The sequence below is a fragment of the Nocardia niigatensis NBRC 100131 genome (genome assembly GCF_000308655.1).
Lineage (GTDB): Bacteria > Actinomycetota > Actinomycetes > Mycobacteriales > Mycobacteriaceae > Nocardia > Nocardia niigatensis.
Map to the genome: position 1 here is coordinate 168,539 of NZ_BAGC01000040.1, position 56,681 is coordinate 225,219.

Below are 56,681 nucleotides of genomic sequence, written 5' to 3' on the forward strand. Positions count from 1 at the left end.
GGCCGAGCTTGGCCGGTGTGAACACCATGCTCGTTTCGGTGTCGGTCATCTCTTCTCTTTCGACAAAGTGTTCGATTCGGCCGCCGAGAACTCACGTAACGCGGCGAACGCCGCCTGAGACGTCTCCTGCTCACGCGACCGACCCCAGGTTGACAACGCGAGCTTCTCTGTCATGGGATCAGCCAGCCATGGCCTCAATCAACGATTCAATCAGTGATTGAATCAATGTAACAGGGAGCCCGGACCCCTGTCCCCGAGTTGCGCATCGACGCCTGGAGAACGGAACTCGAGCCCCCTAGCGCCGCCTGCGTCGCGTCCGAGAGCCGGATCCGAGCGAGCCTCGGGGCACGATGGTCGCCACGGTCGCCAGCGCTGACGCCTGATTCGTGGCCGGGACAAAGATTCACATCCAGAGCAGCCCACGCATGGGACACCGAACATGCGAAAGCCGGGGACGACCGTCAAGCGGTCGTCCCCGGTCCCTTCTCGACTGCTGACTCCTCATTCCCCGGGCAGTGCGGCGGCGGCATGCCTCGCCGCGATATACCCGAAGACCAATCCCTGACCGATGGTGGCACCGGCACCGGGATAGGCGGTGCCGAAGGCATTCGCCGCAGTGTTACCGATCGCGTAGAGGCCTTCGATGACGCTGCCATCTTCCCGCAGTACCCGTGCGCTCTCGTCGGCGACCACACCGCCGCAGGTGCCCAAGTCGCTGAGAATCATCTTGACCGCGTAATACGGCGCTTTGCTCAGTGGCGCCAGGTTGGGGTTCGGTGTCACGGTGGGGTCGCCGTAATAGCGGTCGTAGGCGCTCTGGCCACGCGAGAACTCCGGATCCGTACCGGTTTCGGCGTAGCGGTTCATGTTCTGCAAGGTCTTCGTGAACACGTCCACCGGCACGCCGATCGCCCGCGCCAGCGCGGCGGGATCGTCGGCACGATGTGCGATACCCGCCTCGAACCACGCGCGGGGCAGGGGCTGACGCGGAAAGCACTGCGCGGCAAGGATGTAGTTGTCGCGGTAGCGCTGATCGAACACCAGCCACATCTGCTCGGCCGGATCGCCCTGGCGCTCCCGTTCGAGCAGCGCCTGCCCGAAGGACATGTAGTCGACGGCCTCGTTGACGAAACGCCGACCGGTCTGGTCGACCACGAACGATCCCGGTAGCGAGCGTTCCGCGAGCATCACCGGAGGGGCCCCATCGGGCAGTGGGGCGAAGGCAGGGAACCACCATGCTTGATCCATCAGAGCGGTCCCGGCTCCCAATTCCTGTGCGGCAGTGATGGCGTCGCCGGTGTTGCCTTCACAACCGAGGCTGGCGTCGTCGTCCAAGCGCGGAGACTGGAATTTGTGGCGGGCCGTCATGTCGTGGTCGAAGCCGCCCGCCGCCAGCACGACGCCGCGGCGTACGGTCACGGTGACCTCGCGCTCGCCTTGGCGCAGCACCGCGCCGGTGACTCGGCCTTCGTCGTGGAGGAGCCGGACCAGACCGGTCTCGGTCCACACCGGAATACCGGCCCGCAGTACACCCGCGAACAGGCCGGCCGCCAGAGCCTGTCCTCCGGCCACGTATTCACGCCCGATCAACATGCCGCCGATTCCCAGCGCCGCGCGCCGCAGGATGCGTGACAACGCCTTCACCGGCTTACGCGCGATCAGATTCATCCACTTGTAGTCGGCGCCGGTGACCGGCATCGGCACCGGGGCTTCCATCACGCCGGCGCGCAGCAGCGGGCGCTGCGCGCCCAGCACCGAGGCATCGAACGGGCGGCACTCGCAGGTGCGCCCTTCGGCGCGCCCGCCGGGCTCCTCCGGGTGATAGTCGGAATAGCCTCGCGCCCAGAAGAACCGCATGGGTGTGGTTCGCTCCAGCATCGAGACCGTGGCCGCGCCTGCCGAGAGGAACGCCCGCCCGCGCTCGGGCGGAGCCGAGTCGCCCACCACCGACCGGATGTAGGTTCCCGCCTCCGCGAGGGCGGCAGGATCGCTGTCCGGGAGGCTGGAATTTCCCGGAATCCAGAACGCGCCGCCGGACCGCGCGGTCGATCCGCCGATAAAGGCGGTCTTCTCTACGATCACGCTCGACAGGCCGAGCTCGTGGGCCGTCAGCGCGGCGGCCATGCCGGTGCCGGAACCGATCACGAGCAGATCGACGCTTACCTCGTGGGCGGTCACGAGCGGAGGCATCCGCTTCTTCGCCATGATTCGAAACTCCGCTCGCAACGTGGGACAGATCGCACGAAGATAGATTCGATCGAATTGCGGTGGAGCGTGGCGTTCCATTCAGCGGGAGGTTCTGTTCGAATTCCACTGAGCGGTAAAGCCTTCCATCACATGCCTACATACCTGGTTAGTGTCAGCGCATGAGCAGCACATGGAGTAGGGAAGAATTGGAATCGGCGTTCCAGACGTGGCGTACGACCGTGGACCGGGCCGCCTCGGGAGAAGGCAGCTGGCGTGAATTCGTCAACCTGTTCACACCCGACGCCGAATACCACGAGCAGATGGTCGGCGTATTGAAGGGCACCGACGCCATCTGGGCATGGGTGGAACCCACCCTGGCGCACTTTCCCGGCGCTGCGATGACGTCGTTCCCCGATTACTGGCACCTGATCGACGATCTCAACGGCGTCATCGTGGTCAAATTGAACAATCTGATGCGCGATCCGGGTGACGGCTCGCAGCTGGGTGCCGACAACATCAGCATCCTCACCTACGCGGGAGACGGGAAATTCTCCAAGGAAGAGGACATCTACGATCCGGCCGAGTTCGCTCAGCTGATTCCGACATGGTGTCGACGGGCCATGGAACTCGGCACCCTGAGCGAGGCCGAACTCGAATGGTGCACGCAAATGCTACTGCCCGAAATCGGTTCGGCCCCATAACATCAGCGACAATAGGCTGGGTCCCGTCCCTCGTACGGGACCCGACCGGTCAGCGCTTGCCGAAACCCCGGAAACGCCACAGATATCCGGGAAGCCCCCGCAGCGGAACCGAGCGAGGCCAGTCGTCTGCCCGGAAGTACGCGTCACTACCCCCATCGACGAATACCACACTGCCGCACAGGAACCGCGCGGCCGGTGACACCATGAACACCGCCCACTCCGCGAGATCACCGGCGTCGCCGAAACCACCGATCGGTACCGGGAAACTGCGGATCACGGCCGCCTCGGCCGGGGTGGCGAGTTGTTTTTCCAGTAATGGGGTCAGCACCGCGCCGGGAGCCAGGACATTGAGCCGGATCCCCTGTCCGGCCCAGTGCTCGGTCACCGCCTGGCGGCGCACCCAGTGGCTCACGGCGATCTTCGAGGCCGCGTAGGCGATCGACGGGGCGTGCCGGCCGAAGATCCGGACCGCCCGCAGCGCCTTGGACGTATCGCCGTTCAGCAGGGCGCGAATCGCTCGACCGGGAACCGCTGGCGTAGTTGTTGTCGAATTGCTGCCGAACACAACGACTTTCGGCTCCGATGCGGCAGTCAGAGCCGATCGCCAGCCCTCGAGCAGTTCGACGACCCCGCCGAAGTTCACTTCATAGATCAGTCGAGCGCGTTCGGCCCCGGGAGCCGGCCCCACACCCGCGGCGAGGACGGCGCCATCGAGATGGCCGTCCGCCGCGGCGAGCACGCCGTCCACGGCGGCGCGGCGACCGGCCGGGGTCGACAAGTCGGCCACGATCTCCGCATCCCGCAGGTCAACGCCGAGCACGGTGTGCCCGCGCTCTCGCAGTTTCTCCGCAACGGCCCGCCCCATCCCGGAGGCCGACCCCGTCACCGCGTACACGCCCACTGAATCACCTGTCTTCCATTGTTGTCGGCATCGAAGCGCATCCGCTCCGAATTGTCATCGCAAGGTCACTGTCGAGTCGGGTTCATGAGCACGAGCGGACAGTGCGTGTCGTAGAAGATCGTCGGCATACATTTGTTGCAATGGATGCACAAGGACTTCTTCTCGTGATCCTCACGAATCCGGTTGATCAGGTCCGGCTCCCGTAGCAGAGCGCGAGCCATCGCCACGAACTCGAAACCCTCGGCCATCGCGGTGTCCATGGCGGCCTTGTCGGTGATGCCGCCCAGAAGAACCAGGGGCATAGAGACATTCGCGCGGATCTGCCGTGCGGCGTCGAGCATGAACAGATCCCGGTACGGGTAGTTGTGCAGGAAGAACTTGCCCGCCAGCTTCATTCCGAACCGCATCAGCGGGGACATGACTGCGGCGAACTCGTCGAGTGGCGCTTCGCCTTTGAACAGATACATCGGGTTGAGCAAGGAGCTGCCGATGGTGAGCTCGATGGCGTCGAGACTGCCGTCGGCCTCGAGCCACTGCGCCACCTGGATCGCCTCGTCGAGCCAGAAGCCACCGGGCACGCCATCGTCCATATTCAGTTTCGCCACTACCCCGATGCGGTCACCGGCTGCTTCACGCACCTCGGCGGCGACCTCACGCACCAGGCGGGCGCGATTGCGCAACGAACCACCGTAGTCGTCCTTGCGCCGGTTCAGGATCGGGCTCAGGAAGGAACTCGCGAAATAGTTGTGGCCGAAATGGATCTCGACTGCGTCGAAACCGGATTCGATGGCCAACCGCGTCGCTGCGCCGTGCGCAGTGCGGATTCGCTCGATATCGGCCACGGTCGCCGCGCGCGTAACCTGCGGACCCATCGGACTGATGCGCCGCGAGGCGCTCAGCGCGGGAAGCCCGTTGGACTTCGCACCCGCAACCGGGCCCGCGTGGCCGATCTGGGCCGATGCGGCGGCGCCCTCGGCATGGACAGCGTCGGTGAGCCGCCGCAGACCCGGAACGGCTTCCTCGCGCATCCAGATCTGGTCCGCCTCGGTGCGGCCTTCCGGCGCCACCGCGCAGTAGGCCACGGTCGTCATGCCGACGCCGCCGGCGGCGACCCGGCGGTGGAAGTCGATCAGTTCATCGCTGACCAGTGCCCCGGGGGCCATGTGCTCGAAGGTGGCGGACTTGATGATCCGGTTGCGCAGGGTCACCGGTCCCAGTCGAGCTGGGGCGAGTACATCGGGGATCGAATTTTGGTTCACGACAGAGCCTCTCGATGCGGCAGGAAGATCAGATCTTCGGGGTGGGGGGCGCGTAGCATGGTCCAGTAATCGACCAGGCGCCACGGACATGGCACGACGGCCCGCCCCGACGTATTGCGGTAGTACCCGTTGATCTGCGCGCCGGGATGCACCCAGACGGTCTCGTCGAGCGCTTCGTCGACGCGCCGGTTGTAGTCGTCCAGCGCCTGCTGTTCGACGTCCATCGCCGCGTGGTCGTGTTCGAGCAGGTATTGCAGGCACTCGATGATGTAGTGAACCTGTTCCTCACCGGTGATATTGTGTCCCGCACCGTGATTCGGCGCGGAGTTCGGTCCGGCGGTGATGAACAGGTTCGGGAATCCAGGCACCTGCACACCGAGATACGCACGTGGATCCTCACCGCCCTTCCACAGCTGCGCCAAGGTCGTGTTGTCACGGCCGGTGATGTCGATCGTGGTGGTGAACTGGAGTTTGAATCCGGTCGCGAGGATGATCACGTCAGCAGGGATGAAGGCGCCGTCGGTGGTGACGACACCCTCCGGTGTGATTCGCTCGAACGATGCGCGATGCAAGGTCACATGTGCGCGGTTCAACGCCTTGAAGAAGCCGGGATCCTTGACGATCCGCTTGGCGTAGGGCCGGAAGTCCGGGGTCAGCTTCTCGATCAGATCGGGCCGGTCGGGGAAGCTGTCACGCAGATACTCCTGCGCGGTACGCAACGCCATGTCGTTGGCCGGCGAGGCGGACAGGTGGGTGGCAGCCCACTCCTTGTCGATCCGCGGCATCGGGTACAGGTTGTCCGATGCGAACCAGTACGTACGCAGTCGGAACCATTTGTCGTAGAAGGGCAAATTGGCCATCGCCCACTTCTCGCCCGCCGGCACCCCACCGCCGACGGTTTTCTCCGGCACGAGCCAGTGGGGGCTGCGAACGACCACGTCCAGAGCCTCTACTTCGTCGACGATGCTCGCCACGACCTGCACCGACGTACAGCCGGTTCCCAGGACAACGACGCGTTTGCCCCGCAGGTCGATGCCGGTGTCCCAGTCGGCGGTGTGCACCAGCGTCCCGGCGAAGGTGCCCATTCCGGGCACGTCGGGAATGTTGGGAGCATTGAGCATCCCCAGTGCGGTGATCACCGCGCGGGCCCGATGGGCCGTCATCACGCCGTGCCGATCCTCGGTCACGACCTCCCAGCGGTTCTCCTGCGCCAGCCAGGTAGCCGAGCGCACTCGCGTGCCGAAGCGGATGCTCTCGCGCAGCTCGTACTTGTCCACCACACCGAGCAGATAGTCCTGGTACTCGGGACCGGTCGGGTAGTAGCGCGACCAATTCGGGTTGAGCTCGAACGAGTACGAGTAGTAGTGGCTCGGGGTGTCCACTGCCGCGCCGGGATAGGTGTTGCGCTGCCAGGTTCCGCCGATGTCGTCGCGTTCCTCGAAGATGACGAAAGGAAATCCCGCCTCCCCCAGTTTGATTCCGGCATTGATGCCGACGATGCCGGCACCGATGACAACGACCTCGAAATCGGCGGGCGGGGCGACCGTCACCGGAACATGGCGCTGGTCCTTGATGAATCCGGCCTGTTCCAACAGGATCGGGACGAATTCGGCGTCCACCCGTTGCGCGGTGCAGACGATCGCCATCCGCTGAAACAAGTCTTCGTCCGGGACCTCCAGCGCGGCAACCGAATCCGGCGTCAGTACCTCGCGGGCGCGCGCGCGGACATCAGCCACGACATCATCGGGGTAGGTTCCCGGCGGAACTGCCGGCCGAGTCCCGGTGCGGTAGTGATTGCCGGGTTCCTCGATGGTCAGACGTGGCCCGAATTCGTCGAGGAGCCCGACATCGCCGGTCACGTGCACCATCGACATCAGCAGCGGCGCCGCCTCGCATTCCTCGATCGCCCGGTGCAATGCGGCTTCTCGATCGGCGGGGGCGGAGACGTCGTCGACGACGGTGTCGGTCATGAGTTACCTTCCGGGAGTGGCATGCCCGTACGGGCGAATGTCTCGTGGATTCGAGGGTGTGCCGAAGTCCAGCGGCTATCGGCCGCGCCGGCTCTCGTAGCCGTCGGCCGGCAGATGCGTCACGCCGGTGACAAGGGCCTTCTCGGCTCGAGTCGTGTGTGTGCCATGATCGCTTTCCGCTCTTGCTGTGTCGGGGTTCATACCCGGCCTTCATCGTGGCCGCGTTATAGCCGCGCTCGGGCCGCCCTTCCGCTCAATGGGACAGCGAATCGGAACGGCCCTGCCCGAAGGGCACATCGCGCATCAGCCACCGAGGCGTCGGCGGGCCGGAGCGGTCGGCGGCAGATTCGGATGGCGCGTTTTCTCGCTCATCGGGAAGTGCGTCAGATGACGGTCCCGCGCTCGTGCCATGGTGGTATCCGCGCTCGTCACGGTGGTTTGAAGCGCCATACGCGTGGGTAGTACCGTGGCTCGTATCACAGCGACGTGGTGGCTGGTGGGAGGTCTGGTGAGAACAACAAGCGCTGCCGGGGTCCCGGTCTCGGTAATCGAGCGGATATCTCTCGTGTTGGAGACATTCAATGGTGTAGGTCCGCTCACCCTTGCCCAGGTAACCGCCCAGACCGGTCTGCCTCGATCGTCGGCGCACCGGCTCCTGGAACAACTCGCGCAAGCCGGCTGGCTGGCCCGCTCGCCCGAGCAAACCTATGAGCTCGGCGTCAAAGCCTATGAAATGGGTCAGGCCGCACTGAATCAGAATCGCCTCCTGCAAAGCGCCCGCCCGGTGATGCACGCCTTCGCCCAGAAAACCGGGCTGACCATCCAGCTCGCGGTGGTGGATCACGGCGACACCGTCTACCTCGCCAAAGTCAACGGTCGGTCCTCCGGCCCCACCCCCACCGCGGTGGGCCAGCGCGTGCCCGCACATCTCACCGCCGTCGGAAAAGCACAGTTGGCTTTCGCTGAAGTGACCAAGGACCCGCAGGTGGTGCTCGGACTGAAGCACACCAGCAGCGGTGAACTCGTCCGGGCCACCACACAGAGCATCACTTCCGATGCCCAGCTCCGAGAGGACCTCGCCGCCGTACGCGACCGCGGCGCTGGCTACGACCGTGGTGAGGCCTTCGCCGGACTCGGCTGTATAGGCGTCTCCATCGGCCCGCCGGATCACATTTACGGCAATCTCGCCGGCATTTCGATTTGCGCGCCGGTGACTGCGCTCGACTATCGCAAGCTGGTCGGTCCGGTACGGATAGCGGCGCGCGAAATCTGGGATCGATGCGTGGCCGCCGATCTGGCATCGCATTGATCGCACGCTGACCGTGCCCGCCACAACGACATGCGGCCCGGAGCGAATCGCGCCGGGCCGCATGTCGTTCTGCCTAGCTCACTTCCAGCCCGGCGCCCGCGCCGAGATAGGCCCGCTCGATCCGGCGCGGGTCGTCACGAAGAGCCGCTGCGGTATCGGAGTCGGCCACCTTCCCGTGCACCAGGATCGTGGCTTTGTCGGCGACGCCCAGCGCCATATGCACATGCTGTTCCACCAGTAGCACGCTCATCCCCCCGTCGGCGAGTGTGCGCAGCACATCGAGGATCTCGCGAACGATGACGGGAGCCAGGCCCATACTCAACTCATCGATCAGCAATACCCTGGGCCGCTGCAGAATCGCGCGACCTATGGCGAGCATCTGCTGTTCACCACCCGAGAGCCGGCCGGCATCGACCGACAGCCGCTTCTCGAGGGCTGGAAAATACTCGAGCACCTCGTCGGTCGCTTGACGCCGTCGGGCCCGGTCGGCCACGGCAAGCCGCAGATTCTGCCGGGTGCTCAGCTGCCGGAACAGCGCGCGATCGTCGGGTACCAACACCACCCCGGCGCGCACCGCGGCTTGGGGACGTCCCCCGGCAAGATCATGCCCGTCGACCCGGATCTCCCCGCCCGCCCGGGGCAGCAGTCCGGCCAGGGTCGACAACAACGTGGTCTTCCCGGCTCCGTTCGGCCCCAGCAGACAGGTGATCTCACCGGCTCGCAAGCCGAGATCCACCCCGTGCAGACACGGTCGCTGCCTGATGTGGCCGGCGCTGAGATCGCGACATTCCAGAATATGTGTCATGGCTATGCCTCCTGGACGGTGAGAGCGCCGGACTGCAGTTCGGGCAGGGCTTCGCGCTCGGTGTCGATCGCTTCTTCCGAGACGCCGAGATAGGCGCGCAGCACCTCCGGATTCGCCCGGATGGATTCCGGTGTCCCACTGGCGATGATCTTTCCGAGATCGAGCACGATCACCCGATCGCACAAGGTGAGAACCAGCTCCATATCGTGATCCACCAGCAGAATGGCGGTGCCGTCGTCGCGGACAGAACGCAATTTGTCTCCGAGCCAACGGCTTTCGTTGTTGTCCAGACCGGCGGCGGGTTCGTCCAGCAGCGCGAGGGCAGGGGCGGCGGCCAGCACCCGAGCCACCGAGACCAGCTGACGCTGGCCCTGCGACAGCGAGGACGCCGCGGCGTCGGCCATCCCGCTCAGCCCGAGCACCTCCAGAATGTGCGAAACGCGCTGTGCCACAGGATGCTCAGAGCGCGATCGGGCAGCTCCGACGCGAACGTTCTCCGCCACGGTGAGATCGTCGTAGAGCTCCACGTCCTGGAAGCTGCGGCTTAGACCGGCTCGGCTGCGGGCATGCGGTGGTGCATCGCCGACAGCAGTACCGTCCAGCGTGACGGCCCCGGTCGCCGGTGCGAAGCCGGTGATCGCGTCGATCAGGGTCGTCTTGCCCGCACCGTTGGGCCCGATGAGCCCGACGATCTCGCCGGGGAACACCTCGAACGTCGCATTCGATACGGCAGCGACCGCACCATAGGACACGCTGACCTCATTGACCGACAGCAGCGCGGTGGCGGGATCGCGCGGCGGCCGCCGGTCGAGCACCGTGTCGCCGGGTGGTGTATGAGTAGCGCGGCGCACCGTGGGCCAAGGAACCCGTGGCAGCCGGCTGGCGATGCCGTCGGGATTGGTCATCACCGTGATGATGAGCAGGACTCCGCTGAGCACCGCATAGTAGTCACCGATGTGCAGGAAGCGGTCGACCAATAGATAGACCACACCTCCCGGAGCCATGAGACCCGCCAGGATCGCGCCTGTGATCGAGGTGACGCCCGCCACGTACATGATGGCGAACAGCCCGATTCCGGCGAACACCGTGAACGGTTCGGGCGTGGCCAGGGTTTGCTGATATCCGAGCAGGGCTCCCGACAGGCCGGCGATGAAAGCGCCGATCGCGAAGGTGATCAGCTTGGTGCGGGCGACATCGATTCCCGCGGCCGCGGCCGATCGTTCGTTGGCGCGGACTGCGAGCATGTCGGTGCCGAGACTGCTCCGACGCAGCCACGCGACGGCGAGCCCGACCACGGTGAGTACCACCAGGCACAGCACGCCGAAGGCGATCCTCGGATATGCGTGTCCCGCACCGATTCCGAGGTCGATCCCGAACAAGCGCGGGGTATCGATCGGGGCGCCCGCCACACCGCCATTGAGGCCTGGGTTGCGGAACCAGAAAGCCTCGACGAATACCGCCAGAGCAAGGGTCACCACGGTGAGCGGCAGACCGCGCACGCGCAGCGCGGGCATGCCGACTACCACCCCGACAGCGGTCGCGAACAGTGCGGACAGGATCGGCGCGAACGGAAACGGCGCTCCCAGATGCTGATTCAGCACGCTCAACATGTAGGCCGATACACCCGCGAGAGTGAGCTGTGCGAGAGAGATCTGACCGGCGTATCCGGTCACGACCACCTGGGAGAGCGCGAGTACGCCGAAGATGATGCTGCTGATGACAGCCGCGCGGTAGCTTCCCGAGGTCGCCGTCAGCGCCGCGACGGCCACCATCAGAGCCAGTGCCACCGGAACCGCGATGTGATCCGGTCGCGGTGCGCGCCCGAGCGCTTTGCGTACCACGCTGCCGCGGTCGGGCAGAGCCCGGCCCCTCACAACGAGGAAGCCCAGGATCAGAAGCAGCGAAATCGCCTCGGCGGTGCCGGAATCCGGTATCCAGTCATAGATTCCCTGCAGGTTGGTCGCCTCGGCCTGTAGTGCGCCGATCACGATGCCCGCGGCAACGGTCAGCCAGATCGAACCGAAATTGCCGACCAGTGTCGCCGCGAGCGCCGGCACGATGAACATCGAATAGGCGACCGGATTCAGCGCGACGAGCGGCGCGATCAAGATGCCGCCGAGGCCCGCGACCACCGACGACAATGCCCAGTTGCCGAACGCGATCCGATCCGGAGACAGACCTGTCAGATACGCACCCTTCTCGGACTCCGCGGCAGCTTCGGTAGCGACGCCGAAGCGGGTGAAGCGGAACAGGACGGTCGCCACGATGGCGAGTCCGACGATCGACATCGCGAGCCAGATCCGGTCGGCGGGTACGGTTCGGCCTCCGATGCGGAAGGTCTCCAGTGAGAAGATCGGCTTGACCGCGACCAAGCCGGTGCCGACGCGTTGTGCGATCAGCGCCTGAATCACGATCATCAGGCCGATCGACGCGACGGCCTTCGCCACCGCCGATGCGGTCCGCATCGGCCGGAACACCAGGGCGTAACAGAGCACGCCGAGGACGGCGGCGAGGACCAGAGAGATCGCCATGGCCGGAGCGACATCCAAGGGCCCACCGAGATGGACCGACTTGGGCAGCCCCGGTATCGGAACCAGCAACTCCCCTTTGCGGAGCAGGGCATAGGTGTACGCGGTGTACAACGCGATGGTGCCGGTCGCGAAGTTCACCACTCCGGAACTTTTGAACGTCATCACGAGCGCGAGCCCGATCGCCGCGTACACCGCCCCGTTTCCGAGGCCGAGCACAAGGTAGGAAAGATGGTCTGTCATCGCGATCTCTCTGGCCGAATCCTGTTGTTACCCTTGACTTATCCGGTCACTTCGAGATTCACCGGAACACCCTTGTCGTTGATCTGGCCGATCAGCATCTGGCGCGAGCAGATCGAGGGCATCTGAGGCACGGCGGTGCCGTTGCAGGTGAAGGTCACACCGCCGCCGGCCGGCATCTCGACGTTCTGGGCGGTCTTCAGGGCCTGCTTGATACCGGCTGCATCGACCTGACCCTGCAGGTTCTTGGTGGCCCCCACCAACGCCATCACGATCTGGTAGCCCGACGATGCCGCCCCGGTGATGTTCACATCGGATGCGTACTTCTGGAGCACCGACCGGTAGAGAACTGTGTCCGGCCGGTCGGAGAGGTAGTCCGTCGCAGTGATGCCGATACTGCCCTTTACCGCGTCCATCCCGATGATGTTGGTGACCGCGGGGTCCAGGCAGACCGGGATGTAGACCTTCTTCGTGCTCGGATCCGTGGTCTGGATCGCCTTGTACACCGAGGTGCAGGTCGCGGCGTCGGCGATGACGCTGACCCCGTCCGGCTTGGCCGACAGACCCGATGTGACCAGCGGGGTGGGATCCGGCACGCCGAGGGCGATGGGCACCACCTTCAGCTCGACACCGGCGGCCTGGAAGATCGGCGCGCCCATCGCGTTGATCATCGCGCCCATCCCGCCGCCGTCACTGGCGAAGAGGGCGAACGACTTCATGTTCTCCTTCTTGGCCGCCTGCGCCATGGCGACGATGGTTCCCGACAATCCGGCCGACAACGACGAAGATTCCGGCGAAGTCAACTCGACCTGCGAGACGCCGTTGAGCGTGACATACGGGATTCCCGCCCCGGCGACGATCGGCACGATGACCGCACCCTGGGAGGTGCCGGGCGACAGTACGGCCGCGACCTTCTGCTCGACCAGCTCGTTGGCGCACTTGGTGGCCGAGGTCGGTTCCTCCTGCTGCTTGCACACCACGAGATCGATCGGGCGGCCCGCCAATCCGCCGCCATTTTTGTTCACGTACTGGACAGCCGCCTGCGCTCCTTCGCGCATCTCCGGGATCGAGACGACCGCGCCGCCCTCGGTGGAGATGAAGCCGATCTTCACCGGATCGCCGGTCGCGGCATGGTCGGGCAACGACGTCGTCGAAGCACCGGCGACCGCGCTGTTGTCCGACTTGTTGTCACTGCTGCACGCCGCCGCGCCCAACGCGCCCAACAGGGCCAAGGTGCTGATTCCGGCAACTGTTCGCCGGTGCCGGGTGAGTCCGCCAAGTTTCATGATCAAAGATCTCCTTCTGGCGAAGAGCAGGCAGGCCCGGGCGTTCGCCGGCACCGCTCACCCTTCGCATGATGTGCATCACAGTCGGATGTCAGCGGCGATTATGTGCGGATCGCACACAAGGCCACGGACACCGTTTCCCGGCCACCGGGATAACGCTCGCGGGAATCTCGCGCTCGGCCCGCTTGACGGCGACCGGGTGACCCACTTCACAGATCGATGACGGTGTGCCACTATTTTCTAATTGAAATAGCGACGTCAGATCGTCGATGTGTGTCAACGAGGAGCACAAAATGACCGTTAGGCAGGAGATTCGGCCGACGGAGGCGAACGCCCCCAGCAACATTCTCGACCGGATGACCCTCGTCCTCGAGGCCTTCGACGGACACGAAAGCCTCGGCCTCACCGACATCGTCTACCGGACCGGCCTGCCCCGCTCATCGGCACATCGGATGCTCGATCGGCTGGTGTACCTGCGCTGGCTGCACCGGCAGGGCCGCAACTACAGTCTCGGCATCCGGCTGGTCGAACTGGGCTCGCTGGCGGTCCACCAGGACCGCGTGCACGCCGCGGCGGGTGAACACCTGCACCACCTCTACCGAGCCACCGGCATGGTGGTGCACCTGGCGGTTCTCGACGGTGACGACGTGGTGTACCTGGACAAGATCGGCGGACGGCTGGCCGCCCAGGTGCCGACCCGCGTCGGCGGACGCCTGCCCGCAGCCAGAACGGCGCTGGGCAAGGCGCTGCTGGCGTTCGACAATCCCGAGGCGCCCGACGGGGAATCGATCCGCCAGCTGGGGTACGCGGCGGAACGAAACGGTGCGCTCAGCGGCTTCGGATGTATCGCCGCACCAATCGGAGAGATCGGTGAGGCGAAGACCGCGGTGTCGATCTGCGGCCCTCTGAACCGAATGTCGTTCGACAGCCGCATGACCACACCGGTCCAGCTCACGGCCGTCGCCATCGCGCGCAGCCTCAACACCGGCTTCGTCACCCCGACCTTGCAGCGCCGAAACATCCTGCGATCGCTACCGACCGCGCCCTCCGTCCTGGCGGAAGGCTGACCTATTCCGATCGATCCCCGGAATCCGGATCGTCGTCGCCGACGGTGCGCCAACTGCCCGGGTGACGTGGCACCGGCAGTCCATACTCGTCGGTGATCACCGAGGAACGATAATGCTCTGCCGCGGTGTCGATGTCGGCGAGCAACTTCTCGGCCAGTTCGATCTCGGCCTCGAAATAGCGCTGCGACCACCGCAGGCTCATCTGACTGAAGGCCCACCCCGGTTCGGGATCCGACCGATCGGCGTGACGCCCCGCCCGCCGCGCGCGATCGCGCAGATTGTCGATGTGGGTTCGCACGATGCGCTTCAGCTGTTCGGGATCGTGCAAGTGCCCCATCCAAAGACGAAGCATCACACCATGTTTGAGCACCGGCATATCCACGTCGGAGTCTCTGGACCAATTCCGCAGAGCAAGCAGACCGGCCGCGGTGATCCGGTAGCGCCGCCGATTGCGTATCCCCTCGTCCGCGACCATCCGAGACTGCACCAGCGAGAGATCTTCGAGCTTCTTGAGCTCACCGTAGATCTGGCTGACCGAGGGGCTCCAGTAGAAGAACCCGATGCTCCAGTCCGCCCACTTCTTCAGCTCGTTGCCGGTCAACTCCTCGCCGAAGGACAGCATGCCCAGCACAGCCCAGCTCGTAGCCGCCAGGCTCGGGAAAGGATCGACGTCCGCACACATGATTGCCCAGCCTACAAGGCGTTCTGCGCCACCCGGTTCGCGTTGCTCCCGGCTGACGGGAAGGTGCGGATCGGCTCGGTTGTGTCCCGCCTACGTTGATCACCATGAGCGACAGCACCATCTACATCATCGACCGGATTGTGCTCGAACCCGGCAAGGCGCGCGCTTTCATCGACGCCTATCTGAACGAGTACGCGCCCGGCGCGCTAGCGCGCGGACTCACGTTGGATCGAGTTCTGGTCAGCCCGCCCGCCTGGATCGACCAGGAGAGCACTGTCGTCACCGCCACCTGGACCGTCGAGGGTCCGCAGCAGTGGTGGGCCGCGGCCTTGAAAGGCCGTCACGATCCGGCGTACGCGCAATGGTGGAACTCGGTCTCCCCCATGATCATCGAACGCGATCGGTCCATGGCCGCCGCGGCCGACGCCGTGGAAGGACTGTGCAATGTATAAGGTCACGCGCCTGCTCCACCTGACCCATCCGGCGGCGACCGACGCCGTACTCCGCGAAGTCACCGTTGCCGCCGAGTCGACCCCGGCGCACCACAAGCTCATCGCGGCGACCATGCCCGGGGCCCGTAACGGCGGAGACATCCTGGCCCACTTCCAGTTCGAGTCGGAGGCGGAATGGTCGCACTCGCGTGCGCCGATCGACGCCGTGACCTCCGGGCCCTCGATCCGCAGCACCGAATCCGTTCAATACATCGGCGGGTCGGCCGCACAGGATTGGACGGGACGCCGCCGATCCACGAGCGTTCCCACCGTCTACCGGACATTGCTGCTGCGCGTGGACGATTCGGCGTCACCGTCCGAAGTGAGCCGGTTCGAACACGCGATGGTGCAGATGCCCGAACACGTCTCGGGAATTCAGGCTTGGCAGCTGAGCCGGGTCGCCCACGCGACCGGCACGACGCGCTGGACACACGTGTGGGAGCAGGAGTTCATCGATGCGGACGCGCTGCTCGGGTCCTACATGAATCATCCGGTGCACTGGGGTCATGTCGACCGCTGGTTCGATCCGGAGTGCCCGGAGCGGATCGTGAAAGACCGTGTGTGCCACAGCTTTTGCGCTATATCCAAGCCGATCATCATCGATACCGCGCCGACGGCACTGTCGGCGGCGCAGCACCGTTAGCAGCGCCTCCGCCGTCGGAGCCTCCAACCACTCGGAACGGGAGAAATCCACATGTCGAAACTGCAGCGCTACGCCGGCCGGCGCGTCCTGGTCACCGGTGGTGGGTCCGGAATCGGTCAGGCCACCGTACTGAGAATTCTCGACGAAGGCGGCCGGGTCGCAGCGGCCGACATCAGCGAGACGGGGCTGAAGGACACCCTCGCCAAGGCCGGCGACGCGGGTGAGCGCCTGCACACCGTCGTCACCGATATCGGAGACGAGGAATCCGTGCGCACCGCAGTCGCGGACGCTGTGGGGTGGCTCGGCGGTCTCGACACGCTCGTCAACGCGGCCGGCGTGCTGCGCTCGGGGCACTTCGAACAGACCACCCTCGCCGAGTTCGAGCAGGTGCTGCGGGTCAACCTTGTCGGAACCTTCCTGGTGACCAGGGAGTCGATCGCTGCGCTGCGTCAGGGCACTGCTCCGGCGGTGGTCAATTTCAGCTCCACCTCCTCGATGTTCGCGCACCCGTACATGTCCGCCTACGCCGCGTCCAAGGGCGGCATCCAATCGATGACCCACGCGTTGGCCATGGAATTCAGCAAGCAGGGCATCCGATTCAACAGTGTGCAACCCGGGTCGATCTCCTCGGGCATGACCGACGGCACCGGCGAGGCCAAGCAGAGCGTCGGCCCGGGTCTGCCCGCCGACGCAGACTTCACGCTGTTCACCAAGGTCGCGCCCGCGCTCCCCCTGCCCGACGGCGCCATCTTCGCCGGGCCGGATTCGGCGGCATCGGTCGTGGCGATGCTCGGCTCACCTGACGCGTATTTCATCACCGGCACCGAGGTCCGCGTCGACGGCGGCTCGCATATGTGACCCCCACCGGATCGCGGCCGGACACGAGCGAATGGCCCCTGGACCGGAGAACTCACAGTTTCCGGTCCAGGGGCCGTTTCCGTGCATGCGGGGTCGGCCACCGACAGCAGCCGCGGCCCCGCCAGTGGAGCCGTACCGGGGCAGCCCACAGACAGCTGCGGCTAGGTCGGCTCGCGGGGCCGGATGAGCACGCCTTCGGCGGCCACCGTCATCCCCTCGGCGTCCGCGAGATGGGCAGAGGCGAAGGTCTTGACGCCCTCGTGCCGGTCCACCCGGGCTTCGGCGCGCAGCCGGCCCAGACTCATCGGTCGCAAGTACCGCACCGTGAGTGTGGCGGTCCAGGCCGGCTGTCCGGGCCGGTACGCGGCGGATCCGAGCAGCTGGTCGAGAATGAGGGCGGAGATCCCGCCGTGCACGCAGCCGGGCGGGCCTTCGTACGCGGCCCCGAGTTCGGCTTCACACCACACCGACCCGTCCGGCTCACGCTCGATCACCAGCGGCGGCGCGACTGGATTGCGCAGGCCGACCGCGACGTTCCCCCACGTCATGATGCGACCGGCGGCGGTTCGCCGGATGCCGAACGATCCCGGGACCAGCCGCCGCGACAGCAACCGGGTGGCTTCGTCGATCAATGCCTGCGCCTGCACCACCGTGCCCGAGTCGGTCTCGGTGCGAACGGCGGCATCGATCAACCGCCGCACCGACTGTGTCAACGGCTCGTACATCGCACGGTCGCACTCGAATTCGTCCACCGAGCTACGGGGGTCAGCGGGCCAGGAAGGCCAGCACCACGGCTTCCCAGGCTTCCTTCTGCTCGACCATCACCCAGTGCCCGCAGTTGGGGAAGATATGAATCTCGCCGTTGCGCACTGTGCGCATGGGCAGCAGCGCCATGTCCACCGGACTGACCCGGTCGTCCCGGCCCCAGGTGATCAGCACCGGCGCGGTGATCCGGCCGAGCTTGGCCCAGCCCGGTGTCTCGGCGGCCCGGGCCGCCTCGGCCATCCGCGCCAGCGCCGCCCGGCCGTACATGCGGCGTGAGTTCTCCAGTGTCGCCGGATCGGTGGCCTGTTCCCAGCGCTGCTCGACCAACTCCTCGGTCACCAACGCCGGGTCGTAGACCATCGAATGCAGCCAGGCGATCAGCGCTTCCCGCGTCGGGTTCTCGACGAACTCGCTCAGCCGGATGATCCCCTCGCCCGGGGAGGCGCTGAACAGCGGCGTGCCGATCCCGCCTATGGTGACCAGCCGGTCCACCCGCTCGGGATTCGCCAGCGCGAAATCGGTGGCGACAAAGCCGCCCATGGAATTGCCGATGATCCGCACCCGGTCCAGGCCGAGCCCGTCCAGGAAGGCGGCGACCGCCTGCTGGGCGGACATCATCGGGTGCGGAGCGCCGAAGTCGTCGCTGACCCCGAAGCCGGGGAATTCCAGCACGAGCGTGCGGTAGTGGGGCGCGAACACCGGCACGTTGTCGCCGAAGTTGCGCCATCCCGAGACACCCGGGCCGGAGCCGTGCAGCAGGAGCAGGGGCGGGCCGTCGCCGCTCTCGCGGTAGCGCAATACGCCTTGCTCGGTGGGCAGTTCCCGCAGTTCGGGGACGACTCTGGTTTCGACCGGTGTGCTCATGCCCCGAGCCTGCCACCGCGGGAAGCAGTTTCCGGGCCTGTTCCCGTTGAGCGGCACGCCTTTTCGGGCCGGCGCATCGGCAACTCAGTGCAGTCGCGGAATGGTGTCGCCGCTGGGCAGCTCGATGCGGGACTCGGCCAGCGCGTGCTCGCGTACCGCACGGTCGATACTGCGGTGCAGCACGTCGCAACCGCGGTCCCGGTGCCCGACATCGAGGTTCTGGGCCGCGATCACCGGGCAGCTGCCGACATCCCCGGTCCACTGCACCGAGGTGTGGGCGGGGCTGAACTTCTCGATGAGCACCCGCTGGCCGCAGCGCTCACAGTCGAGCGGCCGCAGGGTCATCGCGACAATTCCTCGCCGACACCGCCGTAGCGGCCGCGGAAGAAGATCAGCGGCGCCAGGTCCGCGGCGTACAGGTGACGCACCCGGGAGACCACGATGGTGTGATCGCCCGCGGGGTGCTCGGCTTCCAGCTCGGCCTCGATCCAGGCCAGGCAGTCGGTCAGGATCGGCGCTCCGGCCGGGGACGGCTGCCAACGGATGCCACGGAACTTCTCGGCGCCACGCGCCGCGAGCTGCCTGGACACCGGCTCCTGGGCCGCGGAGAGGATGTTCACCGTGTAGGGCCCCGCGGCGCGTACCCGCGGCCAGGAGGTGCTGGTCGCGGCCACGCAGAACGCGATCAGCGGAGGGTCCAGCGACACCGAGGTGAACGAGTTCGCGGCCAGGCCCGTCGGCGCCGAGGTCTCCGGATCGATGCCGGTGATCGCGACGACGCCGGTGGCGAAGTGCCCGAGCACGGTGCGCATCAGCGTCGGATCGAGTTCGGGGAGGTCGGCGGCCGTCGGTGCGGTCACGCTGCTGATGGTGGTCATGAGCTGCCTTCGGGAAGTGGAACGCCCATGCGGGCGAGCATGTCTCGGGGATTCGCGGGCGGAGCCAGGCTGCGCAGCTGGTCACCGCGCCTCGTCATCGCCGCCGTGCACATCGCGTCGTCGGAGAAGACCCAGAAATCGCCGCTGGCGATCTGCTCGATCATGTGCTCGGCGGCGGTGAGCGGGTCGAGCCCCTTCTCCACGTTGTCGCGCTGCATGGCGGCGAACACAGCGTTGGCGGTGGGGTCCGCGGTGGGTGCCGCGCGCTGGGCCGCGAGGAAGATCTCGCTGCGGATCGAGTGCGGAACCACAGCGCTGACCTGGATCGGGGCTCCGATGATGGACAGGTCCTGGTGTAGGCACTCCGTCATCGCCTGCACCGCGAACTTGCTGACGATGTAGGGCGACTGCACGGCTACGGTGTTGATTCCGCCGACCGAGGACAGGTTGGCCACGCAGGACGGCGTGCCCGCCGCGATCATGCGCGGTACGAACGACTTCAAGCTGTAGAAGACACCGTCGACATTGATCTGCATCAGGCGACGCCACCGATCGGCGGCGACCTCCCACAGCAACCCGGCCGATTCGACACCCGCGTTGTTGATCAGCAATTCGACGCTGCCGTGCTGGGCGAAGATCGTCGCCGCCATGGCCTCGACCGCGGCCTCGTCGGCGACGTCGACCTGGTGTGCTTCCGCCGCCCCGCCCCGAGCGACGATCTCGGCGGCGGCCTCGGCGGCCCGTGGCCCGTCGATGTCGGCGACGACCACGGTCATGCCCAGCGTCCCGAGGTGGTGGGCCAAACCCCGGCCGATACCCGCGGCCGCACCGGTGACGACCGCGGTGCCGCGGGAAAAGCGTTGCCGCGCAACCGCGCCCATCACGCCCCCTCCGGCAGAATGTTCGGATTCGCCCAGGTCGGCGGCTCCCGCCGTGGCAGCTCGGCGCGGCCGTCGAGCGAGCGCACCGTGGTGTTCGTCGCGTACGGGTAGTGCAGGCTGAAGGCCACCAGCCCGGTGCGGTCGGCGGCCGGAGCGGTGCACATCTCCAGCACCGTCTGCGCCAGGTACTCGACCGGCTCGGTGTCATAGCCCTCCGGGAGCAGCGTCGCCGCGCCCGGAGTCATGATCGCCGTCGATGGGCCGACGGCGTTGACCGCGATCCCGTCGTCGAGCAGCTCGGCGGCGAGTCCCTGGGTGAAGCGGTGCAGCGCGGCCTTCACCGATGCGTAGACGATGTCGCCGGAGGTCTTGTTGTATTCACGGAACGGCCGAATGGGACTGAGCCCGGTGGACGACCCGATATTGACGATCCAGCCGCCGCCCTTGCGCAGGTGCGGGATCGCGGCGCGGGTGAGCACGAACGGCACTTCGAGATAGTGCTGGACGGTCCGGTGGAACGTCGCGTCACTCATCTTCTCGATCGCGCTGTAGTCGGCGAATCCGGCGTTGTTGACGAGGATGTCGAGCCCGCCGAGTTCTTCGGCAACGCGGTCGACCAGGCCGGCGCGCTGCTCGTCGTCCTCCAGGTCGGCGGGTATCGCGATCGCCCGGCCACCGGCCGCCTCGATCAGCGCCACGGTCTCGGCCAGCGTGCCGGCGAGCACGTGGGTATCCCCGTCTCGAATCGATGGGCTGGGGTTCCCCGCACGGGCGGTCACAGCCACGGTCGCGCCTTCGGCGGCCAGCCGCTGGGCGATTGCCCGGCCGATGCCACGACTGCTGCCGGTGACCAGCGCCTTGCGGCCCGTGAGTCGCGACATCATGAAATCTCCAGTACGTCGCGGGTCATCTTCCAGACCAGTTCACGGGCCGGGCCGGTCAGCGAAAGGCTCGGGAAGGTCAAGAAACCGTGGAAGAGCCCGTCGAAACGGTGCGTGATCACCGGCACGCCGGCCTCGGCGAGCCGGCGGGCGTAGTCCTCCCCCGCCGCACACGGCGGGTCGAGTTCGGCGGTGGCGACCACCGCGGGCGGCAGCCCGGCCAGCGATTCGGCCTTGCTGGGCACCAGGTACGGGTTGTCGGTGCCGTTCGGCGCGTACTGCTGCCAATACCAGCGCATGGACGAGGTGGTGTTGTAGTAGCCCTCGCCGTAACGCTGGTACGACTCGGTGGTCAAATCGTCGTCGATGACCGGGTAGAGCATGATCTGTGCGGCGATGCGTGGACCGCCGCGGTCCCGTGCGGCCAGGCTCACCGTTGCCGCCAGGTTGCCGCCGGCGCTGTCGCCGGCCACCGCGATCCGGTCGGGGTCGCCGCCGTACTCAGCGGCGCGCCCGGCCGCCCACACCACGGCCGCGTACACATCTTCCATCGCCGCGGGGCCGGGGTGCTCGGGCGCACGCCGGTAGTCGACCGAGACGACCACGACGCCGACGGCGAGGGCCATCGACCGGCAGAACTCGTCGTGGCTGTCCAGATCACAGAAGACGAAGCCGCCGCCGTGCGCGAAGACCACCACCGGCAGCGCGGCATCCCGCGCCCGCTCGGGCACATACACCCGGACCGGCAGGTCACCGCCGGGGCCGGCGATGACCAGGTCCTCGGCGCGCCGCATGGCGGGCTCCCTGGTCAACGGCGCGCGCCTGGACACGATGATCTCGCGCAGCTCGGCCGCCTCATGCAGAGTCACATCGGGAAACGACTCCAGCGCCGAGAGCATCGCCTCGACATCCGGGTGCAGATCGGACCGTCGCTGTCCGCCCATCTCGACCACATCCTTCTTCGTTCTCAGGGGATCAGACACCGAGCTCGAAGCCCTTGTATCCGCCAGCGGCGACCTCAGCGCTGATGGCGCTGTAAGTGCCGAATCCGCCGATGTAGGGCATGAACACCCGGGGCTTGCCGGGGATGTTCGCGCCCATGTACCAGGAATTCGCGGAAGGGAATAATGTGCCCGCCGCCTTCTCGTTACACTCGGCGACCCAGTCGTCGACCGCCTGCGCACTGGCCTCGACGGTGCCGAACCCGTGCTCGTCGAGATGGTCCAGGCAGTCGGCGATCCAATCCACGTGTTGCTCGGCCATCAGCACCATGTTCGCGAGCACGCTGGGGCTGCCCGCGCCCGCGAGGATGAACATGTTCGGGAAGCCGGCCACCGCGAGCCCGAGATAGGTACGGGGGCCGGCAGCCCATTCCTCGCGCAGCTCCCGGCCGTCCCGGCCGCGGATGTCGATTCGCGACAGCGACCCGGTCATGGCGTCGAAACCGGTGGCGAAGATCAGCGCATCGAGGTCGTAGGAAGCCTCGGTGGTTCGCACACCGGTCTCGGTGATCGCCTCGATCGGTGTGCGCCGCAGGTTCACCAGGGTGACGTTGTCGCGGTTGTAGGTCTGGAAGTAGCCGCTGTCGGTGACGATGCGTTTGGTGCCGATCGGGTGGTCATTGGGGATCAGCTGGTCGGCGAGTTCCTGGTCATGCACCATCTCGCGGATCTTGGCCTCGACGTATTCGCGGGCAGTGTCGTTGGCGGCCAGGTTCGTCATCTGGTCCGGAAAAGCCTTGGCGAACAGGTAGCCGCCGCGCTGCCACCATTCGTCGTAGATCCGGGTCCTCTCGGCGGCGTCGATTTCCAGCGCGCCCTTGGGGTACGGGCTGTTCGGGGTGCCACCGCCACTGCGGCGCGACTGCTCACGGCGTTCGGCGTAGTTCGCCTTCACTTCGGCTACGAACTGCGGGTCCAGTGGACGGTTGCCCGCCGGAATCGAATAGTTCGGCGTGCGCTGGAAGACGTAGAGGTGCTCGGCCTGCTCGGCGATCACCGGGATCGCCTGGATGGCCGACGATCCGGTTCCGATGACGCCGACCCGCTTGCCGGCGAAATCCACGGGCTCGTGCGGCCATTCACCCGTGTGGTAGATCTCGCCGCCGAAGGTGTCGCCGCCCGCGATGTCGGGCTTGTTGGTCGCCGACAGCACGCCGGTGGCCAGGATGCAGAAGCGCGCGGTCACGGTGCGGCCGGTGTCGGTGGTGATGGTCCAACGCCGGGCCCGCTCGTCGTAGACGGCGGCGCTCACCCTGGTCAGGAAGTCGTAGGCCGAGCGCAGGTCGTGCCGGTCGGCGACGTGATCCAGGTAGCGCAGGATCTCCTCCTGCGTCGCGAACCGCTCCGACCAGGTCCATTCCTGCTGCAGCTGCTCGTCGAAGGAGTAGGAGTAGTCGATGCTCTCGACGTCGCAGCGGGCGCCCGGGTACCGGTTGTGGTACCAGGTGCCGCCCACGCCTTCGGCGGATTCGAAGCCGTGCACGCGCATTCCGCGGGCGCGCAGCCTGTACACCGTGTACAGGCCGGAAATCCCCGCCCCGACGACGACGGCGTCGAAATCGTTGTCCTGAGTTGTCACAAGAATCACTTTCCTCGATGAGGTGAGATCGGTGGAGCCAGACCTTAAGTGGCACAACGGCTTCCGAAGTGGCGGGTACCACCCAGCGGCCCTCGGGTTCCGGCCGCGCCTCAGGCGCGGACCGTCTCGGCGGCCGCGTCGGCCGCAGCCTTATGGGCGTCCTTCATCTCCCGCATCCACATCCACTCGTGGCCCCAGTAGCTGTCCGCGGTGATCTCTTCAGCGGTGTAGTAGCTCTCGTCGACGAGCTTGCCGCCGAAGCCGTACTCGATGTCCCAGCCGCCGGGCACTCGGACGTAGAAGGAGATCATCTTGTCGTTGGTGTGCCTGCCCAGAGTGGACGACACGGGGAAGTCGCGCGCGAGCACCTGATCGTAGGCACTGCCGACCGCGTCGAGTTCGTCCACTTCGACCATCACGTGGATCAGACCCGGGTCGCGGCCCGCCTGGCTCGGCATGATCGCCAGGCTGTGGTGGCGTTGGTTGACCCCCATGAAACGGATCCGCATCGGCGGGGCTTCCGGCGGAGTGGGCATCCGGAAAGCGCCGCGGGACAGGAACCCCAGGGTCTCGTTGTAGAAGGTGAAGGACTCGTCGAAGTTGGTCGTCGGCATCACCACGTGGCCCATACCCTGCTGTCCCGTGACGAAACGCTGACCGTACTTGGTCAGCACGGGGCTGTGCTCGAGCACCGGGCCATGGAAGAACTCGAGCGGCGTCCCGCCGGGATCCTTCATGCTGAACCCCGCCTCGACCCGGCGCCGGTCGGCCAGTTGCTGAGACATCGGGGTGACGGTGAATCCGCAGGATTCCAGATGCCCGGCCAGCCGACGCAGGGCGAGCCCGTCGCGAACCTCCCACCCGACGGCGGTCACGCGGTCGGCGTCACCGCGTTCAACGGTGATGCGAGCGGGCCGCTCGTCCATCCGGAAGTGCAGGGCGTCGTCCTCCGGGCCGAAACCGGTTGCGAATCCAAGTACTTCGAAACCCAGTTCACGCCAACGATCCATGTCGGTGGCGACAACCCGGACGTAGCCGAGCCCCTTGATTTCGGTCATCGCTGTCGTGTTCCTTTCCGAACCGGTCAGATCATCACCCGCAGCGGTCCGGGCGGGACCTCCACGCCCAGCGACGCCAGCGCGGCGGCGTGATAGGTAGTGCTCGTCACGTGTATGGCGTGGTGCAGGCCCGCGTGAGCGTCGCGCCAGAAGCGCTGGAGCGGGTTGTCCATCCGCAGTGCGTTGCCGCCGGCGCGGTCGAAGACTTCGTCGGCGGCACGCACCGCACGCCATGCCGCCCGCGCCTGGTCCCGGCGTACTTTCGCGCGGGTTTCGAAGTCGATCTCCTCGCCTCGGTCGACCTTGTCGTAGACACGCTCGACGTTCACGAGCAGTTGCTGACGCGCGGCGTCGATCTCCGAAGCCGACTCCCCGAGGGCATGCAGCACGTACGGGTCGTCCTTGATGACAGTGCCGGCGGCACCGACGCGGTCACGCTGGTAGGCGATCCCGGCAGCCAGGACACCTTCACAGATGCCGATGGTCGCCGAGGTGATTCCCAGCGGGAACATGGTCGACCAGGGCATCTTGTACAACGTCTCGGTCGCCCCGTACTCCTTGGCCGCGGTTCCGTCGATCACCTTCGCCGAGTTCATAACTCGGTAGCCGGGGATGAAGGCGTCTTTGACGACAATGTCCTTGCTGCCGGTGCCGCGCAGCCCGACCACGTCCCAGGAGTCGGGCACAATCTCGTAGTCCGACCTGGGCAGGATCACATGCAAGCCCTGTGGCGGCGTCAACGGTTTGCCATCCGGGCCGCCGATCAGGGCGCCGAGGAAGATCCAGTCACAGTGGTCGGTACCGGAGGAGAACTGCCAGCGCCCGTTCAGTACGTAGCCGTCATCGGTGGGTACCGCGATGCCACCCGGCATGTACGGCGATGCCTGCCAGGTGTCGCCGTCCGCGCCGAGCACCTCGTCCTGAACCTTCGGGTCGGCGAAGGCCAGCTGCCAGGGATGCACGCCAACGATGCCGCCGACCCAGCCGGCGGAGCCGTAGATGCTGGCGGTCTTCATCACGGTCTCGGCGAACTCGCGCGGATGCGCCTCGAAGCCGTTGTACTTCTTACGCTGCAGCAGCCGAATAAGTCCTGCCTGCTTCAGCTGCTTGGCCATGCCATCGGTCAGGCGACCGAGCGAATCGGATTCGTCCGCGCCTGCGCGGATCTCGTCGGCGATGGCGACGATGTTGTCAAGGACGGTGTGGGACATCGGAACTCCTGGTCCGGGGAAACGAGAGAGGAAGGGGTTGTCGTCGGGAGCCGACGGGCCGGCTATCGGTTCGCGGCGAGATTGGGGGCGAGAGCGCTGCGCCCGGCCGCCAGGTTGGCATCGACCTCGGCCTGCCAGTTCTGCAAGGCGCGTTCGGTGTCGATCTCGAACTCGAAGCGGTTGACCATCTCTGGCTTGATGTCTTCGACATCGACATAGAACTGCTCGTACCAGCGGCGCAGTTGGTAGACCGGGCCGTCTTCCTCACACAGCAGCGGATTGTCGATGCGCGCCTTGTTCTTCCAGATCTCGACGTCCTGCTCGAAACCGATCGCGATGCCGCGGCCGACCGCCGCGGCCATCTCGTTGGCGGCCTCGTCGCTCATACCCGCGGGCTTCTCCACGATCACGCCGTATTGCAGGCGGAAGGAGGTGGGTGTGATCGGGTAGTGGCAGTTGATCAGGTAGATGTTCGGTTCGTCCCGAGCGGTGTACTGAGCACCCCACAACTTGTCGATCATGTAGGAGGGACCGTAATAGGTAGCGTCGGAACGGCTTTCGAGGCTGAGATCAGTGTTCTGACTGACGCCCACCGCATCGGCCCGGGGGCGCGAACGCATGAGCTGGGTGGCGGTGTGCCCTTCGAAGACATTGCGGAAGAAGGTCGGCATGCCGTAGTGAACGTAGAAGAAATGGGCCATGTCGACGATGTTGTCGACGATCTCACGACAGTGCGATCGCTCCACGACGATCGAGTTCCACACCCAGTCGGTCCACCCGGGATCGCCGTAAGTGGGAATCGCCGGAATTGCCAGCTCGGCCGGCGGCTTCCGCCCCTGAGGGTCGTGCCAGACGAACAGCTGCCCGCTGATCTCCAGCGTGGGCCAAGCCTTCGTGCGGGCGAGTGGGGGCACGCGGCGCGCATACGGGATCGCCGCGCACTTGCCGTCTCCGCGCCAGCGCCAGTCGTGGAACGGGCAGGCGATCGTGTTGCCCACCACCGTTCCGTGCGCCAGATTGCCGCCCATGTGAGGGCAGAAAGCGTTGAGCACGTTGATCTTTCCGTCCTCCCCCGCGAACACGACAAGCTCGGTGCCGAATGCGGAGACCTGATGCGGGGTGCCGTCGGCGAAGTCGCGAACCAGACCCAGGCAGTGCCACCCGCGGGCATACCGCTCAGGCGGCAGGCCGGCGTCGATGACACGGACCCGATCTCCGGTTTCAGGGGTGGAACTCACTATTCCTCCTGGTCAGATGGCTTGCGACCGTGAATCTCGGTGCAGTGCGATCAGCTTGGCAGTCCGAATACCGGTGTGACGTGCGTCTCCTGCTGAATGGGACGCCGATTCGGACTGCTCCTGAACGCCGCGACGGTTCAGTACTCGATCGCGATTTCGTCGCTGCCCGGTTCTGCCCGGCACGCCAGGATGTAGCCCGCTGCAAGGTCGTCCTCGGTCAGAATCTCGTTGCGCGCCAGGTTTATCCGCCCCTCGGTCAGCGAGCAGACACAGGCGCTGCACACGCCCTCCCGGCACGAATACGGCGCCTCGATTCCTGCGGCGAGCAGGGCGTCGAGAAGTGTGCGCCCCGCGGTCCAGGGCACCTGGTGTTCGGCGCCGTCGATGCTCACCCGGACTCGAGCGACCACCTCGCGGCTCTCGTCGTGGTCACGGCCTCGATCGGCCTCGGCGAACGGGTCGCGTTGCAGTGACAGGAACCGCTCGGAATGCACCCGAGCCGAAGAGAACCCGACTTCGGCGCACACCTGCGCCGCAAGGTCCATCAGTGGTGACGGTCCGCAGATGTAGACAGTGCGGTCGCGGAGTGGACGCACCAGCAGCGATAGCGTTTTCCGTGTCGGGTACCCCTGCACCGACTCCAAGATGTGCAGCACCGAGAGCCGGTCGGCGAAACGGCGTTCCAGCTCTTGAAGCTCCCGGGCGAAGATGACCGATTCCTGGTCGCGGTTGGCATAGATCAGCACCACGTCGCCGGTGCCGGCGAACAAGATCGACTTGGCGATCGCGATGACCGGGGTGATGCCGCTGCCGCCGGCCACCAGCACCACCGACTCGTCCAGCGACGCGGGCGTGAACGTGCCGGCCGGAGACAGGATCTCCAGTTCGTCACCGGCAGAAACGTTGTCGCACAGCCAGTTCGAGCCGTATCCGCCCGCGACCCGCTTGACGGTGAACTTCATCGCCATGTCGGCGTGCGGCGAACTCGACAGCGAGTAGCAGCGCGCCGAGCCGGTGCCGATATCGGGTACCCGCACAGTGAGAAACTGCCCGGCCCGATACCCGGGATCCGCGTCGCCGAGCGGCTCGACGACGAAGGACCGGGTATCGGCCGTCTCCTCGACGATCTCGAGCACCCGAACCCGCCTTCGGTGCGAGTCCTCGGTGGTCGTCGCCGAGTCCGCGAGAACATCCGGACCGGTACTCGTCTCCGTGGACATCCGCCCTCCTGGTCGTGATCGATCTGACGGCCCCGTCCGGTCGGATCAGAGCCCCCGGAAGGCTAGGCGCGCGATCACAACCTCAGCGGCGGACATCTCGTTGATCGGGAGGCTTATTCGCTCGAATTCACCGACACCGATGACCGGTGTGCGCACTGCCGCTCATGACGCAGGGATGTCGGCTCCGCCGACCCGGCCGGCCATATCGGCCACCGCCCGGTAGGCCATCACCATCCCCGAGCCCAGCGGCACGCCGGGTCCCGGATACACAGGCCCGGCCACCGAAGCCGCGGCGTTGCCCGCGGCGTACAGCCCGGGGATCACCGAGCCGTCAAGACGCTCTACCGCGCCGTCTCGGTTGATCACCGCGCCGCCCTTGGTGCCGAGATCGCCGAGGACGAGCCGCACCGCGTGGAAGTGGGATCCATCCAGCGCGCGCAAACACTGCTCCGGCGAGGTCGCTCCAACGAAGAATCGGCCGAAGGGATCCTCGCCGCGAGCGAAGTCCTCGTCGCGGCCACGCTCGGCGAAACCATTGAATCGGCGCACTGTTGCGTCCAACTGCCCGGGATCGAGCCCGATCGCCACGGCAAGTGCAGCCGGATCGTCCGCTGTGTGCCACAGTCCGGCCGCTGACAGTTCCTCCCTGCCGGGTGCCGGGAGACAGATGGCGGGCAGGTCGTCGCCGAACCGGTCGTCGAAGACGAACCAGAACGCGTCGCCGTGTCCCAGATGCATCCGTTCCCGCATCGCCCTGCCCATCCGGTCGTAGGGCAGCATCTCGTTGGCGAAACGCACACCGGTGCCGTCGACGATGATCCCAGCCCGCACGCCGAGCGTGAACGCGGCGTGCCCGTTCGGGAACAGCGTGGCCGGGCACCACCAGGACTGGTCCAGCAGATCCACTGCGGCACCAGCTGATTCGGCGAGCGTGAGCGCGTCGCCCGAACCGGTGTCGGGGTGTGAAGAGGTCCAGTCGGCTGTCGGCAGACCCTGCCACTTCGCCCGCAGTTCCGGCGACCGCTCGAAACCACCCGCGGCCAGCAGCACTCCGGCACGCGCGCGGATACGGCTCTCCGTACCGTCCGCGCCGATGACGATGGCACCGGTGACCCGCCCCTCCTCGTCCTGCACAAGGCCGGTGGCGCGGGTGGACAGCTTCATCTCGGCGCGGCCGGAGGCGTCGAGCGCGAGAAGCATTCGGGCGATCCATGCCTGGCCGCCATCGAGCACCGACCGGTCCATCTCGATACCGAACTGGTCGGCAGGCACCATCGGACGGATATCGTCGATCCGGTCGCCGACGTCGTCCGCCGAGATCGGGTGGGCGAAGATGCTGCGGCCGTTGGCGCTTCGTCCCTCTGCGTCGAAGTAGTCCGGGAAGGACCGGTGCTCGAGCGGGATGCCGATCGTGTTCTCCAGGAAGTCGGCGACGACCGGGCCGGTCTCCAGGTAAGCGCGCTGCGCATCGGACCGGGTCCGGTCACCGACAAGCGCGGTAAAGTAGGTGAGCCCCTGTTCGACCGAATCGTCCACGCCCTGCCGGGCAAGCACATGATTGCCCGGCAGCCACACACTGCCGCCGGAATACGCGGATGTGCCGCCGAAGCGGTCGGTCTTCTCGATCACGCAGGCCGACAAGCCACGGTGGGTCGCGGCCAATGCTCCTGCCAGCGCGGCACCGCCGGAGCCCACCACTACAACATCACAAGTACTACCCCAGGTCATCGTCGACTGCGCTCCATCTCTGCGTCGGGTGTGAACGGCGTCACGCTAGACTCGGCGCGGCGCTGCGAGACCCGGCCTTCCCGCTCAGTGGGCGTGCAAGCGCGCGGGCGAGCTGACGACCTCGATGAGGTAGCCGTCGGGATCGAAAACCTTGCCGATAGTGCGCCCGCCGAACCGTTCCGATGTGGTCGCCGGCATCTCCTCAGTGCCGCCGTGTTCGCACGCGGCGGCCATCAGCCCGGCGACGTTCTCGGTGTTCAGTACCAGCTTCACGAACATGCTGCCGTGGTCGGGCGGCAAGGCATCGACGTGCGGCATGATGAGCTCGACCCCGGCCGATCCGGCGCGCAGAATCATCGCGGCGAACGTGTCGGTGGAGAATGAGTTCTCCTCGACGAAACCGCATCCGGTTGTGTAGAACTCGGCGGACTTGGCCAGATCGGTGACTCGGAGCGCAGTCAGCGACAGGATTGTCGGCACCGGCGGAGTGCTGGTCATCGGGTCTGCGACCCACCGTTGAAGTCCAGTGTCTGCCCGGTCATTCCGCCGGCCTCGTTCGAGGCCAGATAGGCGCAAAAGGCTCCGACCTCGATCGGGTCGCCCAGTCGCCCGATCGGAATGCCCGCGATGAGCCGCTCGATCTGCTCTGGCGGCATTTTGTGCACCAGGTTGGCCTGCAGGCCGAGCGCGACGATGTTGGCTGTCACTCCGTACTGTCCGGTCTCAGCAGCGAGGTGGCGGATGAAGCCCTCGATACCGCTCTTGCCGGTCGCGTACATCGAGACGTTGATGTTCTGCCCTGTGCGCGCTGATCCCGAGGAGATCTGCACGACCCGGCCCCAGCCGTTGTCGCACATACCGTCGATGACCGCCTTGATGCAGTTCATCGCGCCGTAGATATTGAGTTCGATCGAGGGCGGCCACTGTTCAGGAGTCAGTTCTCGGAACGGCTTGCTGACACGGTCCTCGGCGACTCCGGCGTTGTTGACCAAGATGTCGACGTGGCCCCCCAGCTCGGCCTCGGCCGAACGAACAGCGTTGATGGTCGCCTGATAGTCCGTCACGTCGAAGGGCCGGGCGATGGCCTTGTTGCCCTCGGCAACGATGGCCTCGGCGACCTTCTCCGCACGCTCGGCGAACAGGTCGTTCACCACGACACTCGCCCCTTGACGCGCCAACACCGTCGCGATCCCCTCCCCCACGCTCTGGCCTGCGCCCGTGACCAGGGCAATCCGTCCGTTCAACTCGAACACGAGTTCACCTTTCCGTCGATGTCGTCACCAGATCGCAGGGGTGACGTCCTCCGCGTTCCTACTCTCCGAACCGTGCGCACAATTGTCAACATTATTGGATTTTATTTTGGATCCAATCTGCTACGGTTGGGGCATGCCGCCTGATAATCCGGTCACCGCGCCGTCCGAATCGCCGGTCCTGACCGACTTCACCGACGGTGTCGCGCAGCTGACCCTGAACAATCCTCGCCGCAAGAACGCGATCAGCCTGGAAATGGCTGCGATCATCGACGATTTCTGTGCCCGGGTCGAGACCGACGCCGATATCGGCGCGGTGGTGGTGCGCGCGGCCGGAACCTACTTCTGCAGCGGCGCCGATACCCGTGACCTGGCCACTTCCTCGAGCGACCCGGCCTCCCCCGAAGCGGTGAGCCGCACATCGGCGGTCTATGGCGCCTTCGTCCGTGTGGGCATGCTGCCGGTTCCAACCGTTTCCAGGGTGGTCGGCGGCGCCGTCGGCGCCGGACTCAACCTCGCGCTGGCCACCGATCTCATGGTGGTCACCCCGGAATCGCGGCTGGAGAGCGGGTTTCTCGCCCGCAGCATCCACCCGGGTGGCGGGCACCTGGCCCTACTCGGTCGCGCAGTCGGCTGGTCGAACACCATCGCGCTTGCCGCCTGCGGACTGTCGCTGACCGGCACGGAGGCCGTGGCCCGCGGGCTGGCGCACCTCGCGGTCGGCGAGTCCGAACTGGACACGCGCATCGCCGAACTGACCGCGCCGGCCGCCGCCGACCCCGAACTCACCCGGCGGATCATGAACAGCGCCCGACTCCAACTCGGCCCGCCCGCCGTGAGCTGGTCCTCGGCACTGGAGATCGAACGCGGCGTGCAGATGTGGTCGATGTCGCGTAAGGGCGAGGGCTCCTGGTCGTCACGGGGGCCGGGCCGATGACCGCTGTCGCCACCACCCCCAGCGGTTCGCACACCGCCGACCGCGCCGAGCTGCGACAGGTCCGCGACGAGGTGCGCGCCTTCTTGCAGGCCGAACTCGACGCAGGCACCTTCTCCCCCGCACCGGACAACTGGATGAGCGGCTTCGACCCGGCGTTCAGCGCCAGGCTCGGCGCGCGCGGCTGGCTCGGCATGACGTTGCCCGCACGCTACGGCGGCCACGAACGCCCCCTGCTCGAACGGTTCGTCGTCACCGAGGAACTCCTCGCCCACGGCGCACCGGTCGCCGCGCACTGGGTGGCCGACCGGCAGATGGCCCCCGGCATCCTGGCCAATGGCACCGAGGAACAGAAGCAGCGCTATCTGCCCGGCATCGCGGCGGGCGAGATCTTCTTCGCCATCGGGATGAGCGAGCCCGACGCGGGCTCCGACCTCGCCGCCGTGCGTACCCGAGCGATCGAGCACGCCGACGGCTCCTACACGATCAGCGGCACCAAGGTGTGGACCACCGGCGCCCACGTGGCCCAGGCCATGGTCCTGCTGGCCCGCACCGACGGCGGCCCGGGTGACCGGCATGCCGGGCTCTCGCAGTTCCTGGTCGACCTCGACAACCCGGACATCGAGGTGCGCCCGTTGCGCAGCATCGACGGCGGCGCGCACTTCAACGAGGTCATCTTCCACGACGCTCACGTCGGCGCCGACGCTCTGCTGGGCAGGCGCGGAGAGGGCTGGACCCAGGTGATGGGCGAACTCGCCTTCGAGCGCTCGGGCCCTGAGCGCTACCTGTCGACCATGCCGCTACTGCGCGCCTGGGCCGCCGAACTGCGCCGGGCCGGCGCGACCGAGCAGCAGAGGGTCGCCCTTGGTGGGCTCACGGCGCGGGCCTGGGCCTTGCGCCGGATGTCGCTGACGGTCACCACCGAGCTCGCCGCTGGTCGCAAGCCCGACGTGCTCGCCGCGATGGTGAAGGATCTCGGCTCCAGCTTCGAGGGTGACGTGGTCGAGGCGATCCGCGCATGCACGCAGACCACGCCGCGGCGCGACGGCGGCGACCCGTTCGCGCGCCTGCTCGCCACCGCGATCCTGCACACTCCGGCATTCACCTTGCGCGGCGGCACCAACGAGATATTGCGCGGAATCGTCGCGCGGGGAATGGGACTGCGATGACCCACTGGAACACCGAACTGGCCGCGACGGTCGCCGCCATGGCCGAGCGTGTCGGGACAACCACCGACACCCCGGCCACAGGAATCGACAGCGCACTCTGGGCCGCGCTCACCGAGGCCGGTTTCACCGAGATCGGGATTCCGGAGGAACAAGGCGGTAGCGGCGGCAGCACGGCCGACGCACTGTCGGTTCTGCACGCCGTTACCGGGCAGGGCGCCCACACGATGCTGCTCGAGCACAGCGCGCTGGCGAGCCGCCTTGTCGCCGAGTGCACCGGCAGCCCGGCGACCGGACCCGCCACCTTCGCCGTTGCCGGCGATGCCTGCGCCACACGCGACACTGCGGATGGCGTCGTGCTCGACGGCACCGTCACCGACGTTGTGCACGGTTCCAACGCCGCCGTACTAGTGATACTGCTGTCCGCGTCCGGAGCGAATGCGCGGCCCACGATCGCGATCGTCGCGACGAACGCCCCTGGAATCACGGTGGAGCGCGGCAGCGATCTGCTCGGCGCCGCGCTCGACGACTACCGCTTCGACCAGACCCCGGTCCAGCTGCACGAATCGCCGGTCGACGCAGACGAACTCGAGGAGCGCGGCGCCCTCGCCTACGCGGTGGCACTGACTGCCGCTGCCGATGCCGTGCGGGACGGGACGCTGCGCTACGCCGCCGAGCGCGTCCAGTTCGGCCGCCCACTCGCCAAGTTCCAGGCCATCCAGCAGCGCCTCGCCGGGCTCGCCGCGCTCACAGCGCTGATGGAGACCGCGACCGAGGCGGCCATCGACACCGATGACGGCTCCTCCGCACGGCGTACCGCGATCGCGGCTGCCAAGGTCATCGCTTCCGCCTCAGCCCGGGAAGTGGCCGCCGCCGGACACCAGATCCACGGCGCCATCGGCTTCACCTCCGAGCACCGGCTCGGGCGCTCCACCACCGCGTTGTGGAGCTGGCGGGACCGCTTCGGCTCGGAGCGGTACTGGTCCGAGATTCTGGCCGGCCAGATCCTGGACGAGGGCACCGATGTCTGGGATCTCGTCACCGGCACCGAGCCGACCGGAGCCGCGATAGCAGAAGGGACTTCTCGATGAACGTCACCGTGCCCCCAGCGACAGGCATCGATGGCCGTGCCGCCTGGCGGACCGCAGACTCCACAACCGCCGGCACCGTGCTGAGCGGGTTGCGCGTGCTGGATCTGAGTCGGGTGCTGGCAGGCCCCTATACCGCGCAGATGCTGGCAGACCAGGGCGCCGAGGTCATCAAGGTGGAAGGCCCCGACGGGGACGAAACCCGCGGTTGGGGCCCGCCGTTCGTGGACGAGGGAACCAGCAGCGCCTACTACGCAGGCCTCAATCACAGCAAAGACAACATCGGACTCGACCTGCGCAGCGACGAGGGCCGCGAGATCCTCGCGCACCTGCTGGCCGGGGCTGATGTCGTCATCGAGAACTTCAAGGCGGGCACCATGGCGCGCTGGGGATTCGATTTCGAGACCGTGCTGGCGGAGCGCTTTCCTCAGCTGATCTACTGCCGTATCACTGGATTCGGGGTGGACGGGCCGATGGGCGGGCTGCCCGGTTACGACGCGGTGCTGCAGTCCTTCGGCGGTCTGATGAGCATCAATGGCTACCGGGACGGCAATCCGCTGCGAGTAGGTGTGCCGATCGTCGACATCGTCACCGCCAACCTCGCAGTCAATGGGATCCTGCTGGCGTTGCTCGAACGGGAGTACAGCGGCAGGGGCCAGCTCGTCGACATAGCGCTGCTGGATTCGGTCATCTCATTGCTGCATCCGCACGCCGCCAACTGGATCGCCAGCGGCAAGGTGCCGCAGCGGACCGGGGACTTCCACCCGACGGTCGTGCCGTATCAGGTCTTCGAGGCTGCGGACGGCGACCTTTTCGTCAGCGCGGCCAATGACCGCCAGTTCCGTTCGCTCACAACCGCTCTCGGGGCGCCGGCGCTCGCGGAAGACCCGCGTTTCACCACCAACGGTCAGCGCTACGACCATCGCGAGGAACTCGTCGCGATCCTGGCCGAGCGGATCGCATCCTGCTCGCGGGACGAACTTGCACAGCAGCTCGAGCAGGCCGGGGTGGCTGCCTCTCCGGTGAACACCGTGGACGAAGCGCTGCAGGCTGCCCAGACGCGGCACCGCGGTCTGTTCCTCGAGACAGAGGATTACCGAGGTGTCGGCGTGCCGGTCAAGTTGAGCCGGTCCTCGCACCGAACCCCGCGCCCGGCGGTACCGCGCGGCGCCGACACCACCGGCGTTCTGACCGCCATGGGATATAGCTCCGAGCGGATCGAAGCCCTGCGGGCGGCTGGTATCTTCGGGAATCCGTGAGCAGCCGAAGCAGTAGTACAGCAGCAGCGGAGGGTGGCCGCGATGTCGGCCAGTCCACCGGACGGGTCGTGCAGGAGATCGAGCGGCTGATTGTCAGCGGTGAGCTGCTGCCCGGCCAGCCGATCCGTCAGGTGTTGATGGCCGAGCGCCTCGGCGTCAGCCGCCTTCCGATTCGAGAGGCGTTGCGCCACCTCACTGCCGAGGGTCTGGTCGAGCATGAGCACAACGTCGGCTACACCGTAGCCCGCCTGCAACAGAGCGACTTCGACCAGATCTATCTCATGCGGGCCGCACTCGAGCCCGATGTGCTGCGATCGTTGCCGCTGTTCGACGAGAAGGCACTTGCCGAGGTCGCTGGCGCCGCCGCCTTGGTGGCCGATGCGGCGACGAGCGGTGATGTGCTCGCCATGCGTTTGCACAACCATGCGTTCCACTTCGCCATCTTCGAGCGGTCACCGCTGAACCTGGTGGTCGCCGAAGTACGCCGGCTCTGGACACTGGCCATGCCGTACCACGCCGCATATCTCTACGACCCGGCCGCGCGCGAGCGCGTGGTGGCCGAACACGACCAGATGATCGAAGCGCTCGCCCGCCACGACAACGAGCGGCTCGTCGCGTTGATGGACGAGCACCGCCGTGGCGGCGAGACGAGCACCGGGATGATGTTGCGTTCCACGCGCACGGCCGTGATTCCCCCGGCCGATCCCGCCATTCCTGAGGAGTAGACCGATGACCGTTCCGACCGGGCACCCGCCCTACCGTTTCGCGTGGGATCCCGACGTAGCCGCACTCGTGGCGCGAATCGAGAGCCAGGGAGCGGGCTCACTGCGCACTGCGGGCGTCGAGGCAGCCCGCCGCTCACTCGAGTCGATTGTGCGCCCGGCCGGTCCGGCTATGGCATCGGTGCGAGACGCGACGATCGACGGCCCGCACGGCACTGTCCCGCTGCGTGTCTACCGCCCCTATGCCGCCCCGGAGACGGCAGCGCCAGCGTTGGTGTGGTTTCACGGCGGGGGAATGATCATGGGATCGTTGCGGTCGTTCGACCGGCTCGCCCGCGACATCGCCGAGGCTACCGGCGCAGTTGTGTTCAACGTCGAGTACCGGCTCGCCCCAGAACACCGCTACCCCGTGGCCAACGAGGAGGCGTACGCGGCGCTGTGCTGGGTTCATGAGAACGCCGACGCGTGGGGTGTCGGCAGCCACCGTATCGGGGTCGGTGGCGACAGTGCAGGCGGAAGCCTCGCGACAGCGACGGCGCTGCGCAGCCGAGATCTGGACGGGCCAGCCATCGCCCAGCAGGTGCTGTTCTATCCCGGCATCGAACGGCGCACCGAACGCCCTTCGATGCGCGAGTTCGGCAACTCCCCCTTCCTCACCGCCGCCGACATCGACTGGATGAAAGACCTGTACCTCGGCGAGGACCCCTCCGCAGACGACGCCTACGGCACTCCGGCACTGGCGGATTCACTCGCGGACCTGCCTCCGGCGATCATCGCCGTAGGGTACGGCGACCCGCTCCGCGACGCCGTCGAAGCCTACGGCGACCGGCTGCGCGACGCCGGCGTGCCAACCGCGCAGCTGCGCTATCCGGGCGTGGGGCACGGCTTCGCCATGCAGACCGCCTCAGTCGCCCGTGCTCGCGCGGCAGTGACCGAAGTCGGCGCTCTGGCGAACACCCGCTTCCTGCTGTCCGCCTGATTCGGGCCCCCGGCGCACCGCCGCCCTTGAGCGTGCGCGCCGTGCTTGGCGCCGCATGAAAAGGACTCAGTTCACCGCCGGGGCCAACAAGAGCTTCTTCAGCGAAACCCGTGACGTCCCACAACTCGTCCGGTGCCGGATGCGGGCTGTAGATGATGCGGCGCGCGCGTGGCCGCGTTGCGCAGTTCCACCCGCACCTCGACCCGAGCTGCACCGCCCCGCTCCACCGTCGCCCGGGTGACACCCGCGGATTCCGCGGTGCCCTCGTGCGCGGCCAGCGCCATGCTCGGATCCCGGCCGACGCGAATGCCGGCCGCACCCTGCCGGCCTCCTACCTCGCCGAAGACGGGTGCGCAACGCCACGAGGTCGGCCAGGCGCATTAGGTGCTCCGCAGCGATCAGCTCAGCGGGCGCGGGGCTGCTGAGCGCGGGCCGGTTCATCTGCGATTCGCATTACTGCGCGAAAGCGTCCAGCGCTGAAGGAATTCGATGCCGATGCGTTCGAAGGCGTGCTTGGCTTCGACGAACACCCAGTGTCCGCAGTTCGACAGAACGTGCAACTCGGCATTCGGGAGCGCAGCGGCACCTGCGCCATGGCCAGCGGGCACTGACGGTCGTCGCAGCCCCACACCATCAGCGTCGGGCATTTCACCTTGTGCAGCATCGACCGATACGACGGTGTCCGGAACTCGGCACGCGCCCGCTCATGCGGGGCGCGTGCCTCCGATCCGTACATCGCGCGCAGTGTTTCCAGGGCGGCTGGCTGGTTGGCTGCCTGCCAGCGTTCCTCGATCAAGTCCTCGGTAAGCAACTGCGGATCGAAGACCATGCAGTTCGACCACGCACCAAGGCGTTACGACAGGGGTTGTCGGCGAATTCTCGCAACAGCCTAATGCCTTCTCTCGGGCCGCGCGACACGGCCTGCGCCTGCCCGATCGGATCGGATCAGCACAGTCAGGTCCGGGAAACGTTGTCAAAGAACGCTTTTCATTCGTTTCGCGATCATGTCCGTTGTCCACCTCGGGGCAAGGCGACGGTCGTATCGTGGGCTGTCGCGAGCGGGGGTCGGCTTTTCGCCATGATTCGGGACTCCGCTCTCGCAAAGTCGGGGTGGGTGGCGGACCACCTCAGCCGCGTACCGGCGCCAAGAGCTTCTTGAGCGGAATGCTGTTGTCGCACAAGTCGAGTGGGCTCGGACGGCGCCCCCTGCCCAACGCTGAGCGCAGCGCCATGAAGTCCGCTGGGGAATTAAGGCATTCGGCGGCCACCAGCGCGTCGTCGGTGAAGTACAGCGCGACTCGACGCTGCGGGCGATCCGGATCCACCCGCACCAGCGTCGAGGTGTACCCACCGATGAGGCCGGTGATTTGCAGCTTCTGGCCGCCCTGATCGGACCAGAACCACGGGGCGGCCCGCTCCGGCACCGGTCGGCCCAGCAGCACCGCGGCGGCGGTGTTGGCCTGATCGATCGCGTTGTCCACCGATTCGAGCCGGTAATGGCTGCCAGTCGCCGACACGTGAGTGGTGCAGTCGCCGATCGCCAGCGTCCACCCGTCGGAGGCCAGACACCGTTCATCGACCACGATGCCGCCATCGCAGTCGAGCCCGAACCGCTCGGCCAGTTCGGTACGCGCCGCGGCACCTATACCGACGAGCACCGTCGTGGCCGGAATCTCGCGGCCGTCGTCGAGCCGCACCGCGCGAATCCCACCCTCGTCATGCAGGATCTCTGTCGGAGTGGCGCCCAGTAGGACCTCGGTGGCCATCGCGCGGTGCGCGGCCAGCAAGATGCCCGCCGTGTCCGGGCCGACAGCGCGGGCGAGCAGCCGCTCCCCTGCCTCGATCACGGTCACCTCGGCCCCGAGCGCACGTGCCGTGGCAGCGACTTCGAGACCGACGAACCCGCCGCCGATCACGACGACGGGCCCGGCCTGCATTCGCGCCGCGAGCGACCGGGCGTGGTCGAGGTCGCGGAGCACGAACACATAGGGATGCTCAGCGCCCGGCAGGAGAAGGCGCCGCGCTCTGGCTCCGGTCGCGAGCACCAGTCGGTCGAATCGCCGGGCATGATGCTCGCCCTCGCGGGAGAAACGCACCTCGACACCGGCCGAGGTGCGCTCGAGTCCCTCGACCAGCGCCCCAGTGATCAATTCGATCTTGTGGTCGGCATAGTAGGCCGGGTCGCGCAACAACAACGATTCGCTGCTGGCCTCGCCCTTCAGCCACGCCTTGGACAGCGGAGGCCGCTGGTACGGCAGGTGGGCTTCGTGGGAAATCAGGGTAATCTCCCCCGTGAAACCCTCGGCGCGGAGGCGATCGGCCAGTTGCACTCCGGCGTGCGATGCTCCCACGACCACCACGCTGTGCGGCACCGGCGGCTCCTTGATCGGCGTGTTTTGCGATCCTGTCATCGATCAGACCTGCTCGCTGGGAATCGTCACGTGCAGGTCGATGCCGTCCGACAGCGTCAGCTGACAGGACAGGCGTGAGTTGTCTTTCCGGTCCGACGCGGTGCAGTCCAGCATGTCGTCCTCGTCCTCGCCGGGTTCCGGGAAGTACCCCAACTCGCCGCGGTCGAGGTAGACGTGGCAGGTTGCACACGAGAGCGTGCCGCCGCATTGGCCGACGATGCCGTTGACGCCGTTCTTCACAGCGGTCGACATGACCGAGTCGCCGGCGGCGCCGTCGATGACCTTCACCACGCCGTCGGGCTGGGTGTAGAACACTTTGGGCATCGGCACGCTCCTACCAGCTGACCGGCAGATCGACGATCGCCTGGGTCAGATTGTCCTTGTCGATCACAGCCTCACCGTCGAGCTTCAGGCCGGGCAGTCGCTTGAACAGTTCGGCCAGACCGACCTGCATCTCCATCCGGGCCAGTGGCGCGCCCAGGCAATGGTGCAGGCCATAGCTCAAGGTCAGGTGCGGGTTATTGCTGCGGTGGATGTCGAAGACCTCGTCGTGCTCGACCGCGACGCCGTCGTGGTTGACCGACGCGGGATCGACCATTACAGCTTCGCCGCGGGCGATGAGCTGCCCGTCCAGTTCGACGTCTTCGGTGGCGACGAAGGGAACGAGCCCGCCGCCGCCGGTCACGGTGGCGCCCAAGGACATCCGGCCGTGTCGCAGGATCTCCTCTACCGCTGTGGGTGCGATCCCGTCCGGGTCTTGCAGGAACTGCTCGAGCTGATCAGGATTGCGCAGCAGCGAGAGCACACCGGCGCAGATGAAGTTCGCGGTGTTGTCGAACCCGCCGATGATGAGCACCAGCGCAATCGGCAGGATTTCGGCGTCGGTGAGGCTGTCGTCCTTGTCGCGGGCGTTGGCCAAGTCGCTGATCAGGTCCTCGCGTGGATTCTTCCGCCGTTCCTCGATGAGGGCCATCATGTACACGACCAGTTCGGTCATGTTCGCGACGACCTCTGCCTCGGGCATGTTGGCCACGGCCAGGGTGGACGAACTCCACTTCTGGAACTTCGGCCGGTCCGCGGGCGGAACGCCGAGCAGGTTGGCGAGCATCTGGATGGGCAAGGCCACCGCGTAGTCGTGTACCAGGTTGGTCGGCGAACCCTTCGCGATCATCTGGTCGATCAGGTGGTTGGCGAACTCAACCGCCGAGTCGCGCATCGCCTTGACCCGCTTCGGTGAAATCGAGCGCTGGACCAGTTTGCGCAGTTTGGTGTGGTGCGGCGGATCCTCGAACTGCAGGGTCGTCCGCAGGAAGTCCGGAAACTCCACGAAGTAGGGGGTGACGCGGTCGCCGGTGCGGAAGGGCTCACGCACGAAGCGGGGGTCGCTCAGCATCTCTCGCGCCGCGGCGTTGCGGTGGATGATCCACGCGTCGCCGCCGAAGGGCATCGTCATCTTCGTCATCGGTCGCTCGGCGGCGATGGCCTGGTACCGCGCAGACGCTTCGGCGGCGGTGACGGCGCCGAACGGATACTCGGTGCTGGTCGTCGTCTCGGTTGTACTCATGTGTTGGCTCTCCAGAAAGATCGTCGGGATTCAGGACACCGGCACCTGCGCCGGGGCGACGACCTGTGGCAGGGCCTGCGGCGTGATCGCCATGATCTGCTCGAACTGCTCGGCAACGGTCTCGACGGTGAGCGAGGGGTCGTGGATGCCGACGGTGTTGACCAACGCCAGCCGGTTCACGATGCCGCCTGCCACGTTGAAAACCTCGCCGGTGACCTGGCAGTCGGGATGGACCAGATACGCCACGACGGGTGCGACATGCTCGGGCAGCAAAGCTGTGCGCATGTACTCCATGACCTCCGGTGACAGCGTGTCGGCCGCGGCCTCCGCCATGCGGGTGCCCGCGCCCGGGGCTATCGCGTTGACCTTGATGCCCGCTTCGAGGCCCTCGACGGCCAGATTGCGGGTGAGACCGAACAATGCTCCTTTGGAGCCGCCGTAGTGCGACATACCCGGGTTGCCCAGCATCGCCTGCGAGATGGTGTTGACCACGCGCGGGGCTTCGGCCTCGAGCAGATGCGGCCATGCCGCCCGGCACAGCCGCAGCGCTCCGAAGTAGTGCACGTCGAGATGGCGCTGGTACTCCTCGTCGGGAACCTCGCGGAACGGTGCGGTGCGCACGATGCCCGCGTTGTTGACAACAGCCGAGATCTTCCCGAACGACGCGACGGCGGCATCGACCAGGGCCTGCGCCCCTTCCTCGGTGGAGACGTCCGCATTGCAGGCGACGGCCTTGCCGCCGGCGGCGGTGATCTCGGAGACCACGGTTCCGGCGGGGTCGTCGCCGTCGACGCCGGAGCCATCGATGCGGGCGCCAAGATCACCCACCACTACGGCGGCTCCGCGGGCTGCGAGCAGCAGTGCGTTCGCCCGCCCGATACCACGGCCCGCGCCGGTCACGATGACGACGCGATCGCTGAAATCCAGTGTTGCCATTGTCTTTTCCTCGAATCTTTCGCTGTGTCGGTCCGGTCAGGGGCGGGTGTCGCCGCCACGATGTGCCACGTCGGCCACCCAGATGCTTCCCAGCGCCTCCCTTGCCGACTTCTCGAAGTCGTAGACCTCGTAGCCGGCTGTCATGTAGAGCCGGTCACGATCCGGTCCACCCAGCAGGCAGGCCGAGGCGATGCCGTTCTCGAGCGGCATCGGCACCGCGTCGGTGAGGCCCTGCTCGGTGAAGCGCGCGACGTAGCCGCCGCCCGGCATCGCCGCCCACACGCCGCCCTCGCTGTCGAGTCCGATGCCGTCGGGCATGAACGGGCAGGTGGCTAAGTCTCGCGGGTTCGACAGCGTGCCGTCGGCGGCACGGTCGAGCACGGTGATCTTGAAGGCCATGACCTCGGCGGTATAGACCTTCGTACCGTCGGCGCTGACCGCGATTCCGTTGGCGCACAGCAGCGGGCCGACCTTCTCGGGCGTTCCGACAGCACCGTCGGGTTCCACCACGATCAGCGGGGACGGCTTCGGCTCTTCGCCGTTGAAGAGGTCGAAACCGAGCTGGGTGATGTAGGCCCGACCGTCGGCATCGACCACCATGTCGTTGGCGGCGGCCGAACAGTACTGCGAGATATCGGCGTAGACCGACAGGTCGGCGGGGCCGCCGCCACCGTGCACGAGCACGAGCTTCTCGTGCATGGACACCACGATCAGACGGCCGTCGGGCAACCACCCGAAACCACCCAGCACGATCGGGACTCCGGTGTCCGCCGCACGGCCGGTGGCGTCGATGACGACGGCGGCATTGCCGTCGGCATCAAGCGTTTTCAAGGTTCCGGTGTACATATCCGAGAACCAGAAGGTGCCCTCGTGCCACCGCGGGCACTCCGGCCAGGAGTACCCGCTCGAGACCTTGCGGGCCTCGAAGGTCGAGGCGCCGGCAGCGGCGACGACAGCGGCGACGGTGTCGACGGGATTGGTCATGGTGTGGACCTTCCGGGAATGGTGACCCGTACTCGCCGGAATCCGTCTGGTGCGGAAACCGGGTGGCGGGAGCTGAAACTCACGCGTGAACTGGGTCACAAGGACTTGGCATGTCAGGACGATAGGGCTCGTCGGGTGACGCCAACGGCGGCCTCCCATTCAGCGGGAAGGGCCTCGCCCTGGCCCCTCCGAGCGAGCTGTGCTCAGCTCTCCGTATCGCCTATCGAGCCAGGTCCAGCCGCCCTCGCGGCAGCGTGCCGCCCGGCGCGGCGGCCGAAGTAAGAGCCTGCGCCCAGCTGGGTACCGCTGGCATAGCCCTTTCCGTCCTGAGCCAGACTCGGCGCGCAGGCGCCCGCGGCGTAGAGGCCCGCGACCAGCGTCCCGTCTGCGCGGCTGACCTGCCCGTCGACCGAGGTGCGCAGCCCGCCCAGAGTGAAGCCGGCGTAGGAGGCTTTCCCCAACGAGAGGTCGAAGGCCGCCCACGGGCCACGATCCTGAGCTTCGACGTACTCGGGCTGCTTGTGGAAGGCGGGGTCCTGCTTGGTTGCCGAATGAATGTTGTAGTCCCTCAGCGTCTTTTGAAGGCTGCCTGCGGGAATCGACAGAGCGGCCTCCATCTCAGCGACGGTCTCCCATCCGTCGATGAAGGGCACCAGCTGGAAGTCACGCTTCTCCAGATGTGCCTCGTCGACAATCAAATACGCCTTCGAACCGGGCTGCTCCATGACAAATCCGGCGCTGCGCGCGTGGTAGGAATCCTCGGCAACGAACCGTCGCCCCAACACGTTCACAATGATGCCCGTCAGATGGCGCGCGGGTGGGTAGACCGGCGCGGTCAGGAAGCACTGGTCCATGTGCTCTGTCGCCCCGCCCACCGACATTCCCAACCGGATTCCCAGCCCATCGTCGAAGGAGGAGCCCAGGGGGTACGGCTTCTCGGCCAGCATCGGGACGAATTGCTCGACCATGGCCGGGTTCATCACGAACCCACCCGCCGCGAGAACTACCGCAGAGGCACGGACCGTTCCCTGGTCCGTCGGCTGCTTCCATCGCGCTCCGACGACGGTGCCGGTCTCGTCGCACACCAACTGCCGGATACTGGTCTCATACCGGATCTCCGCCCGCAGCCGCGCAAGTCGCTCGACCAGTAGATCCATCACCAGTGCCGCACCGCCGGTGTCACCGGCAACCGGCACTTTGTGTCCACGCGGTGCAGGCACAGCCAGTTCACGAAACGGCCAGACGTTCTCGTTGCCGGTGTACATCAAGCCTTCGGTGCCGGGTTGGATTACCGCTTTCTCGGGGTAGAAGGTGCGCTCGAACGTGAATCCCAACCGTTCGAGCCAATGGAAGTGCTCCACGCTGTCGGTGCAATAGGCGCGGATCTTGTCCGCGTCCGGTGCCGCCGAAGCCGCGGTCAGGTACTTTGCCATCTCCTCGACGGAGTCGGCGTGCCCGGTCGCCACCTGCACCGGAGTGCCTGCGCCGAGGTAGAAGTGCCCGCCCGCCATCGCCGATGTTCCGCCCGCGACCGCCGCACGCTCCAGAACGAGCACCCGGGCTCCTTGTGCCGCTGCCTCGGCCGCCGCACACGCCCCAGCGATCCCCGCGCCGACGACCACGACATCGACCTCGTCCGACCAGTCGCCGACATCACCGGCGGGCACCACTTCAGGAATCTTCGTTTGCATGTCGTCACGGTGACTCACGGCCTATCCCCTCGGCCAGAGTGCTGTCCCATCTCGCGGACATCGGAGCGTCGATCTCGCCGAGATCTGATCTCCTGTGCCAGCCGGTAGCGGAACGCGCTGCCGCAGAAAGGAACCCCGTGCCCTCCGCGAACGAGATCATCGCTTCGGTCCACGAATACATCCGCCGGCTCGGCACCGCTGCCTCCGCCGACATTGCCGCGCTCTACGCCGAGGACGCCACTGTCGAGGATCCTGTCGGAGGGAAGATCCGCCGCGGTCGCGAAGAGATCAGCGCCTTCTACAGCGCACTCGATCCCGTCGACACCAGCGCCGAACTGCTTCTCGTGCGGGCATCCGGCGACCAGGCTGCCTTCCACATGCGCGTGGTCACCACAACACCGGATCAAGTGATCACTATCGAACCGATCGATGTCATGACCTTCGACGAGCAGGGACTGATCACGGCGATGCGCGCTTTCTGGGGTCCGCAGGACGTGACAGTCGCCGAATCCCGCCCAGCCTGAACCCGGGTCAGGATGCCACGGTGCCGCGGGCTGCCACACGGACTCGGATCTGGGAGTCAGCGCGGGGTCGGTCCGCGACCCGGGCGCACCCGGGCCCGACGCGACTTCCTATCGGGTAGCGAAGCCGCGTCGTAGGCTGACCACAATTCTCGACCTGCGCTCCCACTGAGTGGAAATTCCGCATCGAAACGGCGCGCGGACGGTCCTACCGTGCGCGTGTGATCAAGGCCGGTAACGGTATTCGGGGCCGCATATTGGCCATTGTCCTGATACCCAGCGTGACCATGCTCGGCTCCAGTGTGGGCGCCGCAGCCTATCTGCTGGAAAACGGTCGGCAAGCCCACAATTGGGCGGTCGAGCTCGAGAAGGCCACCCGGCCCACCGTGGAGATAGTCGCGGCCGTTCAACGGGAGCGCTTCCTGACACTGCAAGTGCTCGCAGGCAATACGGCTGCCGCCAAGAACCTGACCTTGGCGCGCAACGAGGCCGACGAAGCCGTCAGCGAGATGCGGTCTGCAGGTGACGCGATCTCGGAGCTGGATCCGGAGACCATCCTCGCAAGCGTGACAGCCATCAGCGCAACGCTCGGGCGACTGCCGGAAATTCGTCAGCGCTTGTTCGTCGTCGCCAAATTGGCAGGCCGTCACGGCGTCTCCGTCCGCCTGCGCGAATCCAATCACGGTGGAGTGCAGGCAATCGTCGTCCTGCCCCTGACCTTCGTCGTCGAGGACGACAACGTCCAGCGAACAACCTCACGCGCCATCGAGTCGCAGTAGCACGCCCTGCGACGACACGAATTCGAACGAGCCCAGCACCTTCGGGTAGTCACCACAGGCCGAAAATGGTTGAAGTGAAGGCAATTCCCCCCATCTGGCGAGCCACCTCCAACGTGGCTCGCCGCACCCGCATCGACACGCCGTCGACCACCGAACGTCATACCAGCGCAGGCCCTTGGAAAGCGGCCGATCGATACAACGTTGCCGGATTCCTCTTCGACAGGCTCGCTCTGCGCGGCAGGGCGCCCAACCGCGGAACATATCGGTCATGACGTCGCCGACGACCGGAGCAAATCGGCTTCCGCCCAACGGGAACCCAACCCCTTCGATACAGTCCCCGCGAACAAACTGACGATCATGAGCGACTACAAAGGAACATTGCAGAATCCCGATCTGTCCATGTACGGACCTTGGGCGGTGATCGCCGGCGGTTCGGAGGGTGTCGGGGCCGAGTTCGCACGGCAGCTTGCGGCGACAAATATCAATCTGGTGCTGGCGGCGCGCAAACCCGAGCCGCTGGCGGAGACCGGCGAAGCCTGCCGGGAGCTCGGTGTGGACGTGCGGACGCTGGCGGTCGATCTCGTCGACGGCGGTGTCGATGAGATCATCAGGGCTACCGCGGACATCGAGGTTGGTCTGCTCATCTGCAATGCCGGGGCCAACACCCACAGCATGGAGTTCCTCGACGGCGACGCGGACGAATTCCAGCGGGTGATAGACCTCAACATCACCGCGACCTTGGCATTGGTGCGGCACTTCGGTCGCGCCATGCGGGACAGAAGGCGGGGCGGGATCCTGCTCGTCGGCTCGCTGGCGGAGTTCGCCGGGTCGGTGCGGCACACGACCTACGGCGGCTCGAAGGCGTTCCTGAGAATCTTCGCCGAGGGTCTGTGGCTGGAGTTGCGTGATCACGGCGTGCACGTCCTCGAGTTGATCCTCGGGGTCACTCGCACCCCGGCTATGGCACGCGTCGGGCTGAATTTCGACGCCCCGGGGTTGACGGTGTCCGAGCCCGCCGACGTGGCGCGGGAAGGTCTGGCGCACTTGGCAGATGGGCCGGTTCGGATTGTCAGCGGCAATATGGAGTCCGTCGCGAGACGCCTCGATCCGGACCGCGCGAAGGTCGTGTTGGAGGGGCACCGGGCCGTCGCCCGGTTGATGGGCCTGGAGCCGTCGACCGACGTCGAGAACAGCGCGCCGACGGGTCAGGAGGCGGTCCGTGGATGACGCGCTGGCTCGCTTGGAGCGACGTGTTCAACGAGTCGAAGACGAATTGGCGGTGACGCGCCTGCTCACCTCGTACGGTCCGCTCGCCGATTCCGGAGACGCCGACCGGACTGCTGAATTGTGGTCCGAGAAAAGCGAATACGACGTCGAAGGCTGGCGCATGCACAGTCGCGAGGAAGTGCGCGCGATGCTCCGGTCCGATAGTCACCAGACACTCATCGGCGGCGGCAGTGCGCACTTCTTCGGCCCGCCGACCATCTCGGTCGACGAGGACGACGCGGTGGCCGTCTGCAAGGCGCTCCTGGTGCGGCACGACGCCGACGGATTCCCCATCATGCGCGCCGGGGCCCACCGAATCCGCCTGCACCGCTTTGCCGAAGGCTGGCGTATCACACAACGCGTGACGCGGCTCTGGACGGCAGTCCAGAGGCCCGCGCCTTGCTCGCCGACGGCGTCTGACGGTTTCAACCGCAGTGCGGCGGGTTTTCGCCTCCCGCGCCGCACCCCGGAGTCGCGGCGCTCTCGAAGCTGGAAAGGCCCGAAAGGGCCTCCAGCTGTTCGAGATATTGGCCGAGCGACCGATGCATCAGACGGGGTTGCACGATGGTGGCTCCCGCTTCGGCCAGTTCAGCGATCACGTGTTCGGAGCGTTCGGGTGCGGCGACCGGATCCAGCGCCTCCGACGTTGCCACCACGACATCGAAATCTGGTGGATCGCATTCCTTCAGCCGAGCCCGCAGCTGCCCGGGTGTGAGTACCGCGGGCAGCCAGCCGTCGCCGAGGGTGACGGCCCGTCGCAGCGCGGCATCGCTGGCACCGCCCACCCAGATCGGCAAGTGCCGTTGTACCGCGCTTGGATCGACCACCAGATCCGCGAATCGGTAGTACTGCCCGGTGAATTCGGGTACCCGCTGGCCCAGCGCCGCCCGCAGCGCGGCGACGGCTTCATCCGCGCGCCGTCCGCGATCGGTGAACGACGCACCGAGCAATTCGAATTCCTCGCGTGCGGTTCCGACACCGACGCCGAGCACCACGCGACCACCACTGATGCGATCCAAGGTGCCGTATCGCTTGGCGATGGCCAGCGGATGGTGGTAGCCGAGCACGAGAACGCTGGTGCACAATCTGATTCGCTTCGTCCGAGCGGCCAGGTACGACAGGGTGGCCAGTGGATCCCAGTACCGGGTCCCCCGTGTTCCCTTCAGCATCGTGGACTCGGAATGCTCTGCCACCGCTATGTGTTCGCTGCACGTGACATGGTCGAATCCGAGTCGGTCACCGGTTTCGGCGATCCGTGCGATTTCCTCGATGCCCGCTTCGTGCTCCCACTCGGCGGACCGCCCCGGAATGTCCAGCACCACCGGGGTGCTGATACCCATGCGCACCGTCACCGGTTCTCCCAGGGGTCGATCGTCCGCACCGGCCCCGCCAGTAGCGTCGTCTCGACCTCCGGACACGGCGACCCGAATCCCGCCGCATCCCATTCCTTTTCACGAGCCGCCAGCTCGCGCGTTACCTCGGCCGGATCGGCGTCCAGGTAGAGCAGCCGGATCCGGATCGAGCCGGGCAGGTATTCGGCCGTGCCATCCAGCGGCGGGGCCGGATGCTTCTGGAGCGAATGCAATGCGAAGGTCCACGCGCCGGCCACCCCGGGACTATCGACCAGAGCGGGTAGCCGCACGCGGTCGTACCAGCCGTAGTGGTCATGAGTCCGTGCACCGTGCGGCTCCGCGAACCGGCTCACCGTGACGTGGAGGCCACGGTTCGGCCGGAACGGTAGTGCGTCGGCGGAGACCCGGGCGCGCTGCGCCACATAGCCCTTCACCGGGGTGAAGAACGCGGTCAACGGCCTGCGCACGCCGGGCAGCAGCGGGCCGCGACCCCATTGAATCGAATCCTCGCCGAGTTTCCGCCATTCCGCGAGGCTCTCCTCGTACGGCGACCGGAACCAATACATCGCCATGTAATCGGTCCCGGACAGTTCCGGGCAGGACGCGCCGAGCTGCGTGTACTCGGCGGGTCGCGCCCATCTGTCGCCCCACGCCACCCCGGGCAACAGCAGATTCTCCGGCCGGTGGTCGAATATGTGCCACTCGTTGTACTCCCGGTGCAGACCCGGGTCGGCGAGATCGACGAACGAGAAGAACGCCCGCTCGGAGAACATAGGGAAACCTCCTGTCCTGGCATCGGTTCGGTCACCGACGCCCGCGTGGGCCCACGCTAGGGCGGCCTGGCTGGTGACATGCCGCAACCTTCCGGCCAACGGGACAGGCGCGGGCCGCTCCGAGGGCGGATCCAGTCATCCGAACGGCTTGTGGGGCACGCTGAGTTCGCGACCTCGCTGGCATCAGCGGCACGTCCCAGGGGTATCTGCAGGAAGTCCTCCGGGATGCCCTGGGTCGTCGGGGTGCGGACCATGCCCGGATGCACCGAGTTGACACGAATCTCGTACTGGGCCAGTTCGAGTGCCGCGTACTTGGTTTCTTGGAGTCGACCAGCCCTTACTGACGACGACCGAACGCACGTGGAGGTTCGCGACCAACGGTCACTGTGCACGGTGATAATCAGCGGGGCATAAGGCGGCTGGAGGAGAACTGGTTCCGCGCTCCTACAACCCCGGATGGATCCGGGCAGACCTTCCACGGAACCGACATCACGGGCTGCACGACCAACCTGGACGACGTCGTCACCGAACACCAACCACACGGAGTGATGTAGATCACAATGGTTAGCCGCTATCCATCGGGGCCGCTCCGAGATACTCCGACCCGCCGGGTGACGCGGATTTGGCACGAAACAAGCAGGCCAACACGTTTACCGTGTTGGCCTGCTTGTTTGCAGTGGTTCTAGCTGGGATCGAACCAGCGACCCCTCGCGTGTGAGGCGAGTGCTCTCCCGCTGAGCTATAGAACCGTAGCTCGCCGCCCCAGGGCGGCTTGTTCTTCCTGGCGTTTTGCCGTTCCGAACGAGACAGAACTTTACACAGATCGCCGTCGTCACACCAAATCGCGTGCGTGTGGGCGCAAAATCGGGTTGTGACGGGCGGGCTGTCGTGTCGCGCGAGGTTCATCGGAGTGTTGCCCGTTCGCTACGGGGTATTGGTTGCGGCGGGGTGGGATCGAGGTGGCCTGCGTGGCTGCGGGCGACCCCCGGAATTTCGGGGGCGGCTTGTTCTGCGCCGGGGAGGCCGCGCGAACTACACAGCTGTAGTTCAGATTTACCACCTCTCACCAGGCGATTTGTTACCTGCGCGGATCGTCGGCTAATGTTCTCTCTCGTCAGCGGGACAGCCGAAAGGCGCCCGGGGCGAAATGCGGATGTAGCGCAGCTGGTAGCGCATCACCTTGCCAAGGTGAGGGTCGCGGGTTCGAATCCCGTCATCCGCTCGAGAGGCCGACACGGCCTGCTTGGCGGTGTGGCCGAGTGGTGAGGCAACGGCCTGCAAAGCCGTGCACACGGGTTCGATTCCCGTCGCCGCCTCTTCTTTTTGAAGAGCAAAAGACCCGCGCGATTAGCTCAGCGGGAGAGCGCTTCCCTGACACGGAAGAGGTCACTGGTTCAATCCCAGTATCGCGCACCATGTTTCGTACAGATCAGGCCCGGCTCACGCCGGGCCTTTCTGCTGTCTCGGGTATAGCAGGTATTCGGCGGCCGCTGGCGCGTACTGATCGGCGAGATCTATCGTTTGTTCGTTGATGCGTCTTGGACGACATCGGCGAGCGTTGACGAGGACGAGGACAGCTACGGGCCCGGGCTCGGTCGAGCCGGCGGTCCGGATCATCGGATCGTCGAAGGGATGCGTGATGGCCACCGTTCCACCCGTGGGCGCCGACTCCGGCGACAGCGTTGAGCCTGCGTTCCACCCCTATACCCACCCCGCGGCCGGCTGGGGTGCGGCCAAGAGCGTGACCGCTTTCCTCGCCCGCGAGCGCGAGGGGGTCGCCGGGCCGCGGGCGATCGTGACGATGAATCACGAGAACGGCGGCTTCGACTGTCCCGGGTGCGCGTGGCCCGACGATCTCGAGGGCCTGCATCTCGAATCTGCGAGAACGGGATCAAGCACGTCACGTGGGAGATGACACACAAGCGAGTCGGGCGCGAGTTCTTCGCCGCTCATACCGTGACGGAGCTGTCGGCGTGGAGTGAGTTCGACCTGGAGAACCAGGGCCGGTTGACGGAACCGATGAGCTACGACCCCGAGACCGATCGCTACGTACCCATTTCCTGGGCGGATGCCTTCGAGCTGGCCGGGCGCGCCCTGCGCGAACTGGATGACCCGAATCGGGCCGCGTTCTACACGTCCGGCCGGCTCGGCAATGAGGCCACATTCCTGTACCAACTGCTCGCGCGGGAACTCGGCACCAATAATCTGCCGGACTGCTCGAACATGTGCCACGAGGCCAGTGGGCGCGCCTTGCAGGCCGCGCTCGGAACCGGCAAGGGCACAGTCGATCTGAAGGATTGGGGGACGACGGACGCGCTGTTCATCCTCGGGGTCAATGCGGCGTCGAACGCGCCGCGCATGCTGACGTCGCTGGTCGAGGCCAACAAGCGCGGCGCGAAGATCGTGCACATCAACCCGCTCGTCGAGGCCGCCGCCCGCAGGGCGATCGTTCCGCACGATTTCCTCGCGATGGCCGCCTTCCGGGCGACACCCACCAGCGACCTGAACCTGCAGCCTCGGATAGGCGGCGATATGGCCCTGCTCCGCGGTATGGCCAAAGCCGTTCTGGAGCAGTCGAAGTCGGATCCGAAGGCAGTCGACCGGGAATTCATCGACCGCTACACCAGCGGATTCGAGGAATATCGCGCCGTCTGCGATGCCACGTCGTGGACCGAGATCGAACAGCTGTCCGGGGTCGGCGAAGAGCGGATCCGGGCGGCCGTCGACATCTACCGCGCCGCCGATCGCACCATCATCAGCTGGTGTCTGGGTGTCACGCAGCACGAGCACGGCGTCGACACCGTGCGCGAGATCGTGAATCTGCTGCTGCTCCGCGGCAATCTGGGCCGGGAGGGCGCGGGGCCGTCGCCGGTGCGCGGGCACAGCAATGTGCAGGGCAATCGCACCTGCGGGATCGATCATCGGCCCAGCGAGGCGTTCCTGGAGCGGCTCGGCGAGGCGTGCGGCATCGAGCCGCCGCGTGCGCACGGCCTGGACACGGTCGCCACGATCGAGGCGATGACGGCCGGCCGGGTGACGGTGTTCGTCGGCATGGGCGGGAATTTCGCGCTCGCCGCCCCGGACACCCCCTACACCTTCGAGGCATTGCGCAACTGCGAGTTGACGATTCAGGTCAGCACCAAGCTGAATCGCAGTCATCTCGTGCACGGGCGGCGGGCGCTCATCCCGCCGTGCCTGGGCCGCACCGAGAAGGACATGCAGCGCAAGGGAATCCAGTCCACCTCGGTGGAGGACTCGATGAGCATGGTGCACCTGTCGGACGCTCACACGATCAGTGGAACACCACCATCTACTCCGACAACGATCGCTATCGGGGCGTGAAGAATCTGCGCACGCTGATCTTCATGAACGCCGAGGACATGCGTGAGCGAGGGCTCAGTGAGTTCGACGAGGTCGATATCACCAGCATCGCCCGCGACGGCAGCACCCGGAAGCTGAACCGCTACAAGGTCATCCCGTACGACATACCGCGGGGTTGTGCGGCCGGATACATGCCGGAGATGAATGTCCTGTGCGCGATCGGTGACTACAGCACCCAGAGCGATCAGCCGATCATGAAGAACGTCAGCGTGCGGGTCGAGGCTTCGGGCCGCTGACCGCGCCGATCTGATCGTCGACCGGCTGCGACGACGCGGGAGTCGCTCGCGGCCGGGTGACGATCGCTGACGCAGCCGCGCGCGTCCTCGGCGGCGAGGGGTACGGCGGCGGCCGCGGTCGCCCAATCGGCATGGGCCACACCCCATCCCACTCCCCAGGTACCGGCGAGGGCGACCGCGAGGACATAGCGGCCGGCGTGGCGCGCCGACGCCCCCGGGTCGAAGTCCCGCATTTGCGCGGCCTGGACGACGGTGTCGGTGTGCAATGTTCCGAGCAGGACGGACAGGGCCGCGGTGGCGGCGAACAGGGACAGTCCCGGCAGGTCAGCGAGGTCCGGCCACCGCTGCTATCGTCTGCCGATATCGGGATCCGTTTCCCGATGAGTCCGATCGAATGAGGGAGCGCGGGCGTGGCCGGTGCGGCTGAGGAACTCTCCGGCGAGGCCGTCGATGTTCGATTGACGACGATCGTTCGGGAGTGGGGGCGGATCGGCTGTATCGGATTCGGCGGGCCGCCGACGCATATCGCGCTGTTGCGCCGATTGTGCGTCGAGGAGCGGCGCTGGATCAGCGCGACCGAGTTCGAGGACGCGATCGCCGCGACCAATCTCTTACCGGGACCGGCGTCCACCCAGCTGGCGATCTACTGCGCGTGGCGGTTACGGGGAACGGTGGGGGCGCTGGTGGGCGGGGTGTGTTTCATTGTGCCCGGTCTGGTGTTGATTCTGGTGCTGGCCGCGTTCTTCCTCGCGGGTGGCGCTCCCCGATGGGCTCAGGGCGCGGCGGCCGGTGCCGGTGCAGCCGTGGCAGCGGTCGCGGTGCAGGCCGGCAGCGGGCTGCTGCCCGCCGGCTGGCAGCGTGCCGGGACGGCCGGGCCCGCACGGATCAGGTGGGTCGGATATCTGCTCGTCGGTGGGGTGGCGGCCGCGACGATCGGCCCCTGGCTGGTACTGGTCCTGGTCGTGGCGGGCATCGTGGAAGTTGTTGTCCGCACCGGTATTCCGAGCAGATCCAGCATCGGAGCCGGGCCGTTGCCATTGGCGGCCGCGGTTCCAGCGCTCGGCGGCCTGGCGGCGGTGAGCTGGGTGGCGTTCAAAGTGGGCGCCTTGTCCTACGGCGGCGGGTTCGTGATCATCCCGCTCATGCAGGCCGACGCGGTCGACCGCTATCACTGGATGAGCGCCGGTCAGTTCCTCAATGCTGTTGCGCTGGGCCAGATCACACCCGGCCCGGTGGTGCAGACGGTGGCGGTGGTCGGATACGCGGCGGCCGGTGTACTGGGCGGCCTGTTCGCCGCGTTCGTCGCCTTCACCCCGTCGTTCCTGTTCGTCATATTCGGTGGCCCGCACTTCGATCGGCTCCGGGCGAACGACCGCGTGCTGGCCTTCCTGTCGGGCGCAGGTCCCGCGGTCATCGGCGCGATCCTCGGCTCGGCGATCCCACTGGCACTCGCCCTCCAGCAGGTCTGGCAGTTCGCGGTGCTGGCCGCGGCCGCGCTGTGGCTGCTGGCCGCCCGGCGCGGCGTGGTCAGCGCGCTGTTGGCGGCGGCCGCACTCGGGGTCGGGGCATCCGTGATCGGATTGCCGATCACCTGAGCCGTTCCGGGCACGCCGCCGCTCTCCGATCCAGTGGAGCTCAGCGGCGGTAGGCTGCCGTCCTGGTGCACTATCGAGCGACGATTCCGGAGGTCGATATGGCGGCAAGTTCGGTTCGATGGTCCTGGCAGGCGATCCTCCGGCCAGACGGTCCTCCCGCGGTGATCTGCGTGCGATTGTCGGTCGGGCTGGTCTTCCTCGGCGAGGGCATCCAAAAATTCCTGTATCCACACCAACTCGGGCCCGGCCGGTTCGACAAGATCGGCATCCCGGCTCCCACATTCTTCGCCGACCTCGATGGTGTAGTCGAAATCGTCTGCGGCACACTGATAATCATCGGCCTGCTGACCCGGCTCGCCGCCGTTCCGCTGCTCATCGACATCAGCCTCGCGATCATTCTGACCAAGCTGCGGGAGCTGCGTCCCGGGGGATTCTCCGGCGTCCAAGGGTTCTGGGGAATGGCGCACGACGCCCGCACCGATCTGTCGATGCTCCTCGGCCTGATCTTCCTGCTGTGGGCCGGCCCGGGTCGATGGTCACTGGACGCGCGACTGGTTGCGAATTCCACACCCGTCGGCCAGGAGAATGCTCGTGCCGCTTGATCGACGGTGACCATAGAATCGGAAACCGATATCGGTTCCGTCATCTATCTGGAGGTGGCTCACATGCGCGAATTCCAGCGGGCCGCAGTGCGACTGCACATCCTCCATCACGCGGCCGAAGCGGAAGTCCACGGGGCGTGGCTCACCGAGGAACTTCGCCACCACGGTTACCACATCAGTCCTGGAACGCTCTACCCCACTCTGCATCGCCTCGAAGCCGACGGACTGCTGACGTCCCATCAACAGGTGGTCGACGGCCGTACACGCCGGGTGTATCGGGCCACCTCGGCCGGCCACGCCGCGCTCGCCGAAGACCGCCGCGCACTGCGGGAACTGGCCCGGGAAGTCCTCGGCAGTACCGACAGTTGAAACCGGCCCTGGTGGCCGCCACGCCGACGCACGTAGTCATCGAGGGTTGTGGCGGTTGACGGTGGTGCGGGATGCGGGACACCGGGATCCAGGAATGGGCCTGACCCTGGCGCGGCGCGGCCCGCGGGCGGATCTCCGATGAATCAGGGCCGCCGACCGGTCGTCCAGGATCGGGGTGGTTCAGGTTGCATAACCTTCGACGAGGCCGGTGGCGAGCAGGACGATGCCGAGCGAGCCGATCAGTGCGGTGAGGGAAGCTGCTCTAGCTGTACCGGGCTGTGTCTTGGCTTGTGCGATCCCGTGGACACCGGCCGCGGCCATCACGACCGCGAACAAAAGCAGCTTGGCCGCAAGTGTCCGGCCGTAGCCGGGTTGCAGTAGCGATGCCCAGGTGACGCCGTGCCGACCGGCGAGCAGGATGCCGGTGGTGATCTGCACCGGCAGGAACCCGGCGAAGGTGATGGCCGCGAACCGCTTGCCGACGGCACGCAGGACCTCGGCGCGATCCGCGATGGCGAGCTTGTCTCGTGCGGGTGGCAGGAGTACGAGGGTGATGGTCAGCTGTCCGCCGACCCAGGTGATGGCTCCGAGG

53 protein-coding genes, 4 tRNA genes and 4 pseudogenes (2 of these 61 running past the window's edge) are annotated in these 56,681 nt (G+C 66.6%); 23 read left to right on the forward strand and 38 right to left on the reverse strand.

Annotated elements, in window-relative coordinates:
• Positions 1-49 carry the beginning of an NADH:flavin oxidoreductase gene (locus tag ON33_RS13530; protein WP_083868927.1) on the reverse strand. 1,187 nt of this gene lie to the left of the window's left edge, so only the first 49 of its 1,236 coding nucleotides appear in the window; it begins with the start codon at positions 47-49; its stop codon lies off the left edge, out of view.
• Between the two features lie 452 nt (positions 50-501).
• The gene (locus tag ON33_RS13535; RefSeq protein WP_040858857.1) at positions 502-2,205 is read right to left on the reverse strand and encodes a 3-ketosteroid-delta-1-dehydrogenase; all 1,704 of its coding nucleotides are present in this window, start codon (positions 2,203-2,205) and stop codon (positions 502-504) included.
• A gap of 161 nt (positions 2,206-2,366) precedes the next feature.
• Here ON33_RS13535 and ON33_RS13540 point away from each other — a divergent pair, with 161 nt between their 5' ends.
• Positions 2,367-2,888, forward strand: a complete 522-nt coding sequence (locus tag ON33_RS13540; RefSeq protein ID WP_040858858.1) for a nuclear transport factor 2 family protein — start codon at positions 2,367-2,369, stop codon at positions 2,886-2,888.
• A 49-nt stretch (positions 2,889-2,937) separates the two neighbouring features.
• Here ON33_RS13540 and ON33_RS13545 read toward each other — a convergent pair whose 3' ends face one another.
• The 3 genes from ON33_RS13545 to ON33_RS13555 all read right to left on the reverse strand — a co-directional run bounded on the left by ON33_RS13545 (position 2,938) and on the right by ON33_RS13555 (position 7,018).
• On the reverse strand, positions 2,938-3,789 hold the full coding sequence (locus ON33_RS13545; protein ID WP_040858859.1) for an SDR family oxidoreductase: 852 nt from the start codon (positions 3,787-3,789) through the stop codon (positions 2,938-2,940).
• Between the two features lie 65 nt (positions 3,790-3,854).
• Complete coding sequence (locus tag ON33_RS13550; RefSeq protein ID WP_040858860.1) at positions 3,855-5,048, reverse strand: NADH:flavin oxidoreductase; 1,194 nt, start codon at positions 5,046-5,048, stop codon at positions 3,855-3,857.
• Complete coding sequence (locus tag ON33_RS13555) at positions 5,045-7,018, reverse strand: flavin-containing monooxygenase (RefSeq protein ID WP_040858861.1); 1,974 nt, start codon at positions 7,016-7,018, stop codon at positions 5,045-5,047. The genes ON33_RS13550 and ON33_RS13555 overlap by 4 nt, the downstream gene beginning before the upstream one ends.
• Before the next feature lie 565 nt (positions 7,019-7,583).
• Between ON33_RS13555 and ON33_RS13560 the strand changes: the two genes are divergently transcribed.
• Entirely contained in the window at positions 7,584-8,327 is a 744-nt protein-coding gene (locus ON33_RS13560; RefSeq protein ID WP_245550514.1) for an IclR family transcriptional regulator, read from the forward strand.
• 73 nt (positions 8,328-8,400) lie between these two features.
• On the opposite strand, the gene ON33_RS13565 is transcribed toward ON33_RS13560, so the two are convergent.
• Genes ON33_RS13565 through ON33_RS13575 form a run of 3 tightly spaced genes read right to left on the reverse strand, consistent with a single transcriptional unit; the run spans position 8,401 to position 13,186 of the window.
• The gene (locus ON33_RS13565) at positions 8,401-9,132 is read right to left on the reverse strand and encodes an ABC transporter ATP-binding protein (protein WP_040858863.1); all 732 of its coding nucleotides are present in this window, start codon (positions 9,130-9,132) and stop codon (positions 8,401-8,403) included.
• 2 nt (positions 9,133-9,134) lie between these two features.
• Positions 9,135-11,903 carry an ABC transporter permease subunit gene (locus ON33_RS13570; RefSeq protein ID WP_040858864.1) on the reverse strand — a complete coding sequence of 923 codons (2,769 nt, stop codon included), beginning with the start codon at positions 11,901-11,903 and terminating at the stop codon, positions 9,135-9,137.
• Positions 11,904-11,941: 38 nt separating this feature from the next.
• Positions 11,942-13,186, reverse strand: coding sequence for an ABC transporter substrate-binding protein (locus ON33_RS13575; protein WP_040858865.1), 1,245 nt, complete (start codon positions 13,184-13,186; stop codon positions 11,942-11,944).
• A 293-nt stretch (positions 13,187-13,479) separates the two neighbouring features.
• On the opposite strand from ON33_RS13575, the gene ON33_RS13580 reads away from it, so the two are divergent.
• A complete protein-coding gene (locus ON33_RS13580; protein ID WP_040859199.1) occupies positions 13,480-14,253 on the forward strand; it encodes an IclR family transcriptional regulator in 774 nt (257 codons plus the stop codon).
• A 1-nt stretch (position 14,254) separates the two neighbouring features.
• Here the strand turns inward: ON33_RS13580 and ON33_RS13585 are convergent, their stop codons facing one another.
• A complete protein-coding gene (locus ON33_RS13585) occupies positions 14,255-14,935 on the reverse strand; it encodes a PadR family transcriptional regulator (RefSeq protein WP_040858866.1) in 681 nt (226 codons plus the stop codon).
• Between the two features lie 104 nt (positions 14,936-15,039).
• Here ON33_RS13585 and ON33_RS13590 point away from each other — a divergent pair, with 104 nt between their 5' ends.
• The 3 genes from ON33_RS13590 to ON33_RS13600 are packed head-to-tail and all read left to right on the forward strand — an operon-like array spanning position 15,040 to position 16,927.
• Positions 15,040-15,387, forward strand: a complete 348-nt coding sequence (locus ON33_RS13590; protein WP_040859201.1) for a hypothetical protein — start codon at positions 15,040-15,042, stop codon at positions 15,385-15,387.
• Positions 15,380-16,069, forward strand: a complete 690-nt coding sequence (locus ON33_RS13595) for a Dabb family protein (RefSeq protein WP_040858867.1) — start codon at positions 15,380-15,382, stop codon at positions 16,067-16,069. The genes ON33_RS13590 and ON33_RS13595 overlap by 8 nt, the downstream gene beginning before the upstream one ends.
• Before the next feature lie 51 nt (positions 16,070-16,120).
• Complete coding sequence (locus ON33_RS13600; protein WP_040858868.1) at positions 16,121-16,927, forward strand: SDR family NAD(P)-dependent oxidoreductase; 807 nt, start codon at positions 16,121-16,123, stop codon at positions 16,925-16,927.
• A gap of 161 nt (positions 16,928-17,088) precedes the next feature.
• Here the strand turns inward: ON33_RS13600 and ON33_RS13605 are convergent, their stop codons facing one another.
• The 15 genes from ON33_RS13605 to ON33_RS13675 form a co-directional block, all read right to left on the reverse strand.
• Positions 17,089-17,652, reverse strand: coding sequence for a PaaI family thioesterase (locus ON33_RS13605; RefSeq protein ID WP_051152055.1), 564 nt, complete (start codon positions 17,650-17,652; stop codon positions 17,089-17,091).
• Positions 17,653-17,692: 40 nt separating this feature from the next.
• Positions 17,693-18,556: an alpha/beta fold hydrolase gene (locus ON33_RS13610; RefSeq protein WP_040858870.1), complete on the reverse strand. Its 864-nt coding sequence runs from the start codon at positions 18,554-18,556 to the stop codon at positions 17,693-17,695.
• A gap of 84 nt (positions 18,557-18,640) precedes the next feature.
• Positions 18,641-18,901, reverse strand: a complete 261-nt coding sequence (locus tag ON33_RS13615) for a hypothetical protein (RefSeq protein WP_040858871.1) — start codon at positions 18,899-18,901, stop codon at positions 18,641-18,643.
• A complete protein-coding gene (locus ON33_RS13620) occupies positions 18,898-19,434 on the reverse strand; it encodes a flavin reductase family protein (protein WP_083868929.1) in 537 nt (178 codons plus the stop codon). Before ON33_RS13620 ends, ON33_RS13615 begins: the two co-directional genes overlap by 4 nt.
• Positions 19,431-20,315 carry an SDR family NAD(P)-dependent oxidoreductase gene (locus tag ON33_RS13625; protein ID WP_040858872.1) on the reverse strand — a complete coding sequence of 295 codons (885 nt, stop codon included), beginning with the start codon at positions 20,313-20,315 and terminating at the stop codon, positions 19,431-19,433. The genes ON33_RS13620 and ON33_RS13625 overlap by 4 nt, the downstream gene beginning before the upstream one ends.
• The gene (locus ON33_RS13630; RefSeq protein ID WP_040858873.1) at positions 20,315-21,199 is read right to left on the reverse strand and encodes an SDR family NAD(P)-dependent oxidoreductase; all 885 of its coding nucleotides are present in this window, start codon (positions 21,197-21,199) and stop codon (positions 20,315-20,317) included. The genes ON33_RS13625 and ON33_RS13630 overlap by 1 nt, the downstream gene beginning before the upstream one ends.
• Complete coding sequence (locus ON33_RS13635; protein ID WP_040859205.1) at positions 21,196-22,140, reverse strand: alpha/beta hydrolase; 945 nt, start codon at positions 22,138-22,140, stop codon at positions 21,196-21,198. The genes ON33_RS13630 and ON33_RS13635 overlap by 4 nt, the downstream gene beginning before the upstream one ends.
• A 31-nt stretch (positions 22,141-22,171) precedes the next feature.
• Positions 22,172-23,776: a flavin-containing monooxygenase gene (locus tag ON33_RS13640; RefSeq protein ID WP_051152056.1), complete on the reverse strand. Its 1,605-nt coding sequence runs from the start codon at positions 23,774-23,776 to the stop codon at positions 22,172-22,174.
• A gap of 110 nt (positions 23,777-23,886) precedes the next feature.
• Entirely contained in the window at positions 23,887-24,834 is a 948-nt protein-coding gene (locus tag ON33_RS13645; protein WP_040858875.1) for a VOC family protein, read from the reverse strand.
• 26 nt (positions 24,835-24,860) lie between these two features.
• The gene (locus ON33_RS13650; protein WP_040858876.1) at positions 24,861-26,045 is read right to left on the reverse strand and encodes an acyl-CoA dehydrogenase family protein; all 1,185 of its coding nucleotides are present in this window, start codon (positions 26,043-26,045) and stop codon (positions 24,861-24,863) included.
• Positions 26,046-26,107: 62 nt separating this feature from the next.
• The gene (locus tag ON33_RS13655) at positions 26,108-27,283 is read right to left on the reverse strand and encodes a 3-ketosteroid-9-alpha-monooxygenase, oxygenase component (protein WP_040858877.1); all 1,176 of its coding nucleotides are present in this window, start codon (positions 27,281-27,283) and stop codon (positions 26,108-26,110) included.
• A 137-nt stretch (positions 27,284-27,420) separates the two neighbouring features.
• Complete coding sequence (locus ON33_RS13660; protein ID WP_083868930.1) at positions 27,421-28,503, reverse strand: ferredoxin--NADP reductase; 1,083 nt, start codon at positions 28,501-28,503, stop codon at positions 27,421-27,423.
• A 162-nt stretch (positions 28,504-28,665) separates the two neighbouring features.
• Positions 28,666-30,198, reverse strand: coding sequence for an FAD-binding protein (locus tag ON33_RS13665; RefSeq protein WP_245550515.1), 1,533 nt, complete (start codon positions 30,196-30,198; stop codon positions 28,666-28,668).
• Between the two features lie 117 nt (positions 30,199-30,315).
• Entirely contained in the window at positions 30,316-30,729 is a 414-nt protein-coding gene (locus ON33_RS13670) for a VOC family protein (protein ID WP_040858879.1), read from the reverse strand.
• Positions 30,726-31,484: an SDR family NAD(P)-dependent oxidoreductase gene (locus ON33_RS13675; RefSeq protein ID WP_040858880.1), complete on the reverse strand. Its 759-nt coding sequence runs from the start codon at positions 31,482-31,484 to the stop codon at positions 30,726-30,728. Before ON33_RS13675 ends, ON33_RS13670 begins: the two co-directional genes overlap by 4 nt.
• 133 nt (positions 31,485-31,617) lie before the next feature.
• Between ON33_RS13675 and ON33_RS13680 the strand changes: the two genes are divergently transcribed.
• The 6 genes from ON33_RS13680 to ON33_RS13705 all read left to right on the forward strand — a co-directional run bounded on the left by ON33_RS13680 (position 31,618) and on the right by ON33_RS13705 (position 37,629).
• Entirely contained in the window at positions 31,618-32,418 is an 801-nt protein-coding gene (locus ON33_RS13680) for an enoyl-CoA hydratase-related protein (protein ID WP_040858881.1), read from the forward strand.
• Positions 32,415-33,584 carry an acyl-CoA dehydrogenase family protein gene (locus ON33_RS13685; RefSeq protein ID WP_040858882.1) on the forward strand — a complete coding sequence of 390 codons (1,170 nt, stop codon included), beginning with the start codon at positions 32,415-32,417 and terminating at the stop codon, positions 33,582-33,584. Before ON33_RS13680 ends, ON33_RS13685 begins: the two co-directional genes overlap by 4 nt.
• On the forward strand, positions 33,581-34,672 hold the full coding sequence (locus tag ON33_RS13690; RefSeq protein ID WP_040858884.1) for an acyl-CoA dehydrogenase family protein: 1,092 nt from the start codon (positions 33,581-33,583) through the stop codon (positions 34,670-34,672). The genes ON33_RS13685 and ON33_RS13690 overlap by 4 nt, the downstream gene beginning before the upstream one ends.
• A complete protein-coding gene (locus ON33_RS13695; RefSeq protein WP_040858885.1) occupies positions 34,669-35,928 on the forward strand; it encodes a CaiB/BaiF CoA transferase family protein in 1,260 nt (419 codons plus the stop codon). The genes ON33_RS13690 and ON33_RS13695 overlap by 4 nt, the downstream gene beginning before the upstream one ends.
• Before the next feature lie 68 nt (positions 35,929-35,996).
• On the forward strand, positions 35,997-36,653 hold the full coding sequence (locus ON33_RS13700) for a GntR family transcriptional regulator (protein WP_245550516.1): 657 nt from the start codon (positions 35,997-35,999) through the stop codon (positions 36,651-36,653).
• A gap of 4 nt (positions 36,654-36,657) precedes the next feature.
• Positions 36,658-37,629, forward strand: coding sequence for an alpha/beta hydrolase (locus ON33_RS13705; RefSeq protein ID WP_051152057.1), 972 nt, complete (start codon positions 36,658-36,660; stop codon positions 37,627-37,629).
• A 167-nt stretch (positions 37,630-37,796) separates the two neighbouring features.
• Here ON33_RS13705 and ON33_RS43285 read toward each other — a convergent pair.
• The 8 genes and pseudogenes from ON33_RS43285 to ON33_RS13740 form a co-directional block, all read right to left on the reverse strand.
• Positions 37,797-37,937: pseudogene (locus ON33_RS43285) on the reverse strand (sulfate/molybdate ABC transporter ATP-binding protein); the annotation flags it as partial.
• A gap of 95 nt (positions 37,938-38,032) precedes the next feature.
• Positions 38,033-38,458 (reverse strand): alpha/beta fold hydrolase, encoded by a 426-nt coding sequence (locus ON33_RS41190; RefSeq protein ID WP_157184523.1) that lies wholly within the window; start codon positions 38,456-38,458, stop codon positions 38,033-38,035.
• Between the two features lie 298 nt (positions 38,459-38,756).
• Positions 38,757-40,040, reverse strand: a complete 1,284-nt coding sequence (locus ON33_RS13715) for an NAD(P)/FAD-dependent oxidoreductase (RefSeq protein WP_051152059.1) — start codon at positions 40,038-40,040, stop codon at positions 38,757-38,759.
• Positions 40,041-40,043: 3 nt separating this feature from the next.
• On the reverse strand, positions 40,044-40,364 hold the full coding sequence (locus ON33_RS13720) for a 2Fe-2S iron-sulfur cluster-binding protein (RefSeq protein ID WP_040858890.1): 321 nt from the start codon (positions 40,362-40,364) through the stop codon (positions 40,044-40,046).
• 10 nt (positions 40,365-40,374) lie between these two features.
• Entirely contained in the window at positions 40,375-41,604 is a 1,230-nt protein-coding gene (locus ON33_RS13725) for a cytochrome P450 (protein WP_040858892.1), read from the reverse strand.
• 30 nt (positions 41,605-41,634) lie between these two features.
• Positions 41,635-42,540 carry an SDR family NAD(P)-dependent oxidoreductase gene (locus ON33_RS13730; RefSeq protein WP_040858893.1) on the reverse strand — a complete coding sequence of 302 codons (906 nt, stop codon included), beginning with the start codon at positions 42,538-42,540 and terminating at the stop codon, positions 41,635-41,637.
• Positions 42,541-42,576: 36 nt separating this feature from the next.
• Positions 42,577-43,524, reverse strand: a complete 948-nt coding sequence (locus ON33_RS13735) for an SMP-30/gluconolactonase/LRE family protein (protein WP_040858894.1) — start codon at positions 43,522-43,524, stop codon at positions 42,577-42,579.
• A gap of 203 nt (positions 43,525-43,727) precedes the next feature.
• Positions 43,728-45,215, reverse strand: a complete 1,488-nt coding sequence (locus tag ON33_RS13740) for an FAD-binding protein (protein ID WP_040858895.1) — start codon at positions 45,213-45,215, stop codon at positions 43,728-43,730.
• Between the two features lie 137 nt (positions 45,216-45,352).
• On the opposite strand from ON33_RS13740, the gene ON33_RS13745 reads away from it, so the two are divergent.
• The 4 genes and pseudogenes from ON33_RS13745 to ON33_RS44265 form a co-directional block, all read left to right on the forward strand.
• Positions 45,353-45,739, forward strand: coding sequence for a nuclear transport factor 2 family protein (locus ON33_RS13745; RefSeq protein WP_040858896.1), 387 nt, complete (start codon positions 45,353-45,355; stop codon positions 45,737-45,739).
• 218 nt (positions 45,740-45,957) lie between these two features.
• A complete protein-coding gene (locus ON33_RS13750; RefSeq protein WP_040858898.1) occupies positions 45,958-46,515 on the forward strand; it encodes a nitrate- and nitrite sensing domain-containing protein in 558 nt (185 codons plus the stop codon).
• Between the two features lie 357 nt (positions 46,516-46,872).
• Complete coding sequence (locus tag ON33_RS13755) at positions 46,873-47,742, forward strand: SDR family NAD(P)-dependent oxidoreductase (protein WP_040858899.1); 870 nt, start codon at positions 46,873-46,875, stop codon at positions 47,740-47,742.
• A 52-nt stretch (positions 47,743-47,794) separates the two neighbouring features.
• Positions 47,795-48,082, forward strand: a pseudogene (locus ON33_RS44265) (nuclear transport factor 2 family protein); the annotation flags it as partial.
• A 124-nt stretch (positions 48,083-48,206) separates the two neighbouring features.
• Here ON33_RS44265 and ON33_RS13760 read toward each other — a convergent pair.
• From ON33_RS13760 to ON33_RS13770, 4 genes and pseudogenes are all read right to left on the reverse strand, one after another.
• Complete coding sequence (locus ON33_RS13760) at positions 48,207-49,127, reverse strand: TIGR03619 family F420-dependent LLM class oxidoreductase (RefSeq protein WP_245550532.1); 921 nt, start codon at positions 49,125-49,127, stop codon at positions 48,207-48,209.
• A 2-nt stretch (positions 49,128-49,129) separates the two neighbouring features.
• Positions 49,130-49,906 carry a hypothetical protein gene (locus ON33_RS13765; protein ID WP_040858900.1) on the reverse strand — a complete coding sequence of 259 codons (777 nt, stop codon included), beginning with the start codon at positions 49,904-49,906 and terminating at the stop codon, positions 49,130-49,132.
• Between the two features lie 167 nt (positions 49,907-50,073).
• Positions 50,074-50,535: pseudogene (locus tag ON33_RS43290) on the reverse strand (SDR family oxidoreductase); the annotation flags it as partial.
• A gap of 48 nt (positions 50,536-50,583) precedes the next feature.
• Positions 50,584-50,655: transfer RNA gene (locus ON33_RS13770), tRNA-Val, on the reverse strand.
• Between the two features lie 400 nt (positions 50,656-51,055).
• On the opposite strand from ON33_RS13770, the gene ON33_RS13775 reads away from it, so the two are divergent.
• From ON33_RS13775 to ON33_RS13790, 4 genes and pseudogenes are all read left to right on the forward strand, one after another.
• Positions 51,056-51,128: transfer RNA gene (locus ON33_RS13775), tRNA-Gly, on the forward strand.
• A 23-nt stretch (positions 51,129-51,151) separates the two neighbouring features.
• A tRNA-Cys gene (locus ON33_RS13780) sits at positions 51,152-51,222 on the forward strand.
• A 25-nt stretch (positions 51,223-51,247) separates the two neighbouring features.
• A tRNA-Val gene (locus tag ON33_RS13785) sits at positions 51,248-51,322 on the forward strand.
• 223 nt (positions 51,323-51,545) lie between these two features.
• A pseudogene (locus ON33_RS13790) lies at positions 51,546-53,523 on the forward strand (FdhF/YdeP family oxidoreductase).
• Here the strand turns inward: ON33_RS13790 and ON33_RS13795 are convergent.
• Positions 53,472-53,789, reverse strand: coding sequence for a hypothetical protein (locus ON33_RS13795; RefSeq protein WP_157184524.1), 318 nt, complete (start codon positions 53,787-53,789; stop codon positions 53,472-53,474). The pseudogene ON33_RS13790 and the gene ON33_RS13795 overlap by 52 nt on opposite strands.
• 144 nt (positions 53,790-53,933) lie before the next feature.
• Between ON33_RS13795 and chrA the strand changes: the two genes are divergently transcribed.
• The 3 genes from chrA to ON33_RS13810 all read left to right on the forward strand — a co-directional run bounded on the left by chrA (position 53,934) and on the right by ON33_RS13810 (position 56,089).
• Positions 53,934-55,118, forward strand: coding sequence for a chromate efflux transporter (gene chrA, locus ON33_RS13800; protein ID WP_051152062.1), 1,185 nt, complete (start codon positions 53,934-53,936; stop codon positions 55,116-55,118).
• Between the two features lie 98 nt (positions 55,119-55,216).
• Positions 55,217-55,720, forward strand: a complete 504-nt coding sequence (locus ON33_RS13805; protein ID WP_051152067.1) for a DoxX family protein — start codon at positions 55,217-55,219, stop codon at positions 55,718-55,720.
• Positions 55,721-55,783: 63 nt separating this feature from the next.
• The gene (locus tag ON33_RS13810) at positions 55,784-56,089 is read left to right on the forward strand and encodes an Rv3488 family transcriptional regulator (protein WP_040859217.1); all 306 of its coding nucleotides are present in this window, start codon (positions 55,784-55,786) and stop codon (positions 56,087-56,089) included.
• 180 nt (positions 56,090-56,269) lie between these two features.
• Here ON33_RS13810 and ON33_RS13815 read toward each other — a convergent pair whose 3' ends face one another.
• Positions 56,270-56,681: the 3' portion of a hypothetical protein gene (locus ON33_RS13815; protein ID WP_040858902.1), read on the reverse strand. 38 nt of this gene lie beyond the right edge of the window; 412 of the gene's 450 nt are visible here — the last part of the coding sequence; the start codon falls outside the window, past its right edge; it ends in the stop codon at positions 56,270-56,272.

Bases quoted from the DNA above. Each gene is read 5' to 3' on its own strand.
- ON33_RS13660 (WP_083868930.1), bottom strand. From the start codon at position 28,503: ATGTCCACGGAGACGAGTACCGGTCCGGATGTTCTCGCGGACTCGGCG.
- ON33_RS13685 (WP_040858882.1), top strand. From the start codon at position 32,415: ATGACCGCTGTCGCCACCACCCCCAGCGGTTCGCACACCGCCGACCGC.
- ON33_RS13730 (WP_040858893.1), bottom strand. From the start codon at position 42,540: ATGGCAACACTGGATTTCAGCGATCGCGTCGTCATCGTGACCGGCGCG.
- ON33_RS13575 (WP_040858865.1), bottom strand. From the start codon at position 13,186: ATGAAACTTGGCGGACTCACCCGGCACCGGCGAACAGTTGCCGGAATC.
- ON33_RS13715 (WP_051152059.1), bottom strand. From the start codon at position 40,040: ATGACAGGATCGCAAAACACGCCGATCAAGGAGCCGCCGGTGCCGCAC.
- ON33_RS13720 (WP_040858890.1), bottom strand. From the start codon at position 40,364: ATGCCCAAAGTGTTCTACACCCAGCCCGACGGCGTGGTGAAGGTCATC.
- ON33_RS13765 (WP_040858900.1), bottom strand. From the start codon at position 49,906: ATGTTCTCCGAGCGGGCGTTCTTCTCGTTCGTCGATCTCGCCGACCCG.
- ON33_RS13680 (WP_040858881.1), top strand. From the start codon at position 31,618: ATGCCGCCTGATAATCCGGTCACCGCGCCGTCCGAATCGCCGGTCCTG.
- ON33_RS41190 (WP_157184523.1), bottom strand. From the start codon at position 38,458: ATGGTCTTCGATCCGCAGTTGCTTACCGAGGACTTGATCGAGGAACGC.
- ON33_RS13605 (WP_051152055.1), bottom strand. From the start codon at position 17,652: ATGTACGAGCCGTTGACACAGTCGGTGCGGCGGTTGATCGATGCCGCC.
- ON33_RS13705 (WP_051152057.1), top strand. From the start codon at position 36,658: ATGACCGTTCCGACCGGGCACCCGCCCTACCGTTTCGCGTGGGATCCC.
- ON33_RS13570 (WP_040858864.1), bottom strand. From the start codon at position 11,903: ATGACAGACCATCTTTCCTACCTTGTGCTCGGCCTCGGAAACGGGGCG.
- ON33_RS13635 (WP_040859205.1), bottom strand. From the start codon at position 22,140: ATGGGCGGACAGCGACGGTCCGATCTGCACCCGGATGTCGAGGCGATG.
- ON33_RS13650 (WP_040858876.1), bottom strand. From the start codon at position 26,045: ATGTCCCACACCGTCCTTGACAACATCGTCGCCATCGCCGACGAGATC.
- ON33_RS13630 (WP_040858873.1), bottom strand. From the start codon at position 21,199: ATGATGTCGCGACTCACGGGCCGCAAGGCGCTGGTCACCGGCAGCAGT.
- ON33_RS13540 (WP_040858858.1), top strand. From the start codon at position 2,367: ATGAGCAGCACATGGAGTAGGGAAGAATTGGAATCGGCGTTCCAGACG.
- ON33_RS13580 (WP_040859199.1), top strand. From the start codon at position 13,480: ATGACCGTTAGGCAGGAGATTCGGCCGACGGAGGCGAACGCCCCCAGC.
- ON33_RS13805 (WP_051152067.1), top strand. From the start codon at position 55,217: ATGGCGGCAAGTTCGGTTCGATGGTCCTGGCAGGCGATCCTCCGGCCA.
- ON33_RS13620 (WP_083868929.1), bottom strand. From the start codon at position 19,434: ATGACCACCATCAGCAGCGTGACCGCACCGACGGCCGCCGACCTCCCC.
- ON33_RS13755 (WP_040858899.1), top strand. From the start codon at position 46,873: ATGAGCGACTACAAAGGAACATTGCAGAATCCCGATCTGTCCATGTAC.
- ON33_RS13585 (WP_040858866.1), bottom strand. From the start codon at position 14,935: ATGTGTGCGGACGTCGATCCTTTCCCGAGCCTGGCGGCTACGAGCTGG.
- ON33_RS13690 (WP_040858884.1), top strand. From the start codon at position 33,581: ATGACCCACTGGAACACCGAACTGGCCGCGACGGTCGCCGCCATGGCC.
- ON33_RS13600 (WP_040858868.1), top strand. From the start codon at position 16,121: ATGTCGAAACTGCAGCGCTACGCCGGCCGGCGCGTCCTGGTCACCGGT.
- ON33_RS13645 (WP_040858875.1), bottom strand. From the start codon at position 24,834: ATGACCGAAATCAAGGGGCTCGGCTACGTCCGGGTTGTCGCCACCGAC.
- ON33_RS13735 (WP_040858894.1), bottom strand. From the start codon at position 43,524: ATGACCAATCCCGTCGACACCGTCGCCGCTGTCGTCGCCGCTGCCGGC.
- ON33_RS13625 (WP_040858872.1), bottom strand. From the start codon at position 20,315: ATGGGCGCGGTTGCGCGGCAACGCTTTTCCCGCGGCACCGCGGTCGTC.
- ON33_RS13615 (WP_040858871.1), bottom strand. From the start codon at position 18,901: ATGACCCTGCGGCCGCTCGACTGTGAGCGCTGCGGCCAGCGGGTGCTC.
- ON33_RS13725 (WP_040858892.1), bottom strand. From the start codon at position 41,604: ATGAGTACAACCGAGACGACGACCAGCACCGAGTATCCGTTCGGCGCC.
- ON33_RS13810 (WP_040859217.1), top strand. From the start codon at position 55,784: ATGCGCGAATTCCAGCGGGCCGCAGTGCGACTGCACATCCTCCATCAC.
- ON33_RS13535 (WP_040858857.1), bottom strand. From the start codon at position 2,205: ATGGCGAAGAAGCGGATGCCTCCGCTCGTGACCGCCCACGAGGTAAGC.
- ON33_RS13740 (WP_040858895.1), bottom strand. From the start codon at position 45,215: ATGCAAACGAAGATTCCTGAAGTGGTGCCCGCCGGTGATGTCGGCGAC.
- ON33_RS13595 (WP_040858867.1), top strand. From the start codon at position 15,380: ATGTATAAGGTCACGCGCCTGCTCCACCTGACCCATCCGGCGGCGACC.
- ON33_RS13555 (WP_040858861.1), bottom strand. From the start codon at position 7,018: ATGACCGACACCGTCGTCGACGACGTCTCCGCCCCCGCCGATCGAGAA.
- ON33_RS13610 (WP_040858870.1), bottom strand. From the start codon at position 18,556: ATGAGCACACCGGTCGAAACCAGAGTCGTCCCCGAACTGCGGGAACTG.
- ON33_RS13565 (WP_040858863.1), bottom strand. From the start codon at position 9,132: ATGACACATATTCTGGAATGTCGCGATCTCAGCGCCGGCCACATCAGG.
- ON33_RS13590 (WP_040859201.1), top strand. From the start codon at position 15,040: ATGAGCGACAGCACCATCTACATCATCGACCGGATTGTGCTCGAACCC.
- ON33_RS13670 (WP_040858879.1), bottom strand. From the start codon at position 30,729: ATGACCAGCACTCCGCCGGTGCCGACAATCCTGTCGCTGACTGCGCTC.
- ON33_RS13695 (WP_040858885.1), top strand. From the start codon at position 34,669: ATGAACGTCACCGTGCCCCCAGCGACAGGCATCGATGGCCGTGCCGCC.